This window comes from Methanomicrobia archaeon, from assembly GCA_011049045.1.
In the GTDB taxonomy this organism is placed as follows: domain Archaea; phylum Halobacteriota; class Syntropharchaeia; order Alkanophagales; family Methanospirareceae; genus JACGMN01.
In genome coordinates, this window is the sequence record DSCO01000027.1 from 1 (window position 1) to 46,583 (window position 46,583).

General features: G+C 57.0%; 51 protein-coding genes and 1 pseudogene. 39 read left to right on the forward strand and 13 right to left on the reverse strand.

The features are described 5' to 3' along the window. Nucleotides 1-258: 258 nt before the first annotated feature. Together ENN68_02860 and ENN68_02865 are read right to left on the reverse strand one after the other, a co-directional pair. Nucleotides 259-461, reverse strand: a pseudogene (locus tag ENN68_02860) (DUF2283 domain-containing protein). Beyond that, nucleotides 458-2,245: a dihydroorotate dehydrogenase electron transfer subunit gene (locus tag ENN68_02865; GenBank protein ID HDS45029.1), complete on the reverse strand. Its 1,788-nt coding sequence runs from the start codon at nucleotides 2,243-2,245 to the stop codon at nucleotides 458-460. The pseudogene ENN68_02860 and the gene ENN68_02865 overlap by 4 nt, the downstream one beginning before the upstream one ends. 107 nt (nucleotides 2,246-2,352) lie before the next feature. On the opposite strand from ENN68_02865, the gene ENN68_02870 reads away from it, so the two are divergent. After that, nucleotides 2,353-3,198 carry a DUF63 family protein gene (locus ENN68_02870; protein ID HDS45030.1) on the forward strand — a complete coding sequence of 282 codons (846 nt, stop codon included), beginning with the start codon at nucleotides 2,353-2,355 and terminating at the stop codon, nucleotides 3,196-3,198. Here ENN68_02870 and rsmA read toward each other — a convergent pair. Together rsmA and ENN68_02880 are read right to left on the reverse strand one after the other, a co-directional pair. Next, a complete protein-coding gene (gene rsmA, locus ENN68_02875; GenBank protein ID HDS45031.1) occupies nucleotides 3,195-3,992 on the reverse strand; it encodes a ribosomal RNA small subunit methyltransferase A in 798 nt (265 codons plus the stop codon). The genes ENN68_02870 and rsmA overlap by 4 nt on opposite strands. A gap of 4 nt (nucleotides 3,993-3,996) precedes the next feature. Then, entirely contained in the window at nucleotides 3,997-4,950 is a 954-nt protein-coding gene (locus tag ENN68_02880; GenBank protein HDS45032.1) for a hypothetical protein, read from the reverse strand. A 104-nt stretch (nucleotides 4,951-5,054) separates the two neighbouring features. Between ENN68_02880 and ENN68_02885 the strand changes: the two genes are divergently transcribed. From ENN68_02885 to ENN68_02915, 7 genes are all read left to right on the forward strand, one after another. Then, nucleotides 5,055-5,900: a DUF2099 family protein gene (locus ENN68_02885; protein HDS45033.1), complete on the forward strand. Its 846-nt coding sequence runs from the start codon at nucleotides 5,055-5,057 to the stop codon at nucleotides 5,898-5,900. 231 nt (nucleotides 5,901-6,131) lie between these two features. Next, complete coding sequence (larA, locus tag ENN68_02890; GenBank protein HDS45034.1) at nucleotides 6,132-7,382, forward strand: nickel-dependent lactate racemase; 1,251 nt, start codon at nucleotides 6,132-6,134, stop codon at nucleotides 7,380-7,382. A 42-nt stretch (nucleotides 7,383-7,424) separates the two neighbouring features. Beyond that, on the forward strand, nucleotides 7,425-7,886 hold the full coding sequence (locus ENN68_02895) for a 50S ribosomal protein L19e (protein HDS45035.1): 462 nt from the start codon (nucleotides 7,425-7,427) through the stop codon (nucleotides 7,884-7,886). A 4-nt stretch (nucleotides 7,887-7,890) separates the two neighbouring features. Further along, entirely contained in the window at nucleotides 7,891-8,442 is a 552-nt protein-coding gene (locus ENN68_02900) for a 50S ribosomal protein L18 (protein ID HDS45036.1), read from the forward strand. Beyond that, nucleotides 8,439-9,089 (forward strand): 30S ribosomal protein S5, encoded by a 651-nt coding sequence (locus tag ENN68_02905; protein ID HDS45037.1) that lies wholly within the window; start codon nucleotides 8,439-8,441, stop codon nucleotides 9,087-9,089. Before ENN68_02900 ends, ENN68_02905 begins: the two co-directional genes overlap by 4 nt. 11 nt (nucleotides 9,090-9,100) lie before the next feature. After that, nucleotides 9,101-9,568 carry a 50S ribosomal protein L30 gene (locus ENN68_02910; GenBank protein ID HDS45038.1) on the forward strand — a complete coding sequence of 156 codons (468 nt, stop codon included), beginning with the start codon at nucleotides 9,101-9,103 and terminating at the stop codon, nucleotides 9,566-9,568. A 182-nt stretch (nucleotides 9,569-9,750) separates the two neighbouring features. Next, nucleotides 9,751-10,437 carry a phosphoglycerol geranylgeranyltransferase gene (locus ENN68_02915; protein HDS45039.1) on the forward strand — a complete coding sequence of 229 codons (687 nt, stop codon included), beginning with the start codon at nucleotides 9,751-9,753 and terminating at the stop codon, nucleotides 10,435-10,437. A gap of 52 nt (nucleotides 10,438-10,489) precedes the next feature. Here the strand turns inward: ENN68_02915 and ENN68_02920 are convergent, their stop codons facing one another. The 3 genes from ENN68_02920 to ENN68_02930 are packed head-to-tail and all read right to left on the reverse strand — an operon-like array spanning nucleotide 10,490 to nucleotide 13,429. Further along, nucleotides 10,490-11,383 carry a methanogenesis marker 7 protein gene (locus ENN68_02920; protein ID HDS45040.1) on the reverse strand — a complete coding sequence of 298 codons (894 nt, stop codon included), beginning with the start codon at nucleotides 11,381-11,383 and terminating at the stop codon, nucleotides 10,490-10,492. 3 nt (nucleotides 11,384-11,386) lie between these two features. Then, complete coding sequence (locus tag ENN68_02925; protein HDS45041.1) at nucleotides 11,387-11,935, reverse strand: methanogenesis marker 17 protein; 549 nt, start codon at nucleotides 11,933-11,935, stop codon at nucleotides 11,387-11,389. A 54-nt stretch (nucleotides 11,936-11,989) separates the two neighbouring features. Beyond that, on the reverse strand, nucleotides 11,990-13,429 hold the full coding sequence (locus ENN68_02930; protein HDS45042.1) for a methanogenesis marker 14 protein: 1,440 nt from the start codon (nucleotides 13,427-13,429) through the stop codon (nucleotides 11,990-11,992). Between the two features lie 310 nt (nucleotides 13,430-13,739). Between ENN68_02930 and mtrE the strand changes: the two genes are divergently transcribed. From mtrE to ENN68_03010, 16 genes are all read left to right on the forward strand, one after another. Beyond that, complete coding sequence (gene mtrE, locus ENN68_02935) at nucleotides 13,740-14,711, forward strand: tetrahydromethanopterin S-methyltransferase subunit E (protein ID HDS45043.1); 972 nt, start codon at nucleotides 13,740-13,742, stop codon at nucleotides 14,709-14,711. Nucleotides 14,712-14,718: 7 nt separating this feature from the next. Beyond that, on the forward strand, nucleotides 14,719-15,414 hold the full coding sequence (gene mtrD / locus ENN68_02940) for a tetrahydromethanopterin S-methyltransferase subunit D (GenBank protein ID HDS45044.1): 696 nt from the start codon (nucleotides 14,719-14,721) through the stop codon (nucleotides 15,412-15,414). A 1-nt stretch (nucleotide 15,415) separates the two neighbouring features. After that, nucleotides 15,416-16,276: a tetrahydromethanopterin S-methyltransferase subunit C gene (mtrC, locus tag ENN68_02945; GenBank protein HDS45045.1), complete on the forward strand. Its 861-nt coding sequence runs from the start codon at nucleotides 15,416-15,418 to the stop codon at nucleotides 16,274-16,276. Between the two features lie 18 nt (nucleotides 16,277-16,294). Beyond that, complete coding sequence (mtrB, locus tag ENN68_02950; GenBank protein ID HDS45046.1) at nucleotides 16,295-16,594, forward strand: tetrahydromethanopterin S-methyltransferase subunit B; 300 nt, start codon at nucleotides 16,295-16,297, stop codon at nucleotides 16,592-16,594. 2 nt (nucleotides 16,595-16,596) lie between these two features. Then, on the forward strand, nucleotides 16,597-17,334 hold the full coding sequence (mtrF, locus tag ENN68_02955) for a tetrahydromethanopterin S-methyltransferase subunit F (GenBank protein HDS45047.1): 738 nt from the start codon (nucleotides 16,597-16,599) through the stop codon (nucleotides 17,332-17,334). After that, entirely contained in the window at nucleotides 17,335-17,526 is a 192-nt protein-coding gene (gene mtrF / locus ENN68_02960) for a tetrahydromethanopterin S-methyltransferase subunit F (protein HDS45048.1), read from the forward strand. A 13-nt stretch (nucleotides 17,527-17,539) separates the two neighbouring features. Further along, nucleotides 17,540-17,806 (forward strand): tetrahydromethanopterin S-methyltransferase subunit G, encoded by a 267-nt coding sequence (gene mtrG, locus ENN68_02965; protein HDS45049.1) that lies wholly within the window; start codon nucleotides 17,540-17,542, stop codon nucleotides 17,804-17,806. Nucleotides 17,807-17,827: 21 nt separating this feature from the next. Then, nucleotides 17,828-18,799, forward strand: coding sequence for a tetrahydromethanopterin S-methyltransferase subunit H (gene mtrH, locus ENN68_02970; protein HDS45050.1), 972 nt, complete (start codon nucleotides 17,828-17,830; stop codon nucleotides 18,797-18,799). Between the two features lie 133 nt (nucleotides 18,800-18,932). Further along, the gene (locus ENN68_02975) at nucleotides 18,933-19,937 is read left to right on the forward strand and encodes a U32 family peptidase (protein HDS45051.1); all 1,005 of its coding nucleotides are present in this window, start codon (nucleotides 18,933-18,935) and stop codon (nucleotides 19,935-19,937) included. Beyond that, on the forward strand, nucleotides 19,934-20,950 hold the full coding sequence (locus tag ENN68_02980) for a U32 family peptidase (GenBank protein HDS45052.1): 1,017 nt from the start codon (nucleotides 19,934-19,936) through the stop codon (nucleotides 20,948-20,950). The genes ENN68_02975 and ENN68_02980 overlap by 4 nt, the downstream gene beginning before the upstream one ends. Then, entirely contained in the window at nucleotides 20,947-21,315 is a 369-nt protein-coding gene (locus tag ENN68_02985; protein HDS45053.1) for a hypothetical protein, read from the forward strand. Before ENN68_02980 ends, ENN68_02985 begins: the two co-directional genes overlap by 4 nt. A gap of 152 nt (nucleotides 21,316-21,467) precedes the next feature. Next, nucleotides 21,468-23,075, forward strand: a complete 1,608-nt coding sequence (gene atwA, locus ENN68_02990; protein ID HDS45054.1) for a methyl coenzyme M reductase system, component A2 — start codon at nucleotides 21,468-21,470, stop codon at nucleotides 23,073-23,075. Between the two features lie 80 nt (nucleotides 23,076-23,155). Beyond that, complete coding sequence (gene atwA / locus ENN68_02995) at nucleotides 23,156-24,778, forward strand: methyl coenzyme M reductase system, component A2 (protein ID HDS45055.1); 1,623 nt, start codon at nucleotides 23,156-23,158, stop codon at nucleotides 24,776-24,778. A gap of 2 nt (nucleotides 24,779-24,780) precedes the next feature. Next, a complete protein-coding gene (gene mcrC / locus ENN68_03000; GenBank protein HDS45056.1) occupies nucleotides 24,781-25,395 on the forward strand; it encodes a methyl-coenzyme M reductase I operon protein C in 615 nt (204 codons plus the stop codon). Between the two features lie 63 nt (nucleotides 25,396-25,458). Next, on the forward strand, nucleotides 25,459-26,034 hold the full coding sequence (locus ENN68_03005) for a hypothetical protein (protein HDS45057.1): 576 nt from the start codon (nucleotides 25,459-25,461) through the stop codon (nucleotides 26,032-26,034). Between the two features lie 9 nt (nucleotides 26,035-26,043). Further along, nucleotides 26,044-26,979: a class I SAM-dependent methyltransferase gene (locus tag ENN68_03010; GenBank protein HDS45058.1), complete on the forward strand. Its 936-nt coding sequence runs from the start codon at nucleotides 26,044-26,046 to the stop codon at nucleotides 26,977-26,979. Between the two features lie 23 nt (nucleotides 26,980-27,002). On the opposite strand, the gene ENN68_03015 is transcribed toward ENN68_03010, so the two are convergent. Both ENN68_03015 and ENN68_03020 read right to left on the reverse strand, forming a co-directional pair. Further along, the gene (locus tag ENN68_03015) at nucleotides 27,003-27,308 is read right to left on the reverse strand and encodes a hypothetical protein (protein HDS45059.1); all 306 of its coding nucleotides are present in this window, start codon (nucleotides 27,306-27,308) and stop codon (nucleotides 27,003-27,005) included. A 22-nt stretch (nucleotides 27,309-27,330) separates the two neighbouring features. After that, nucleotides 27,331-27,564, reverse strand: a complete 234-nt coding sequence (locus ENN68_03020) for a hypothetical protein (protein HDS45060.1) — start codon at nucleotides 27,562-27,564, stop codon at nucleotides 27,331-27,333. 125 nt (nucleotides 27,565-27,689) lie between these two features. Here ENN68_03020 and ENN68_03025 point away from each other — a divergent pair, with 125 nt between their 5' ends. From ENN68_03025 to ENN68_03050, 6 genes are all read left to right on the forward strand, one after another. Continuing rightward, complete coding sequence (locus ENN68_03025; GenBank protein HDS45061.1) at nucleotides 27,690-29,708, forward strand: hydantoinase/oxoprolinase family protein; 2,019 nt, start codon at nucleotides 27,690-27,692, stop codon at nucleotides 29,706-29,708. 128 nt (nucleotides 29,709-29,836) lie between these two features. Beyond that, nucleotides 29,837-30,661 (forward strand): N-formylglutamate amidohydrolase, encoded by an 825-nt coding sequence (locus ENN68_03030; protein HDS45062.1) that lies wholly within the window; start codon nucleotides 29,837-29,839, stop codon nucleotides 30,659-30,661. A gap of 117 nt (nucleotides 30,662-30,778) precedes the next feature. Next, entirely contained in the window at nucleotides 30,779-31,444 is a 666-nt protein-coding gene (locus ENN68_03035) for an SAM-dependent methyltransferase (GenBank protein ID HDS45063.1), read from the forward strand. Between the two features lie 12 nt (nucleotides 31,445-31,456). Beyond that, nucleotides 31,457-33,022 carry a hydantoinase B/oxoprolinase family protein gene (locus ENN68_03040; protein ID HDS45064.1) on the forward strand — a complete coding sequence of 522 codons (1,566 nt, stop codon included), beginning with the start codon at nucleotides 31,457-31,459 and terminating at the stop codon, nucleotides 33,020-33,022. A gap of 109 nt (nucleotides 33,023-33,131) precedes the next feature. Then, nucleotides 33,132-33,284 carry a zinc ribbon domain-containing protein gene (locus ENN68_03045; protein ID HDS45065.1) on the forward strand — a complete coding sequence of 51 codons (153 nt, stop codon included), beginning with the start codon at nucleotides 33,132-33,134 and terminating at the stop codon, nucleotides 33,282-33,284. Between the two features lie 96 nt (nucleotides 33,285-33,380). Further along, on the forward strand, nucleotides 33,381-33,971 hold the full coding sequence (locus tag ENN68_03050) for a DUF2284 domain-containing protein (protein HDS45066.1): 591 nt from the start codon (nucleotides 33,381-33,383) through the stop codon (nucleotides 33,969-33,971). A 60-nt stretch (nucleotides 33,972-34,031) separates the two neighbouring features. On the opposite strand, the gene ENN68_03055 is transcribed toward ENN68_03050, so the two are convergent. Next, nucleotides 34,032-35,261: a YcaO-related McrA-glycine thioamidation protein gene (locus tag ENN68_03055; GenBank protein ID HDS45067.1), complete on the reverse strand. Its 1,230-nt coding sequence runs from the start codon at nucleotides 35,259-35,261 to the stop codon at nucleotides 34,032-34,034. A 66-nt stretch (nucleotides 35,262-35,327) separates the two neighbouring features. On the opposite strand from ENN68_03055, the gene ENN68_03060 reads away from it, so the two are divergent. Further along, nucleotides 35,328-36,446, forward strand: a complete 1,119-nt coding sequence (locus tag ENN68_03060) for a hypothetical protein (protein ID HDS45068.1) — start codon at nucleotides 35,328-35,330, stop codon at nucleotides 36,444-36,446. Nucleotides 36,447-36,492: 46 nt separating this feature from the next. Here ENN68_03060 and ENN68_03065 read toward each other — a convergent pair whose 3' ends face one another. Next, nucleotides 36,493-37,344 (reverse strand): rhodanese-like domain-containing protein, encoded by an 852-nt coding sequence (locus ENN68_03065; protein HDS45069.1) that lies wholly within the window; start codon nucleotides 37,342-37,344, stop codon nucleotides 36,493-36,495. Nucleotides 37,345-37,455: 111 nt separating this feature from the next. Between ENN68_03065 and ENN68_03070 the strand changes: the two genes are divergently transcribed. Beyond that, entirely contained in the window at nucleotides 37,456-38,718 is a 1,263-nt protein-coding gene (locus ENN68_03070) for a radical SAM protein (protein HDS45070.1), read from the forward strand. Between the two features lie 69 nt (nucleotides 38,719-38,787). Further along, nucleotides 38,788-40,251 carry a hypothetical protein gene (locus tag ENN68_03075; GenBank protein ID HDS45071.1) on the forward strand — a complete coding sequence of 488 codons (1,464 nt, stop codon included), beginning with the start codon at nucleotides 38,788-38,790 and terminating at the stop codon, nucleotides 40,249-40,251. A gap of 80 nt (nucleotides 40,252-40,331) precedes the next feature. Here ENN68_03075 and ENN68_03080 read toward each other — a convergent pair whose 3' ends face one another. Beyond that, the gene (locus tag ENN68_03080; GenBank protein ID HDS45072.1) at nucleotides 40,332-40,724 is read right to left on the reverse strand and encodes a RidA family protein; all 393 of its coding nucleotides are present in this window, start codon (nucleotides 40,722-40,724) and stop codon (nucleotides 40,332-40,334) included. A gap of 176 nt (nucleotides 40,725-40,900) precedes the next feature. Next, a complete protein-coding gene (locus ENN68_03085; GenBank protein ID HDS45073.1) occupies nucleotides 40,901-41,263 on the reverse strand; it encodes a molybdenum cofactor biosynthesis protein MoaE in 363 nt (120 codons plus the stop codon). A gap of 101 nt (nucleotides 41,264-41,364) precedes the next feature. On the opposite strand from ENN68_03085, the gene ENN68_03090 reads away from it, so the two are divergent. The 6 genes from ENN68_03090 to ENN68_03115 all read left to right on the forward strand — a co-directional run. Then, entirely contained in the window at nucleotides 41,365-42,438 is a 1,074-nt protein-coding gene (locus ENN68_03090; protein HDS45074.1) for a cysteine desulfurase, read from the forward strand. Between the two features lie 8 nt (nucleotides 42,439-42,446). Beyond that, entirely contained in the window at nucleotides 42,447-43,208 is a 762-nt protein-coding gene (gene fdhD, locus ENN68_03095) for a formate dehydrogenase accessory sulfurtransferase FdhD (GenBank protein HDS45075.1), read from the forward strand. Between the two features lie 6 nt (nucleotides 43,209-43,214). Then, complete coding sequence (locus ENN68_03100; GenBank protein HDS45076.1) at nucleotides 43,215-43,772, forward strand: class I SAM-dependent methyltransferase; 558 nt, start codon at nucleotides 43,215-43,217, stop codon at nucleotides 43,770-43,772. Nucleotides 43,773-43,940: 168 nt separating this feature from the next. Then, nucleotides 43,941-45,260, forward strand: a complete 1,320-nt coding sequence (mcrB, locus tag ENN68_03105) for a coenzyme-B sulfoethylthiotransferase subunit beta (GenBank protein HDS45077.1) — start codon at nucleotides 43,941-43,943, stop codon at nucleotides 45,258-45,260. A gap of 13 nt (nucleotides 45,261-45,273) precedes the next feature. Continuing rightward, a complete protein-coding gene (gene mcrG, locus ENN68_03110) occupies nucleotides 45,274-46,116 on the forward strand; it encodes a coenzyme-B sulfoethylthiotransferase subunit gamma (protein HDS45078.1) in 843 nt (280 codons plus the stop codon). Nucleotide 46,117: 1 nt separating this feature from the next. After that, on the forward strand, nucleotides 46,118-46,583 hold a 466-nt coding region (locus ENN68_03115; protein HDS45079.1), incomplete at its 3' end, for a methyl-coenzyme M reductase subunit alpha.

The window sequence follows — 46,583 nt, forward strand, 5'->3', positions numbered from 1 at the left end:
CTGTAAACTCCCCCCTGAAATGAACTTGAAAGAAGCGCACGACTTAGCGACTACGGTGGAAAAAGCTATTAGAAAGGAGCTGCTCGTCGAGCCTACCATTCATGTTGAACCCTTAGTTGAAACGGAATAACCGTATCGCCACAGGTATACTATATATAACCCATCTAGCTGAGCCGCCCGCCGTCATAACCGTCTACTCGCCTCACCTGCCATTCTTAACCCGTCCAAAAACCTCAAACCCGTCACTCACCAGCGCGCTCACGACCTGGGCGGTCGCGTTCCGCGCAGAGTCGAAAGGGCTTCGGATTCCAGCAAGCGGCGAAACGCACTCACCTTGAGCATGGAGCACCCAATACCGTTCCCTTTCTCATCAACGTCTCCATCACCGCATCGTTCTCCATCTCCATGAAACCGCCCTTTCTGCGCTCAAAATTAACCTCGCGATAGCCCCCTCCGTTCACCTTCGATGCGCCTCACCCACAAGCTCCCCTATGTTCGTATACCCTTGAGCCGTAAGGTATTCCTGCAGCTCCCGCTTGACCCGTCCAAAAACCTCAAACCCGTCACTCACCAGCGCGCTCCCGATCTGGAAGAGAGCGGCACCGTTCCGCGCATAATCGAGCACGTCCTGCGCGCTGAAGATACCCCCCACCGCAATGATCGGTAGCTCTAATTCACGGTACAGCTCATATACGATCCGCTTCCCGCCCACCGTCAGATCCTTGCCCGATTTACCACCATAGCCCAGTGGATTCCCTAAATACGGTAGCTCAAGACGATGCTCCACCGGACGAGCAATCACCGTGTTGATCGCCGTGATCGCGTCTGCACCCGCCTGCTGCGCGAGCAGCGCCAACCCAACCGGCGCGCCGATATTCGGCGAGATCTTCACGGCCAGCGGTTTCGGGCTCACCAGCTCTTTTACTGCCTTCACGATCGCGCTTAGCAGTGGCGGGTTGTTCTCGACCGCCGTGAATTCCGAATGCGGGCACGAGGCGTCGAACTCGTACATCGCCACGGGATAATCACACTCGCGCGCGATCTGAGCTACTGAACAGCATTCTTCCACGCTCTTGCCGAAGATGCTGAGGATGACCGGGACGTTCGCATGCCGCGCCTCCTCCAGCTCGATACCGTAGTCCCGGATACCAGGATTCGGCAGCCCCATCGCATTCACATAGCTCCGCGGCTCCAGCTCGAGAAACGTCGGGTTCGGGTAACCTTCGCGCTCTTCCAGACCGATCGATTTCGTCACCACCGCGCCCGCACCCGCTGCTGCGTACCGGTACAGCAACCGACCGGAGAACCCGAAACCCGCAGCGTTCAGCAACGGGTTGGATAAAGCGATGCCACATACCGAGGTCTGCAGAAGCGGCTCCGGCTCAGGTGTGAGATCACGCAACGGATAGGATAGCAGCTCTGCCTTCTCTGCACCTGGTGCGCTGACCGAGACGCGTTTGCCGCTCTTCGCTCGCGTCCAGCACCCGAACTCGGTCTGTGCCAGTACCTCGGCCGTGAACACCGGTCCGTCTTTACAGACCAGATACCCACCAAGGTCGCACGCACCGCAGGCACCACAGCTGCACTTCACGATCCGCTCCACGGACAGCTGCGTCGGTATCTGCGCCTGCTGCGTCAGCTCACAGACTCGCTGCATCATTAATTCCGGACCGCAGGTGAGCACTGAGTCGAACGCCGCACCTCCGTGTAAGAGCGCTTCCAGCACGGCCGTGCACACACCACACTGGCCCTGCGAGCCATCCTCGGTCGACACATGCACGTCACAGCCCATATCACCAAAACCGGTGACATACAGAAGATCTGTAGCGCAGCGCGCGCCCTGAATCACCGTCACTGTGCGACCGTGTGCTCGTGCCGTTGCGGCCGCGAACCGGAGTGGTGCCGCGCCATAGCCGCCCGCAACCATGCAGATCCGAGCGCCCGTGAGGGTAAAACCGGTACCATAAGGACCGCGCAGACCCACGAGTTCGCCCTCGTGCAGCTCATGCAGGCGGTGCGAGCAGTCCCCGACATCCGCGATCGCCAGCTCGAGCTGACCATCCTGCAAAGCCAGCGCGATCGAGATCGGTATCTCATCAACGCCGGGTACCCAGACCATCACGAACTGCCCGGGCTGGCATATCCCGGCAATCTCGGGCGCGTAAAAGCTGAAGGTCTTGACGGTGTCTGTTTCTTCCCTGAGCTTCACGATCTCATGAAGCGTGGGGATATTGACGGGTAGCATATCCTTCGACGTTTAATACCACCTCACTGGTAGGTTCTGGCCGTTTTCGTATATAACCTTTCCCAACCTTTTCCATCTAGCCGCTCAATTACTACAACCGTGAAGAGATGATCGACGCACTCCGCGAGTTTATCACCACCTACTACATCCACCCTATCACCCACGATACCGGCTATAATATCGTGAACACCGTCACGTGGGCGCTCGTCCTCGTCGCCTTCCTCTTCCTCACCTTGAAACTGCTGCAGGGGCTCAAGATCCAGATCGACCGGCGGTTCATTGCTGCTGTCGTGCCCTATATTGTGGTCGGCGCGACGCTGCGTGTTATCGAGGACGCGGAATTGGTGAGGCCGCCACTGAGCTACCTGCTCATCACGCCCCTCATCTTCTTCCTCGTCTTCGGCTGCTGCGTCACTCTGCTCGTCCTCGCCGTCCAAATAACGAAAGCACGCCGCGTCGTGGCCGTACACTACACGCACGTGTTCGGGCTCTTCGGGCTGCTCTGGTGCCTTGCCAATCTCGCGCTCCTGATCGTCTTCGCGAACATCGCGGTGCCGTGGGTACCCATCGCCGTGATTGGCATCGCCGGCGCGCTCACCGGTGCGATCTCTGCGCTCGCCTCCAAAGGTAACCGCCGATTCCTTACTGATCGCCTGAATCTCGCCGTTCTCGCCGCTCATCTGCTCGACGCCGCCTCATCATTCATCGGCATTGATCTGCTCGGGTACGTCGGTAAACACGTGATCGAAGGGCTGCTCGTCGAACATACCGGCACCGCCGCGGGCATGTTTCTCCTTAAGCTCGGAATCCTCGTTCCCATTCTCTATGTGCTTGATACACAGTTCACCGCGGATGACGAGGCAGAGCTCAGGAATCTCGTGCTGCTCGCGCTGCTCATGATCGGGCTGGCACCTGCGGTCAGAAATACGCTCAGAATGATGCTCGGGGTCTAAGGTTTACTCGTGAGCCATAGCGCCAGCCGTATAAATGCCTCGGGTGTCAGCTCTTCCGGTCGCTGCTCCAAGTCCGCACACCTCGCGTGCTCCTCCCCGTAGAGGCCCTTAAAAACCGCCTTCAGCTTCTTCCGCCGCTGCGCAAATGCCGCCGTCACGAACTCGAGAAACTGAGCCTTATCCCCTATCAGATCACGCTTCGCCGCGCTCTCCTGCAGCCGCACCACCGCCCCGATCACCGGGGCTGGCGGATAGAACGCTCCTCGTGGTACCGTCTCCAGAACCTCGACATCCGTAAGCGCCTGCGCCACTACCGAAAGACGACCGTATGCTTCCGTACGAGGTGCCGCCACCAGCTTCTCCGCAAACTCATGCTGTATCAGCAGGACGGCGAGACCAAAACCGGCCTCATGGAGCAGGAGTTTATACGTGAGCCGCGCTGAGATCATGAAGGGTATGCTGGCTACCACTTTGTCGAACTTCGGTAAGGACAGCTCCAGCACGTCGCCTTCCAGTATCTCTGTTACGCTCGCTGCCGTCTCAAACCGCTCCCTGAGCAACGCCGCCAGTGCCTGATCTTTCTCCACTGCATACACCCGCTTCGCCGCTCGGTTCAGGAGCTCGGTAAGGCTCCCCGCGCCTGCTCCGATCTCTAAAACGATATCGTTAGGCATCACGGCGGCATAAGTGATCATACGCGTTGCTACACCTTCGTCCGTCAGGAAGTACTGGCCGAGTCGGCGCTCAGGTCGCAAGCCTCGCGCTTTAAGTATACCGATGACGTCCCTGTTCATGCACCTACACCTTCATGCCGCGCCCCGGCCGCCAGACCCGTTCGCATTCGCGCGCCTTCACACCGCTGTAATCGCCCTCCACGCACTGCTGCGCCTGCGCTATCAGCGCTTTGGTACGTGAGTGCAGGTACCTGCGTGCGCTCTCGTGAATGCCCTCCTTACTCGAGGCTATCGCCCCTACATACTCTGCCAGGACACGACGATAGCTGCTCACAAAGCCGCTCCTGAACACGACGGTACCATGCGTTACCCGCTTCATCTCCGCGACGACCTCGGGATGCGGCGGCAGGAACAGCGGCACGCCCAGCAAGCCATAGCGCGCGGGATCACGCTCGTAAAACTCCTTTAAGTACGCGTTCAAAGCAAATCGTTGCATGTTTCGGGCCGCCACCTCCTCTCGCTCCTTCAGAAACATCGGTGCCGTCAAGTCCTCCGGAGCCTCTTGGAGCGTCACCCGCGGGGGGAGCTGCGCTTCCTTCAGTCTGGCCTCCGTGCGATCCACCAGCTCCGCGAACAACCGCGCATAATCCGTTCTGAGGAGATGCGCATGTGTGTCTTCATGTGCCACGCGGGTCAGCAAGAATCGTAACACCGTGAAATTGTACCCCTGATAGCTGCGTGTGAGCCGCAAGCGCAGCCGCTCCAGCTCGTAATTCTCCAGCAAGATGTACGCTGTATCCGTGGGGATCAGGTACAGCGAGAAGTATTGATCCGCGAGATGCTGCTCGACTGTTGCCCGTTTCGCGCGGATCGCCTCGTGCAGCCGCTCACCCACACTACTGCGAGCACTCTGCAGCCCGATCGCTTCCTCAAAGGTACAGATGAACCGGAGGAGCTCATCAAGGAGCGAGCAGAAAGCATCAGCCGATATGCCATTGGCAGTATTAATAGCCGAAAACGGCTCCTCTCCTGCTCGCTCGATCGCATCCCGTGCATCCGCCGTCAGGTCCAACTTCATGGCACACCGTGGTGAGAGTAACTGCGATGGTCGCCGGTACGTAAGACAAGCGCCCGCTCTACCTTTAACTTTTCTGTCTGAGTTAGTGGTATGTAGACAGAGCAATGAAAAAGGAGCGTCACGTCTTTGAGGCTCTGGGCCGAGCTCGCATCGTCGTTGAAGATGGCGAGGTGGTCGAGGTCAGCGAGCCTCTGATCCGGTATTGCCGGCTCTGGGAGAAGATGCGTGGTATTCCTGAGCTCACCGAGGCGCGAATAAGGGAGAATATCACCTTCAGGATTCAGGACTTTGGGCTCTGCACCAAAGACCGCGTGCTAGAGCTGGATACGTTCGTCGGGTTCGGCGCCTCCGAGACCTTCATGACCGCGCTCCGCCGGCACCTGCTCGATAGCACCGTTACCGTCTGCGAAGGTGCAGGGACAGTGATCACCTCGAATCCCTCACTCGTTCAGGGCATCGGAGCCCGCCTGAGCGGGGTGATCGAGACCTGTCCGGTAAAAGGCATTATCCAGAAGATCGAGGCGCATGGTGGCGAGGTGCTCGAGCCGCCCCGGATAGATCAGGTCGCCGGGTTGCAAAACGCGCTTGAGTCCGGCCATACCAGCGTGGGTGTCACCGTTGCGGATCTGGCGACCGCGCAGCGCTGCCGTGCACTCAGCTCATCAGCACTGCTCTTCGCCGTACATCTCACGGGTATCACACGTGACGCTGCGGACGCTCTCTGCGATACCGTAGATCTTGTCACTGCCTGCGCATCGGCGCACATTCGTGAGCTTGCTCCTCGTAAAGCGCTACTTCAAGCTGGAACTGCGATACCGATCTTCGCACTCACCTCCCGGGGAAAGGATGTCCTGCTTGAGCGCGCAAAGGAGGTTGAGGCACCGCTCGTGGTTAATACTATGTCACTACCCGTGCTCCCGGAAGAGAAGCAACCTCGACCGCTTATTTAGGATATCGCCGCCTCCTCACCGTCGAAATCGATCCCTTACCAGCCCTGCCCAGAAAAAGAACACCCCGGGGACCCCTACCTTTCCACTGGAACAGGCTTCCCAGCCTCGGAGACCTCTGCTTATCTTGGGGCTCGGGTCACCTTCGTCTCCCGACCGAGTCCTGATCGACACTTTCCGTTCGTCTCTAAAACGATTAAATGCCCTAAATACATAGAATAACTATACAAAACCATGGCACATATCCAGCTACCGTACGGACACCGCACGCTTGAGCTCGAGCTCGAGGCGGACGTGCTGGACATAGAAGCTCAAGACGCGCTCCGTAAGAGCAAGCTCCTGCCGTTAGAATGCCTCAGGGCAGCTCTGAGAAAACCTCGGGGAACACCGCCACTGCGCGAGATAGTAGCCAGCCAGGTCTCGCCTTCGATCGTTATCGTGGTCGATGATCATACCCGAGCAGCACCGACCGAACTCATGCTCGCAGCCTTGCTGGAAGAGCTGGGGGCAGCAGCTTTGGACCGTATAACGGTTCTGGTCGCCTGCGGGACTCATCAACCACCCTCTGATGCTGATCTGCGTCGAATACTGGGCAATTACTACGGGCTTCTGCGTGTCTGCATTCATGACTGTGATGCTCATAATCTTACCCCGGTAGGTATCACCAGCCGGGGCACTCCCGTTAAGCTCAATAGCGTCTACACGAACGCGGATATCAAGATTTTGACGGGTGATATTACCCTGCATTATTATGCAGGCTTTGGGGGTGGTCGGAAGAGCATCCTCCCGGGGATTGCTGCACGTGAGAGCATTCAGGCAAACCATGCACTGCTGGTTCACGAGCAAGCGAGATCCGCGAACCTCGATGGGAACCCGGTACATCTCGATATGCTGGAAGCAGCGCTCCTAGCACCACCTGATTTCATCCTTAACGTGATCGCTTCAGCGCCGGATCAGATAGATCAAGCCTGCGCGGGCTCCATGGAGCTTGCGTTCTTGCAGGGCGTCTGTTCTGCTCGCGAGTTCTTCTGCCGCACCTCTGACGCACTTTTCGATCTGCTCATCGTCAGCGCCGGCGGAGCGCCCAAAGATAAGAACCTCTATCAAGCAGCAAAAGCGATAGAGAACTGCTACCGTGCCGTTGCACCCGGCGGAACGCTCCTGCTCCTTGCTGAATGCCCCGACGGCATCGGCGATGCGCTCTTTGAACAATGGATGGATACCTTCCCCACGTACGCCACCGCCGAGAACGCTATCCAAACACACTTTGTGCTCGGCGGCCACAAAGCATTTTATATTCGTAAGGTGATGGAGATGATAGACCTCGCCGTGGTCTCTGAACTCGATAGCGGGCTCCTCGATCGGTGGCACATAACGGGGTTCCAGTCCCTAGAGTCTGCCCTTTCGAGATTAAATAAAGATATAGGTAAAGTAGGAATAGTAAAGAAGGGTCTTGATACCCTCCTGGCACCCGCGCCGGTATGACGGGTGTTGCAGGAGGATGAGAAGCGAGAGAGGATAAGAGTGATGGTCAATCTCACGAAGCAGCGGAGAATCGCAGCGAAGGTCCTCCATGTGGGCCAGGGAAGTGTCTGGATCGACCCAAATGCCGGGGGGGACGTAGCGGAAGCTATAACGCGCGAGGATATCCGGGGACTGATCGAAGATGGCGTCATCCAGAAGATCCAGAAGCAAGGTATCAGCAGGGGACGGGCTCGGGTAGCATTACGGCAGAAAGCTATGGGACGCCGCAAAGGGCACGGCAGCAGAAAGGGTGCTCGTGGAGCCCGAACAAAGAAGAAAGCGCGCTGGATGACCAAGATTCGCGCGTTAAGACGCAGATTGAAAGAGTTGCGCGCTGATGAAGCCCTGGATAAAACCGCTTATCGTATGCTCTATAACAAGGCGAACGGTGGTGACTTCAGGAACGTAGCTCACTTGAACGAATATATAGCCACTCACGAGTTGCTCGCACGGGAGGAAAGATAACCAAATGGGAAAAGGTAGGAGTCCTACCTACCGCGTGCCCTTTCGCCGCAGACGGGAAGGGAAGACCGATTATAGGCGCAGGCTTCGGTTGCTCTTGAGCCGGATTCCGCGTGTCGTCGTCAGGCCAAGTAATCGCTACATACGTATGCAACTAATCACAACAGAGCCTGTGGGCGATCACACGCTCATCTCCGTGTCATCCTCGGAATTGCATGCGTTTGGCTATTCAGGTAGCTTATCAAGTTGCTGCGCAGCCTACTTGACCGGACTCGTGTTTGGGACTCGAGCGCGGCGGTCGGGCTACGAGGCTGGTATTCTCGATATTGGGCGCCAGACGCCGATCCATGGCTCGAATGTCTATGCTGCATTGAAGGGTGCCGTTGATAGTGGCATGATCATCCCGCATGACCCTGCCGTGTTCCCAGCTGAAGAGCGGCTAACGGGAGTGCATATTGGAGCGTACAAAGGAGATGTCACATTTTCTGATCATGTCAGAACGGTTAAATCAGCTATTTGTGGGGTTGCGGTGAGCGAGGGGGACAAAGATACAGAATGAGTGAGAGAAGATCGAGACAGAGATACGCTGATGATAAAGAGGGTGTCGTCGCAGAATGGATGCCAGCCACACGGCTGGGTATGCTCGTCAAAAGCGGGGAGATCTCCTCCATCCAGGAAGCACTCTCATCTAAATATCCGCTGAAAGAATACCAGATTGTTGACGCATTGCTGCCTGAGCTGAGTGAGGAGGTGCTGGATATTAATCTGGTGCAGCGCATGACCGATTCCGGTAGGCGCGTCAAATTCAGGGTATGTGCCATCGTTGGAGATCGCGATGGCTATATGGGGATCGGGTTAGGAAAGGACGCATTGGTGCGCAATGGGATAGTGAAGGCAGTGAGAGCAGCAAAGCTAGGGGTAACGCATATAACACGAGGTTGCGGCTCATGGGAGTGTAACTGCGGTGAGACTCATTCGATACCGTTTAAGATAGAAGGTAAAGCTGGCAGTGTCGTGATTACGCTGAAACCAGCACCAAAAGGCATCGGCCTGGCCACCGGTGACATCCCCAAACGCGTGCTCGAATTCGCAGGCGTGAAGGATGTGTGGGGCCAGACCAAAGGGCAGACCAGGACGACCTTCACTCAAGCTTTTGCCACCTATGACGCGCTACGCAGGACCTCACTCATGAAAACGGTGGAGTGAGATAAGGAGCAATGTACGCCATTATTCGGTTACGGGGAGACGTGAATGCCAGTCCTGATATTAAGTACACGCTCGAGCTGCTCAGGCTGCACCGGGTCAATCATTGTGTGGTGGCGGAGGATAACGAGTATTCACGAGGCATGATCCGCAAGGTGAAAGATTATGTAGCGTGGGGTGAGATTTCTGAAGAGATATTGGAGTCTCTGTTGCGCAATCGCGGGCGCATAACCGGCGGGCAACGACTATCGGAAGAGCTTATTCGTGATAAGACCTCGGTTTCGACATTCTCTGAGCTTGCGCATGCCTTGACCAGCAGCCAGATAACGATGAAAGAGCTCGCAGCACAGGGTATAAAACCAGTATTCCGGCTGCATCCTCCTCGGAAAGGGCATAGCGGAATTAAGAGAAGCTACACCCAAGGTGGTGTGCTGGGGTATCACGGCGAGAAGATAAACGATCTGCTCATCAAAATGCGGTAATAATCCGCGTCCCAGAGCGAAAAATAATTTTGTCTGCCGCGCGCTGCACTGATGAGTTTATTTGTCTATTGACGTTGGCAGTAGCATCTCTCATTATCGTCACTATCATGCCGCTCCGCCATCTCGAGAGAAACCCGCGCGATTTATAACCCGACAAGCATTACAGAGTGTGTAGCATAGAGATGAGCCCCACACCCAAAAAGCCCTGGTCTACGTGGAAGCATGTCACAAAGCTCGATCCTGACAAGCCGATCTCAGTTCAGCAATTGAAGAGGATCGCGGATAGCGGAACAGATGCCCTTATGATCTCGGGCACGCAGAACATCACCGACAAGAAGGTCGCCAGGTTAACCGAGCAGCTCAGAGCTTTTGACATACCTAAGATCCTGGAACCAGCCACTCCGGAAGCTGTGCTAGAAGACGATGTTGATTTCATCTTCGTTCCGCTGGTACTGAATACCGGCGATTTACAATGGATCGTCGGTAAGCACAAAAACTGGATCCAGCATTACGCCGTTAATTGGGACAAGGTTTACGCAGAGGCATATATCGTACTCAATCCAGAATCTGCGGTCGCGCAGCTCACGAGGGCATCAACACTACTTACCCCACAAGAGGTGTGTGCCTACGCGCAGTACGCAGAGAAATATCTCGGTATTCCCATCGTCTATGTCGAGTATAGTGGAAAATACGGCGATCCAGCTATAGTGAAGGCCGTGAACGAGGTTTTAAGCCATGCAACACTCTTCTATGGCGGTGGTATCACTTCTCATGAGACCGCTCTGGAGATGTCGCGATATGCAGACGTTATCGTGGTAGGGAACATCATATACGAGGATTTTGAGCGGTATCTCGAGACCATCCCCTGACCAGTTAAAGAACTGAGGCCTGCAGTGGAAATGCAGGGGTCTCCGGGTTACGTCAAAAAATACTCCCCACCTCTGACTCCGGTCGTATCTTCACCAGATAGCCCCTGAAGAATGATTTGCTGATCGTCGCTATTTCCGAGAGCTTTCGTGTCCCTATCTCAACATCCTGTATCTTATCAAGATCCTCCTCGTTGATAATGACGCGTAAACCGTCCAGCTGTACCGTGATGGGTAGTTCCTCCCCCGCTTTCGCTGGTACCAGCATCTCGATCATCTCCTTGACAAAGAGCGGATTGGCTGCTAGAGGATCCTCTTCTACCTCTACTCGCCGCTCATCCAGTTGCTTAGCGAGTTCGGTCGTCATGCGCTCGAGGCATTCTATATCACCGGCTCTGCGCAGCCGGTCAGTACGCCGACCTATACCGCCGGTGTAGTGTGGCACCTCGAGATCTGGCGGCCCCCCCACAATCAAATAAGGCACATCTAACTGCTCACAGAGTTTCGCCTTCTCCCTGATACAGTCCGTAAAGTTGCCGAATACGAAGACGGCAGCATCAGCTTCTTCAATGATCTTCTTCTCATCGACCGTGATCTGCGCGATACGCTTCCCTACTCCCCGCGCCAGGCCCATGACAATCGTGATCGCGCCCTGCCGCCTCAAATATTCCGCGACATCGCACATCGGGTTTACCGCGTGATGCTTGCCGAGCGAGGGCGAGACAACCATGACCTCAGTGCCGGCCAGTGGCAGCTCCTTGAATTTGCCGCCCAGATCCTTGATCTTGTTCCTGATGGTTTTCTCTTCTTCATCAGGGAAGGCCATGTGCAGCATGGTCTCGGTCTGCATGACCGATTCCTGAAGTATGAACCCACCGATATCCTCGACGAGCTCTTTCAGTTCGTTGAATTTGTACACGCCGCCCTCAAACATCATGATCTTGTACATGGTTTAGCTCTCCTTCGGCCCTATAAGCTCGCGCGCACGCTGCATCCACTCATCGCTGATCGCGTCCTCCGAGGCAATGATCGTAATCGCATGATCTATGGGTATGAGGTTCCGCACCCGCGCACCTTCCGGCAGGATTCTATCGATCGCATCGAGTATGCGCGCGATGAGATCCTCGCGCGGATCGTAGATCACCAGCTCCTTTAACGCGGTCAGCTCATGCTCTTCAACATCCAGCTCGATCACCAATCTGCTCAACTGCTCTACGCGTTCTCCGAACTTCTCCCAGAGCAAGGAGAGCAGCTTGGGCGCGTATTTCTCATCGCCGATCCTGAGCGTATTCTTCTCGATGCTGGCGACATCACCCACCTTTATCGGACTTGCCACCCGTCCGATCGTGATCGAGATGATGAACACGTGCTCTTCAGGATTTAAATACAAATATGCGTCATCGATGCTCGATCCAATACCCAAATCCCGGAACGTATCCCTGCAGATCGTCTCATATGAGGCGTTGGCAAACGTATCACCGCCTTCCACCTTTATCTCCATGACCTCATGCTCCGTGCTACAATAACCTAATGCGCAGGACTCATTTATAGCTAGTTACTTTCTCTGCAATTTCACCCGCTTGCCGAAGAGGCAGCCGTGACCTTGAACACCGCCAATCGGATTCTTCATGGTGCCGAACTGATGCATGCAGCGGCCAAGGACTGCAGCACCGCGAGCCAGCGCATCGTCTGCAAAAATGACCTCCGCGGCCATGGGGCGCCCAAACAGATCGCTTAACTGCTTCAGCATGAGTTCCGGCTTCTTGCCCGTGATGCCCGCGCGCCCGGTGATTCCGATCTTGGTGTCCTCAAAGATTAAATTCTCCCCCTTCGCGATCCGGATCAGATCCGTCGTGACGCATGCGGCCAGCTCATCGATCACCGGCAGCAGGGCTTTTACGCCAACCTCTTGTACGAGCCGGGCTCCTATATCCGCGATTGCTGGTAGATTCGCGAGGTTCTCGCCGGCGTCAACCCCGATGAGCACGACCTTATTCCGGTCTGCTGCAGCCACGTTCACGGGGACGCCGCCTACTCTGGTCGCTCCGCTTCTTACTCGACCGATCCAGAGCTGTTCGCGTATCTCCTCTACATAACGCTGCTTGACCTTTTTTTTCAAACGCTTTCGCGGCACGGTTTTCAGCGCCAGATCAAGCACCGAGGGGAAGTTCACGGCGACCTCCCTCGAGACCAGGGCGTCCGGAATGGCGCCTGCCAGGCCACAAAAACTACCGATCACGCGCGCGTAGGGCATACTTGCATCGGTGATCCGACCAGCGAGTGTCGTCCCGAAATCCAGCGAGAGCACCGGGTTACGGTAATCCACCTTCAACCATTTGGCCGCTTCTTTTAAACCAGCGGTCACCAGCTCGCCTTCCATCTCGTTACCCACAATCGACTCGCCTCCAGGGGGAACGTTCCCGGTCACCGCGCCGTCGAAGTAGGTGCGATCAAGGTGAGAGAAGGGCCGCAATTCCGGCACCACGTTCTCTAAGCCCATGGGCGAGACCATCTTCCGGGGTGGCACGCCCGCGAGTAGACAGCCCTTCGCCAGCGCTTTTATTACGCCTGCTACCTCATTGATCGTCTCGAAACATGCGGTCACGCCGGTGGAGCGGACAACAAAATGGACATCGTCAATACTGAGCCCCGCGGAATGTGTGCATTCGAGCAACGTCTCTTTCACCAGGGTCGCTATCGAGTCCTCGGAGAGGTCCACCAGGCTGATGGTATGGCAGAACACCTCCTGTTTCGAGAGCGCCTCCCGCGTCATCCGCACAGCCTTCGTAAGGATATACGTCCGTCCATCCTCCAGGTCTGTGGCCGTGAGGATCGCTTTCGTCGTGCTGTTTCCCAGCTCGACACTGGCCACGATGAAAAGCGGCTTGATGGACAGATCCCCGCGAGACAGCCGCAAGGTGAAATACAGGTCCGAGTAACTGATCTTTTCGGATTTCAGCACTTTTGGCTGGTGCTTCTGCTGAAAAAGGCCCATGCTCGACTGGTCATCTCCTTCACGACGTGCGCATGTGAACGATATATGCTAGTCACTGCGGGTGCGTAATAAACCTTTCTGTTCTGCCTGCCCGTTACGTACGCACCCCGGAACGATCGTCTCCCGTGCGGAAAGAAGTCGCGGTATACAACCGTTCGTCAGGCGGCCGGCGACACGAGCGATAACAAACCGATTGGGTAACAACCCTCAGCCAAACCGAAAGGTACTTCTGCTCTGCGTCTTGTATCGCTCCTCCTGACGCGGCGAAAAATAGAAACCTTTTTAAGAGGACTCCCGCAATGTCTCATTCATGTTACAAGTAGTGTTGCTTTTTGCATGGATGTTAGTGATAGCGTTCCTGGCGTTCATTGCGTGCACGTTCGAGGACCTCGAGTCAGATGCAGGATCTCAGAGCAATCCAAACTCGCAGGTGCAACTGGCAGCACAGGTCGGTCAGGTACATCGATTTTTTAATAAAGCGATTTCCGGTGAGCCGCTATCGAATGCGATGTATTGCGCGGTCGCAGGAACCGTAGCCTGGATGTTCTTGCTGAAGCTTGAACCCATGGTTCCTGATGCCCCGTGGAAGGCCGCGGTCGTTGCGATACCCCTGGGTGTCGCCTGTGCCGCGATTATCCACATCATCTTCTCGACGACCGCGCACTGCGGCAGGACAGCGGGGCAGAAGCGATTCTCACAGCCGATTTATCTCGATGTGTTCTATGGCCACCTGCTACCTATTGCTACGCACGGGTTTATGACGACGTTCTGCATTACCACTATAGCGTACATTCAGAGCAACTTGGGGGCACTCTCAGGGAATCCGACGCTGAACCATCCGTTTGCCTTACCCCTCCTGGGGTTCATCTGGGGCATTACGGTCGGCGCGATCGGATCCTCAACCGGTGATGTGCATTACGGCACGGAGCGCGAGTTCCAGGACAGACCGTTCGGAGAAGGGAAGCGTGTGGTGTACCACGGGAAGATCACACGATACGCGGACTGCGGCGTTCGGACACAGAAGGACATTGTGGGCTTTTGCGCGAAGTTCGGCGGCCCCGTAACGGGGATGACCTTCGGGCTCATCATCCTCTTCGAGAACTGGCGGACGCTGATAGGGCTGATGCTCAGTGGTTACTTGCCGGACCTGACCGTGGGCGGCGAGATGGCAGCGATAGTCAGCATTATCGTTGGACTTCTGATCGTGGCGGCGTTACTCGTGGGCAATATGATCTTCGTGAGATGGGTACGAGCGAAGTATGGACCTTTCGTAGGAGTGTGATAAGAAGATGGAGCCAACAATAGCGATATTTCTTGTACTGTATGTGGTGATAGGTGGGTTACTCGCGAGTTTTGGTGCGCACCTCTTACCAGTGGGCGGTGCCCCGGCGGCCATGGGCACGGCTACAGGGATAGCAACGGGCACTGTTCAGATCATGCTCGGCGCGGCGCTGACCGGGTTATTTACCGCGGCAAACGTGGAAACGTTTACGAACAGTCTCATTCTGGTCGCGCTCTCGGGCGCGGTCGGTGCGACGATCATGATCTGCGTGGTGATGCTCATGGCGAATATCCTGTACGCGTTTGGCTGTGGCGTGGTTCCGGTCTCCGGTCGTGTGGATGTGGATCCTATAACCAAGGAGCCACAGAAGGCGTATAAAACCCCGCAGACCGATGGCCACGGCGTGCCGAATGTGGTCTTCGTCTCGGGCACGATGGGCGGATTCCTTGGTGGGTTCGGTGGTGCACTGATGTACTGGACCATGCTGAACTACTCCCATTTCAGACCGGGCACGGCGGCAATTATCTCACTCTCTATCTTCGTGGCCAATGCGATTCTTGCAGCCTACAACATCCGCGGGACGATCGAAGGATTCCACGATCCAAAGTTCAAGCGGCTGCCGAAAGCGCTCATTGCGTCCCTGGCGGTCTCGTTTCTCGCCGGTATCGTAATCGTGCTAGCGACGATAGGACTGGAGGTATAACATGACCGTAACACCAGCAGTAGTGGAAGAGGAAGAAGCAGAAGCGCCGAAAAAGGGACTGTCATTCAAATTCCCCTTCGAAGAGACAGAGATGGCGATCATCGCCGGAGTCATTGCCGCGATCATCACGATCTTCACGGGACTGCCCGCGGTGATCAAGGGAATCGGTCTGCTCTTAGCAATACTCTGGGGCAATGATTCGGTCCGGAAGACTTCGAAGTACGGATTGGGCACCGGCGTGCCCTCTATCGGCGTTCTGGGGACAGGATACGGATTCATCGGTGCATTGATGGGCCTGGCGGTCGTCGAGTACGCCGCGATCCCGCACTTGGGGATCTTCCCCGGGATTCTGATCGGGGCACTGTTCATGGGTGCGCTTGGCCTCGCCTCCGGGTACTTCGGTAACGATGAGAAGTACATCGCGATGAAGATCCCGCATTTGATACGGGCGATGGGCGAATTGGGCATTGCCGGCACGCTGGCGGTCTTACTCCAAATCTCCATTCTCGCCGGCACCTTTGAGTACGGCGAGGTGGTGACCTCGGTATTCGAGACCGGCGTCGCGGCGTTCATCTTCGTATTCACCTGTATGGGGTTTTTCCATCCGTACAATGCCTGTCTCGGACCTGACGAGCGACGAGAGCGCACACGAATGGTTTCCGTATCGATCTCGGGCTTGATCTGTGTCATCCTGGGCGCGGCAATGTTCGTGCTCGGACGAGGGCTGGGCGCGTGGGACGGTATCGCGCTCATCATCTTCGGGGTGATCGTATGGGCGTACTTCTACGTGAAGTTCATCAGAGCCTGCATGAACGAGTGCTATGCGACCGTGGGCACGGGCATGATCAAGACGCTGGATTAAAGGAGGAACAAAAGAGATATGATAACCATTTGTGATGACTATGGGGTTGTACTCGATCCCGACTCGATGCGGGTCGGCGAGGCGCGACCAGGGTTCTACAAGGTGAGCATGTCGCCACTCGAGGAGCAGCTTGATGTAATCGATGATGCCGTTGATGAGCTCTTCAACGTCCTTGATCCTACCAGCAGTTTCAAGAGTGCACAGCCAAACCGAGAGGGGATAATGACGAAAGCGGGGTTCACGACCTTCTTCATGCTCGGCTTGACCTTCGGCGTCCTTGCCGTGGCACTGATATTCTTAGCACTAGGAGGCGTGTAATAATGGCAGAGAAGAAAGAAGTCCCGGATGGCTGGCCCTTTATCACCGGTGACTACGAGGTCGGCGATCCTACAAGTTGCGTCGCCATCTCCTCCAACGGATCATACTTCCACATCGAGCACTTGAAAGGTGTCGCCATACATGGGCCGGATAAGACTGAGAACATCGGGTTGGAGAAGATCATGGCGAACATCATCTCCAATCCGAACATCCGGTTCGTTATTTCTGCGGGGGCGGAAGTTCCCGGGCACCTGAGCGGCGAAACGATCATGGCGCTGCACAAGAACGGGGTCGATCCGGCAACGCATAAGGTCATCGGGACCAAGGGCGCCATTCCGTTCATCGAGAACCTGCCGACAAAGGCGGTCGAGCGATTCAGAGAGCAGATCGTGGAAGTCATTGATATGATGGGTGTGGAGGACTATGGCAAGCTGAATGCGAAGGTGAAGGAGCTGCAGGCAAAAGATCCCGGCGCGTTCCCTGAAGATCCGATGATCGTGAAACTGGGCGGCGAGGAAGCGGTCGCCGGTGCTTTGTTAGAAATGCCCCTGGCCAGACCTGCCAGTCCCTCAATGGAGCTCGTCAACCGGGCCGCGCAGGCAATGACCTACAAGACACAGTTGATCGCACGAGATCAGAAGTTGACCTCAGGGCTCTCCAGAAACGCGTTCCTCGGGATCCTCGCGGGGCTGATCAGTGCGTTCATCTTCCTGAGTCCACTCATCCTGGGGGTGATCTAAATGACGAAAGTAACGCAAAATACGCCTGAAACTGCGTTAATTACAGCACGAATCGAGCTGCTCAAGCATTTCATCACGATGATCGGTCGTGATAATCGATTCGCAGCGGGACTCTGGGTAGGATTCATCAAGGGCTTTGCCATCGGGCTATTCCTGAGTTTCCTCTCAGTCGGGCTGAAGTTGTTGATGTAAGAGGAGGAGAAGAATGAGCGAAGAGAAGGAACTGGAAAAGGAGCTCGAGGCAGAAGTTCTCGCAGAGCTCGAGAAGGAGATGAAGGAGTTGAGTGTTCCGGTATCCATAGCCTCTCCAGAGTATCCCCAGCTCATGGCCCGGCTCAACGAGATGGACGATCGCGTGGAATTCGTCGCCGGCGAGCTGTGGCAGCGACAGGGCGAGAAGCTGGGGCTTACCATGGGACTATTGTACGGCGCACTGATCGGAATAGTGACGTATGTGTTGTTCATGATATAGCACAAAAAGGAGGAAGAAAGGATGTATCTGTTTGATAAGGAGCAGAAGATATTTGACATCGCGGGAATGAAGATCGGCGGCCAGCCAGGGCAACGCGCAACGGTACTCTGCGGCACGATCTTCTATGCGAAACACTATCTGGTTGAAGATCCTGATAAGGGCATCTTTGACAAGAAAGCGGCGGAAGACGTCTTGAAGAAGCAGGAGGAGTTCTCTGATTTAACGGGTAATCCGTGCGTGATGCAGATCTTCTCGGAATCCGGGGAGGCAATGGAGAAGGAGATCGAGTTCTGTACCGGAGTCAGTGACGTTCCCTTCCTGATCGATTCGACGGTCGCGGAGGTGAAGACGTACGGACTCAAGTACGCGGACGAAGTGGGCCTGACGGAGAAGGCGATCTACAACTCGATCAACATCTCCTGCACGGAGGAAGAGCTTGCAGCGATCAAGAACTCGCCGATATCGGCCTCGATCGTGCTTGCATTCAACCCGAAAGATTCGACGGTCGCCGGGAAGATCGATCTGCTGGAGAATCCGGGGACGTTTGAGAAAGGCCTCGTCGCTTTTTCCAGAGATCAGGGCATCACGAAGCCGTTGATTGATGCAGCAACGCTCCCCATCGGCTCTGGTGCCGGCATGTCGGTTGCCGCAGGCTTTGCCGTGAAATCGAAGTACGGGCTCCCCGTCGGCCTGGGCATTCACAACGCGCCGTCGGCGTGGACCTGGCTGAAGGAGTTCCGGAAGGCGCACGCGACCAAAGGCCCCCAGGGCTGGGAAGGCCTTGGCCAGGATGTTTTCAAGATCTGCGATATCGCCTCGAACATCATGCCCGTTCTCGCGGGACATGACTTCGTGCTCTACGGACCTATTGAGAACGCCCCGCGGGTGTTCCCACTGGTCGGTATGGCGGACATGATTGTTGCAGAGGCCGCGAAGGCTGAGCACGATATCGAGGCAGAGGATCCGCATCCGGTAACAAAGATGACGGCCTAAAGTTGGGGTAGTTATTTTTTCCCCACTTTTTTTCCTTTTTTTCCTTTTTTTTCGCAGTTCTTGCGCTCGGCAGCGAAGCGAGTCGAAGGTCAAATACTTATTAACGAGCGCGTGCTTACTGGTAATCAGCGCGATGGTGAGCTTGAAAATTCCGCATCCCGGGCACTTCGCCGCGTTGCAGGAGCTTATCGCGGTGAAAGAGGCGGAGGGCCTGGATGAGGTGGACGAGGTCTTCATGGGCGGCTCCCCGGACGTCATGGGGAGCGGTCGTGGCGTGCTCCATGCACCCCTGCTTGACGAGATTCGCGAGCAGACTGAGTACGCGCACGAGCATGGGATCAAGATGAACCTCACGATGAACTCCACCTGCACGGGCGGGCACCATCTCTCGTTCGAGGGCTTTAAGATGTTCTCCTGGTACTTCAGGGAGCTGAACAACGCGGGCGTTGATGCGGTGACGGTCGCGGAGCCCTACCTTGTGGATCTGCTCCGTGACTACCCTATACAGACCGTCGTGTCCTGCTTAGCGTATGTCGAATCGCCACAGCGTGCCCGGTTCTTCGACGAGCTCGGGGCTGATATGATCACCGTGGATACGAACATCAACCGCCACTTCGATCTCCTGGAAGGGATCGTGAATGCGGTTAACTGTAGTGTGCGGCTGATCGTGAACGAGGGCTGCATCTATCGCTGCCCGTTCAGATATTCGCACTACAATCTTGCCTCGCATCTCTCGAGTCTCAATCAACCACGGACACCGCTCTGGGCGCCTGATTACTATTTCGATAAGTGCATCTCACTCCGGCTGCGTGACCCCGTGCAGATCGTGAAGTCCGCCTGGATTCGGCCCGAAGATCTCGCGGAATACGAAGCGATCGGCATTACGGATTTCAAACTCTCCGGACGGACGAAAACGGTGAACTGGATCATTGACTGTATGCGGTACTACGCCCAGCGCTCGTTCGACGGCAACGTGCTCGATATCCTCGACTGTCCTCAAATGCTGCGCTACCTGCTGTATCTCGACAATAAAAAGCTCAGTGACAGCATCAATCACTGGAAGTCCTGTAAGAAGATCTGTAACGAGTGTGGCTACTGCGAGCGGCTGACAAAAGAGGCGGTGATGATACTCAAATGAAACTCCATGTGCCCCACCCCGGTCATATCGAAGCGCTACAGGAGATCATTGAGGTGAAGGAGGCGGAAGGTCTCAACGCGGTCAGTGAGGTCTATATGGCCGGGGCGCCAGAGGTGATCGGCAGCGGGCGCGCAACGCTCCATTCCGCACGCATCTCCGACATCAAAGCCCAGACCGAGTATGCGCACCAGCACGACATCAAGTTGAATATCGTGATCAATCCCTCATGCCTGGGCGGCTATCACCTGACACACGCGGGCTACAAGCTCTTCACCTGGTACTTTGAAGAGCTGAACAAAGCGGACGTCGACGGCGTGACGGTCGCGGAGCCGTATCTCATTGAGCTGCTCCGCGAGTATCCGATGGAGACAGTGGTATCCTGCATTGCGCACGTGGATTCACCGCAGCGTGTGGAGTTCTTCGAGGGGCTCGGGGCCGATACCATCGCGGTGGATACGAACATCAACCGTAACTTCACGATCCTCGAAGCGATCCTGAAGGCGGTTCGGTGCAAGATCAAGGTGCTCGTGAACGAGGGCTGCCTCTACAAATGCCCCTTCCGGCACGCGCACTTCAACCTCTTCTCCCATATTACCTCATCGCGCTCACCGCTCATGAGCGCGCAATCCGCGAACATCTTCAGCGATTACTACTTCGATAAGTGCATCTCTATCCGGGTGCGCGACCCATCACAACTCATCAGGTCGCCGTGGATACGTCCTGAGGACCTGAAGGAGTACGAGGCGCTGGGGATCGATAATTTCAAGATCGCGGGCAGGGCAAACGCGGTGAACTGGATCATCAATTGCATGCGCGCCTATGCCCACCGGTCGTATCAGGGCAATCTCCTCGAACTCATTGACTGCCCCGCAGAGCTGAGCTATACCTTTTATCTGGATAACGAGCATTTGGCAGGGTGCATCCAGCAGTGGCAGACGTGCAGGAAGATCTGTGAAACCTGCCAGTATTGTGATGCGGTGACGACGAACGTGGTGAAGGTGCAGAAAAAGTGACGGAGACGATAACAGACGGAAGGACGAAGCTCGAGGCTGAGCTACGGAAAATGGTCGGGAACGTGTTTGTGCCCGAGGCGAAGGTCTTCGGTATGGCCTGCGGGTGCACCGGATTTGCCGCTGATCTCCGGGGTCTCCAGGTCGATGCGGTCGAGGTCTTCAGGGAGAAGATCACGACACTGCTCGAGGAGATCAGCGCGTCGGTGGAGGTGAAGCCGGAGTTCATCTATGCGCGGAAGTTACCGGGGAGCGAGGAGGTCGTGATCTTGACCACACGGCACTTGTGCGAGCGCTGCAAGCGCGAGTTTGCGGGCTCGAAAGCGCCGCCACGGCCCGATATACTCGTGTTGAAGAAAAAGCGGTAAAACGGTAAGGCTGCTGAGCAGTACCTTAAAAAACCCCGGGAGATATAATTAAATAGTCCAATTTTATATGCTGCGAGCGGCAAAAGGTATGTGGTGCTCTGGCAAGAAGAGGAACGGAGTAGCAACGTGCGAGGGCAGGGGGCGGAAAAGAAATGGGCGATGAGAGTGAAGTTTTTATTAAAATAAACGGTGTGAGTAAGTCGTTTGAGGGTAAGACCGCGCTGAGTAATGTCAGTGTCGACATACGAGAGAAAGAGCCGCTGGGGCTGCTCGGGAGAAGTGGTTCGGGCAAATCAGTATTACTTCGTATGTTGCGGGGCAGCAAGGAATACGAACCTGACAGCGGTGAGATTATCTTCAGGATTGCTATCTGCCCTTCCTGTTCCTGGGTCGAAGGCCCGAGCTTCGTCGGTACGACCTGCAGCCGGTGCGGCGGCGTCTTCGAGTTCCAGGAAGTTAATTTCTGGCAGGATTATCAGATGCAGCGCCTGTTGAAATCTGCGATTGCGATCATGCTCCAGCGGAGCTTCGCACTCTACAGTGACGAGGGTGTCGTCTGGAACGTGCTCGAGGCCCTGGAGCGCGCGGGCTACCCGAAGAGCAAACGGCTGAAACGTGCCTACGAGATCCTGGAGTCTGTAAAGATGTTGCATCGTGCTAATATGCCCGCGACCCGCGATCTCAGCGGTGGTGAGAAGCAGCGCATGGTGCTTGCACGACAGATGGCGCTGCAGCCTATTCTCCTCCTGGCCGACGAGCCCACCGGGACACTCGATCATGAGACGGCACGCGTCGTGCACAAAGCCCTGCTCGAGAGCACGAAGGGTGGCACCACCTTTGTGGTTACCTCGCACTGGCCGTATGTGATCCGGGAATTGGCGAAGAAGACGCTCTGGCTCGATAAAGGCGAAATGGTCGAGTATGGCGATACCGCAAAGATCATCGACGACTTCGAGCGAGAAGTGGGTGCGATCGCGCGCGACGAGTACAAGAAATTCGGTGAGCCGAAGATACGCATCGAACATTTGAAGAAGTATTACCTCTCCGCGTCCCGTGGCGTTGTCAAGGGCGTGGACGACGTCTCGTTCATTATTTATGAGAATGAGATCTTCGGGGTGGTCGGGCATAGTGGTGCGGGCAAGACGAGCTTGATGCGGATCGTCAGTCATTTGGAGCCGAGCACCGCGGGCCATGCCTGGGTACGCATCGGTGAGCAGTGGTATGACGCCTCAAAAGCAGATCTCGGGACTTTCGTCAAGGACGGCGTGATCAGCGGCGGCACGACCGACTGGAAGCACTATTTCGTCGGCGTCTTGCATCAAGAATATACCCTCTATCCCAAATTGACGATCTGGGAGAATCTCACGCACGGCATAGGGCTGGAGATGCCTGACGATCTTGCAAAGATGAAGGTGCACTACATGCTCCAGGGCGTGGGCTTCACGGACGAAGAGATCGAGGAGATACTGCCCAAGACGCACCTTGAACTGAGCGTGGGTGAGAAGCAGCGAATACTTATCGCGCAATTGTTGATGAAGGAGCCGGAGATCGCGGTCCTCGACGAGCCAACCGGAACGATGGATCCGCATACGAAGAAGTACGTCGGCGAGACCATCCAGAAGGCGCGTGAGAATTTGGGGATCACCTTCGTGATCGTTACACACGATCTCGATTTTGCCGAGGCTGTGTGTGATCGGGTGGCATATATGAACCAGGGTAAACTGGAGAAGATAGAAGATCTGAGGCGCGCGGAGGAATAGCCGCGCCATTTCTCACCGTAGTGTCACTATAAATAACAACTCAAATACGGAACGAAAAAAAAAGAGAAAGGGCGAGGATCATGGGTAAAGAGGAACCGTTGGTCAGGATCAGGGGAGTAAGCAAGGAGTTCGAGGGCGTGAAAGCCCTGGATGACGTGAGTTTTGATATTTACGAGGGTGTGCCCATGGGCTTGCTGGGCAGAAGTGGCGCGGGTAAATCGACGCTGCTTCATATGCTGCGCGGCAGTGAAGAATACGCACCGACGTCGGGCGAGATCTTCTTCCGGGTCGCGATGTGCCCCTCCTGCGAGTGGGTAACGGCACCGAGCCAGGCTGGCCAGACCTGCACGAAATGCGGGGGGACCCTGGAATTACAGGAAGTGAACTACTGGCAGGACGCAGAAGCTCGGAAGAAGGTGAAGCGATCGGTGGCGATCATGCTCCAGCGCACGTTCGGGCTCTACGGCGACGACACCGTTATGTATAACGTCTTGCAGGCGCTGGAGAGCAGGCAATATCCGGCCGATAAGCGGTTCCGGCGTGCTTACGAGCTGCTCAAAGCGGTACGAATGATCCACCGGATCTCCTTTCCCGCAGCCAACCTCAGCGGTGGCGAGAAGCAGCGCGTCGTGCTCGCGCGGCAACTGGCACTCGATCCGATGTTGCTCCTGGCCGACGAGCCCACCGGAACACTGGACGTTGAAACCGCGAAGCTCGTGCACAAGGCACTGAAAGAGAGCACCGCAGAAGGTATGACCATGATCGTCACCTCGCACTGGCCGTACGTCGTTGAGGAACTGAGTGAGAAAGTCTTATGGCTCGATAATGGCAAAGTGGTGCAGTTTGGCGATGCGAAGGAAGTCGTGGCTGCATTCAAGAAGCAGGTGAGCGAGATCGAGCGCGAGGAGTACCAGAAGATCGGTGAGCCGAAGATTCAGATCGAGCACTGCAAGAAGTACTACTACTCCATCTGGCGCGGCATGGTCAAGGCGGTGGATGACGTTACGCTCACCATCTATGAGAACGAGATCATCGGGCTCCTGGGTAAGAGCGGCGCGGGTAAGACGAGCCTGTCCCGTATCATCTGCCAGATCGATCCGGTCACCGGCGGATCCGTTAAGATACGTGTCGGAGACCGGTGGATCGATGTGAGCAGAGTCGCAGAGACCGGTGTATGGATCGCATGGGGCGCGACGACCCCGGGCATGGGCGAGCAGGCGGCCGCGCGGGTCGCTATGTTACATCAGGAGTACTCCTTATACCCCGAACGGACCGTGTTAGAGAATCTCACCACCTGCATAGGCCTGCGGATTCCCGCTGAGCTCGCGCGCATGAAGGCGAAATTCATGCTCCAGAGTGTCGGCTTCAGTGAAGATAAGGCGGAGGAGATACTGCCGAAGACCCACACTGAGTTGAGCGTCGGTGAGCGGCAGCGGATCGCGCTCGCGCAGGTCATGATGAAGGAGCCGGCGATCGCGGTGCTCGATGAGCCGACGGGTACTATGGATCCGATAACGAAGAAATACGTGGCTGATTCCATTCGTGCAGCCCGTGAGAACCTCGGTATGACCTTTATTATTGTTACCCACGATACAGACTTCGCCTATGACGTCTGTGACCGCATCGCGCACATGGAGGCGGGCACAATCGTGAAGCTGGAAGATTTGCGGGCAACCATCAGTGAGAGCGAGGTAGCAGCTTAGCAATGGCGGTGGGAAGGGAGCAGCAAGTAGTAGCGTGTAGAAAAGGGCAGGGGCTCGGAATAGGCGGTGGTCTTGCGCAACGGGGGACCTTCGCCAGGGCCTGGAAAAACGATGTGATCGCCGTTGCGATGTCACCGGGATATCGACACGTGCCCAAACCGGTCTGCGAGATCACTACCGAATTGCGGAGCCGCGGTATCAACGTCGGTGAGCTGATCTTGAACGCCGGTGACGGCACACCAGCAGACGCGCCGCGGAGTGGCGGCCACGGAGTCGCTTTCGGCCTCGAGCCACGAGAGGTGGAGATCCTTAATAAGCCCAAGCTCATCATCCTGCATCACGGGAACGTGAAGGTGCATTTCATCTACAAGGTCCGGTTTATCTTGCGGAAGGTGAAGGTGCCAGCCATTGTGCTCTGTCAATCGCCCGTCTCTTTCGCGGATTTCGAAGAGATCGGGGTGAGCACGAAGTACAAAAAGGGCGAGACCGCGGGCAAGGTCATGGACATCGTGGATGGCATTGTTCGGCATGAGAGCGTGCCCCAGTCCAAGCTGGATGAGATTGTGAGCAAGGTAAAACGGGCGCTGCGCGAGCTCGCAGCAGAAGAGCACGAGTAAGTAGTACGTTACTCTCTAAAAACCGCTCGATTCGATTCGAAGCGAAGCGAAGCAGGTAAAGGGATGGAAGCCGAAATTGCACTGCTGTGGGATCGGGAAACGCCGTATGAGCAGTATCTTCGCGAGCACGGGTTCAGGTACAAACTGGTGCAGCCGCAACATCTCGCCGCACCGTTCTTCTCGTGGCGCTCGTTCCGATTAATGATCGTTCCGGCGGGCTTTGGGAACTCCTACTTCTCCGGGATGCTCGCGGCGCTCAGAGCCAACCGTGAGGCGATCACCGCCTTTGTCAGGGACGGGGGTACGCTGCTGGTCTCCGGTGCGCTCGCACACAGCACCGCCTATGACTGGCTGCCACTGCAGCTCGAGTACGTGCGCAAGGATATCCAAGCCCCCCTCGAGCGGAAGACGGATGATGCGGCTGCACAGCTCGTCGAGCAACCGGTCTGTTTCTGTGACGGCTATCTGGAGACGCTGGCCGATGACTGGGATGAGGTCTTAACGGTGGAATCCGATTCCGGTGCGTGCCCGGTGCTGGTTGTTGCCCGGTATGGCGCGGGAAAGATCGTGGTCTCCTCGATACACGAATATCCGTCCGAGCGGTTTCTCCAAGCGTGCCTAAGTTCAGAAGAGGGCTAACGAACGAACATGGAGCTCAATGAACTTCTGTTGCTCGACTCAGTTGTTCTGGTGGAAGAGAGCTATGCGGCCCAAAAGTGGCTCGAGCGGACTCGCACCTATCTGGGAAAGATCAAGCATAAAGACCTTGAGTCCGCCATACGTATTCGTGATACCGCAGGTGTGCTCATCGGTCTCGCACTCCGCGACCGCGAGCTGGGGTTCTGGATGATCTTCACCGACGTCCTTGCTGATCCAGGCCTGAGGGCTGAGTTTGAGGCACTGGCAGCAGGCATACCGGGTGCCGGGGAACGCGACGCGGTGGTCGATCGTGCGGCTTTTCATGAAGCCGTGATCGAATATTACTCACTCGGCCTGGTGAACCGGTTTTTTTGCGCGTGCGAGCTGAAGGCCCCGAGCTTCTATCCGCGTGATCGCGTGGAATCCCTGAAAGTGGTACTCACTGAGTTCTTTGAGGTGATGGGCATCGATGCGCCAGAGCGCACCCGGAGTCTCGAGATCGGTTGTGGCGACGGCGGCGCCACCCTAGCGCTCCATGAAGTGGGGCTATCGCCACTCACCATCGATATCGAGAAATGCGAGATCTGCAAGGGCCTGGAAGAGGGCGTGCTGGACCCGAAGAAGAGCATCGTCCTCGACTGCTCGCACCTCTCTGCATTCTTCGGACGGGAGTTCGAGCTGGTCTTCGGGTTTATGGTCGGTAAGCTCAATCCGTTCGATAACTTCATGTGGGAACGCGTCCTCAGAGAAGTCCCCAAAGTCGTGAAGACCAAAGGAAAGGTACTCTTTACCGTCTCGAGCAAAGAGGAGGCGGAACTCCTGGTAGAGCTCTTGCACCCGTTTTTCGACGCCTCCGTCAGGGAGAACAAAACAAGTAACGGCTACTTCGACCAGTGGCTCTATATGGCCGCCGTAAAAAGTGAATTTACTGAACTGAGGGTATGACGAAACGAAGCGAAGCACCCGATTCAGTATTTCTTCACCTTCTTCAAGAAACGCTCGCGGCGCATCTTGCGCCAATCTTCCAGGTTCGCGATCCATTCCTCATGCCGCTTGAGGATATATTCCTGTGCCGCGATCACGGTCTCGGGTGAATCCCCCCGTATGAGGATTCGGGGCACGAAATCCTTGATCGGCAGATCGGTTCGGACATCAAAGGCATCCTCCGGCGGCGCCTCCTGGTCAACCTCCAGTCCGAAACGCTCGGCCGCCTCGAATATAATGCCCGTAGTGATCCCGCGAGGGATCGGTAGTGCGTATTTCTTCTCTTCCATATCTTTTTTAGCTGCTCCTCACTCAGCCTGCGCCACAACCATCTTCTGTGGCGATATCAACGCTCTCTTCTAATTCTGCCAGATAACAGTCTGCGCAAAGTATTCTCCCCTGATACTCTATGTATTCGCCTTCAACAACCTCTTTGCCACAGATCGCGCAGACCCCTCGCTTGGGCTTCTGCTCGTCCGCTTTGCGCGCTTCACGTTCAATCCATCGTTCACGCCGCTCTTCGGGGGATTCCTGTTTCTGTCGCATGCCGTAGTTATAGCAAGAACAGCAAGGTATATAAATGAGCCAGCAATCGTGGCGTGGCGGTAGATCTCGGCCGTTTACGCCGTTTCTCGATTCTCAGGCAATGCACGCGGCGGCGTAACCCTCAAATGGTGCGAGGTTCTATCTGGGGATTGAATGCCATGCCCATCAGTACCGATATCGGGGGAACGTTCACGGATTTCGTGGTGCTCGAGGGTGGCAGGATGCGTACCTTTAAAGTGCCCTCCACGCCAGACCAGCCAGAACGCGCGATTGAGATCGGATTGGCGCGCTGCGCGCCTGCTACGGTGTTCTCGCACGGCACGACCCTGGCCACGAATGCGGTACTGGAACGCAAGGGCGCGAAGACCGGCCTGCTCACAACGAAGGGGTTTGCCGCTATTCTCACGATCGGGCGGCAGCAGCGTGCGGATCTGTATCGGCTCGATGCGAGACGGCCACCGCAGCTCGTCGCTCCGGATGCCTGCTTCGAGATCTCAGAGCGCGTTTCATCGCGTGGCGAGCTCCTCATAGCGCCCACTGAACTGGAGATTACGGCCGTTTCAGAACAGGTGCGCGCATGGGGACTGGAATCACTCGCCATCTGCTTCCTGTTCTCGTTCCTGAACCCGGTAAACGAGCGCAAGGTCCGTGATGCACTTATAGAAGAAGGCTTCTCTGTCTCCTGCTCATCCGAGGTCTTACCGGAGTTCCGTGAGTATGAGCGGATGTCCACAACGGTCATGGACGCGTACCTGAAACGAATCGTTGCACGCTATCTGGCCAGGATGGAGCAGCTTTTGAGGCAGAACGGCGTGAAGCAGTTTTATGTCATGCAATCCAACGGTGGTGTCGTTAAGGCGGCAGTGATGAAGCATAAGCCCGTGAACATGCTGCTCTCAGGCCCGGCGGGCGGGGTTGCGGCGGCACGCTACCTGTGCACACTCACGGGCCTGAAGAATCTCATAACCGTTGACATGGGCGGCACGAGTGCGGATGTCTCTGCCATCGTCAACGGATCAGTATCCTGGACGTCTGACGGTAGCATCAATGGTCTCCCGATAAAGCTCCCGATGGTTGATGTTGTCACGGTTGGCGCGGGCGGCGGGAGCATCGCATGGCTCGACGAAGGCGGTGCGTTACGCGTCGGCCCGGGGAGTGCGGGCGCTGTTCCCGGCCCCGTCTGCTACGATCTTGGCGGAGCCGACGTCACGGTCACCGACTGCGATCTCCTGTGCGGCTATCTCGATCCGTCATATTTCCTCGGCGGCGAGATGATCCTGGATGCGGAAAAGGCGAGGCGACGCGTGGAGCGCTTCGCAGACGAGATGGGACTCGCATACGAGGAGACGATCCTGGGCGTCGGGAAGATTGTGAACGCGAATATGATCAAGGCGTTGCGCGTGGTCTCGGTGGAGCGCGGGCTTGATACGCGCGAGTTCGCTCTGTGCGCGTTCGGTGGTGCGGGCCCTGTTCATGCGGTGGCACTGGCACGTGAATTAGGGCTGCCCACCGTAATCGTTCCCGTCGCCTCCGGAGTCTTCTCAGCCTACGGTATTCTCGTCTCTGACCTGCAACAGGATTACAGTCGCACCCATCCTCTGCGCCTGCATGCGGGAGATACAGAAGCGGATGCCGCGGTGCAGGCGACGCTGGACGAATTTGCCGTGGCCGCCGAGCACGAGCTTGCGGAACAGGGGATCGCCTTCACCGAGGCAACGCTGGTACCGTCAGTGGATATGCGGTACCTCGGCCAGAGCTACGAGCTCAACGTAGATTTCACGACTGTTGCGGACGCGCGGGCGCGTTTTCACCAGGAACATCAAAAGCGCTACGGCTACGCGATGCCCGCGGAGGCCGTTGAGCTGGTGACCATACGGTTGCGCGTGCTCGTTCCCCGCGCGAAACCGATACCCTCTCTGGTGCCGGCGGGCAAAGCAGCTAAACCAGAGGTATATAGAGCTGTTCTCTTCGAAGAGGGCTGGCAGAGAACGCCGATCTTCCGGCGCGCGGCGCTGCCCGCGCACGTTGAGCTCGAAGGCCCGGCGATTATAGCTGCAACGGACTCGACCACGGTCGTGCCGCCCGATAGTCAGTTCGGGGTGGACGGCTATGGAAATATCACTATTAGTGCCTCTCTTGATTAGAGCTACCTCACCACCTGTGGTTCTCTCTACCTATATGCTGGCACACGCTAAACGTTATATGATCTATCTCGTGTGCTCCGCACGGGACTGGCCGAGCACGGTGCGAAGCAGAAGGTCACAGCTGGTGGATGCAGATGCGCGCACGACTGCCTATCCTGATTTCAATTCCGCACGGCGGCGATGCTATCCCACCAGAGGTGCGTGACCGCGTGGCGCTTACGTCGCGCGATATCTTCTTCGACACTGACCCCTTCACCCGTCAGATCTATAATCTTCGCGAGCAGGTAACGGTGGTTATCGAGAACCCTATAGCACGCTCAATCGTTGACGTGAACCGCGCGCCCGATGACCGCCCACCAGCGAACCAGGACGGCGTCATCAAAACCCGAACGGCCCTGGGTAAACCGGTTTACAAACCGGGCAGGTTCCCTGACGCTGCACTGGTCAATGACTTGCTGGCACGCTATTACTACCCCTACCACAGGAACCTGGAGCGGCTCATGACTCAGCACGAGCTTCGCCTGGCGCTTGACTGCCACAGTATGCTCCCGGTTTCACCACCGACGAGCGATAATTCCGGCAGGCGCAGACCGCTTATCTGCGTGAGCAACCGCGGTGACGGTCAGGGCCGGCAAACAGCAACACAGGGGCCCCTCACCTGCCCGCGAGCATGGCTGCTGCAGCTCGCAGACGCGTTTCAGCAGGTTTTTGACGGTAACGGCGACGATAGGGTCGCGCTCAACACCCCCTTCCTCGGTGGCTACATCTCACAGACTCATGCCCGGAGCAGTGCTATCCCCTGGATACAGGTCGAGTTGAACCGGGACCTGTATCTCACCGAGCGCTATTTCGACCCGCAGACCCCTGAGATTTTCCTGCGACGACTTGAAGAGCTGCGGGGAATGGTAGTAACCGTGCTGGAGCGTTTCTTAACGGTGATCGAAATGCGGTAGCGTGACTGGTAAGCGTCGGGCTGATGCGCGGCGCGGTGGCTCAGTATACGCGAATCCAAAAGTTGTTTCGTATCTCTTACCAATCTCCTCTTTGGAGATGCATGAACGTACGATGCGATGCAGAAGATAGCGCCGTTTGAGGCGCATGCAGTACGCTACGATACCTGGTTCGAGCGTTACCCGTATGTGTACGAATCCGAGCTCCTGGCGGTGCAGAAACAGCTGGAGGAATGCAGAAAGGGGCTTGAAATCGGCGTGGGCACCGGGCGTTTCGCCGCACCACTGGGGATCCCGGTAGGCGTGGAGCCGTCCCGGGCAAGGGGGCAGCTCGCGCGACGGCGAGGACTTGAGCTCGTTATAGGTCTCGCAGAGGCGCTTCCCTTTCGCGATGCACAGTTCGATTGTGTACTCATGGTTACCGTTGTCTGTTTCCTCGAAGCGCTCGAGACAGCACTCCGAGAGGCCTATCGGGTTCTTCAACCTGGAGGACGGCTGGTCATTGGCCTTATTGATAAACAGAGCGCGCTGGGGCAGCAGTATCAGCAAAAGCGAAAGAAAAATCCGTATTTTCGGCTGGCAACTTTTTATTCCGTGGACGAGGTGGTGCTCCAGTTGAAAGCGGTGGGCTTTTCCGGTTTCCGGTTCTCCCAAACGATTTATCACCCCCTGGATGAGATACATGAGCGAGAGCCCGTACGTCCGGGCTACGGAGCCGGCGGCTTTGTCGTGATACGTGCGTGCGCGAAAATGAACGAAGGTCAAGCGAAGATATTCACGGACTGAAAGGGAATGACGATGAACCCCATACTGCTGGAGCTACTGAAGAATGCCTTTTCCGCCGTGCCTGAGGAGATGGGCGCGGTGCTGAAGCGCACGGCCTTCTCACCAAACATCAAAGAGCGAATGGACGCGTCCTGCGCGATCTTTGACGCGCAGGGAAGAATGCTGGCTCAGGCCGAGCATATCCCCGTTCATCTCGGTGCGATGCCGCTCACCGTTGCGTTTGCCATCACCGTGTTTCCAGCATTACAGGAAGGGGACCAGATCGTGGTGAATGACCCGTATCACGGTGGCTCGCACCTTCCTGATCTTACGGTGCTCAAGCCGGTCTTTTTTGCCGGGGCAATCGCCGGGTACGTGGTCAACCGGGCGCACCATGCGGACATCGGTGGCATCTCGCCCGGGTCAATGCCCGGGACGAGCACGGACATCTTCCAGGAGGGGCTTATCATACCGCCCTGCAGGCTGGTCGCCCGCGGCCAGGAGAATCGTGACGTATTCGCGCTCATCCGCTCGAATACACGCACGCCGACCGAACGTATTGGAGATATACGGGCGCAGATCGCGGCGAATAACCTCGGCGAGCGGCGCGTGGTCGAGCTTATCAGTAAATACAGTAGGGCTACGTATCAGGCGTTCACGGAACGTATTACGGCGTACAGCGAGCGGCGGATGCGGCACGCAATCATGGCGATGCCCAACGGGACCTTCATTGCAGAGGACGTCCTGGATGACGATGGGATTACCGGAGCGCCGGTAAAGCTTGTGGTGGCCGTGACCATCACCGATGACACGATCGCGATCGACTTTGAAGGCACCGATCGCCAGCGAGCCGGGAATATTAACGCACCATACGCAGTAACGCTCTCTGCAGTCTATTATGTCCTGCGCGCGGTGACCGATCCAGGAATTCCGCCGAATTATGGCTGCTATCTCCCGGTTACCGTCCATGTGCCCGTGGGAACGGTACTGAATCCTGTACACCCTGCAGCAGTGGCCAGCGGGAATGTCGAGACCGCGCAACGGATCGTGGACGTTCTTCTCCTCGCCCTCTATAAAGCGCTGCCCCATACAGTACCCGCGCAATCGCAGGGCACGATGAACAATGTGGCCATCGGCGGCCGGATCGGAGATTCTGGTGAATGCTTCAGCTATTACGAGACCATTGCTGGTGGTCAGGGTGCATTGCCCTACAAAGACGGCGAGGACGGGATCCACACCCACATGACCAACACGGCGAATACACCGATTGAGGCTTTAGAGCTCGCATATCCCTTGCGGATCGAGGCATACGAGCTCATACCGGGATCCGGCGGTGCAGGCAGGTTCTCCGGTGGTCGGGGTGTTCGACGGGCTCTACGGATACTGACCGATCACGCGACGCTCTCCATTCAATCAGATCGTCGAACCTATCCCCCCAAGGGCTTGGACGGCGGCGCGGATGGTAGAGCCGGGCAGAACTATCTCCTGCGAGACGGGAAGCGAATGGATCTCCCCGCAAAGGTAACCATGACGCTTGAGCGGGGTGATCTGGTGGTGATTGAGACGCCGGGCGGCGGTGGCTATGGCGCAGTTCCGTGAAGTCCGCTCACGGTGCAAAGCAAACAATCTCAAATCCCGTCCAGAACGTCAACCTTATATGCCCGCAGCGCCCTTGAGGCAAGTAACGGAAGAGGTGTGGGTGATCGCAATGTGTAGTGCAGGAGGCGGGGATTTCGACCTCGAGATTGAGCAGTTGCAGGTCGAGCGGTACAAGTGTAACGACTGCGGCAATAAGTTCGATGCACTGGGCGAGAAGGTCGTCTGCCCGTCGTGCATGTCCGAGAACGTTGAGAAGGCCTAAGGCAGGGTTTGGAGGCCTGAGCAGTAGCTGTATAATAAGAGCTAAAAGAAACGCTCAGCTTGAGTCAGGTCTCGGTCCACTACCGGGAGCGCGAAGATGAAGAAAGAGTTCGCTACCTTAATGGACGGGTTGACGGCCATACATGCCGATCTCAAACTCATTCCGACTGAGATCATTGCGGTCGCCGACTGGGTACGCTGGAAGTGCCAGTATGGGTGCAGGGCATACGGTAAACACCTGAGCTGCCCGCCGTATACGCCCTCGGTGGAGGAGACGCGCCGGCTGATCCAGTGCTACGAGCGCGCCCTCGTCGCGCGCTTCGAGGCGATACCGAACGAGACCGTGCCACCGCGCCGCATCCATCATTATCTCTGGGATGCGATTCGGATCGTGCACGACACGATGTTCGAATTGGAGCGGTATGCCTTTCTCTCCGGCTATTACCAGGCGTTTGCCATGGTTGCACTGCCCTGTACGTACTGTGAGGACTGCCTGCCGGAACGCGAAGGCCTTGAGCTGGATCAGGTACCAAAGCGATTCTGCACGCACCAGGGCAAGGTGCGGCCAGCGATGGAGGCCTGTGGGATCGACGTGATCACAACGGTGCGGGACGCTGGCTACGAGCTCGAGGTGCTCACCTCATCGGGCGAGAAAATCGTCCTCTTCGGGCTACTTTTAATCGACTGACTGACTGACAGCAAAGAATGCGTGCTCGTGTGACCGCGGGACGGCGTTACCTGGCAAAAGCTATGAAGATGCTGTAACGGACGAACGAGCCCTTCGCGCTGCCGCGCACCGCTCGCCGATACGATCGCCGTCGACACCGTATTGCTCCAGTCCCGGGACGATGACCCGCACCACCGGCACACCAATCGCCTCACGCGTCACGTTCACCACGATCACCCGTTCAAATCCCCGCTCGTTGAGCCGCGTCAACACGTGCTTGATGTCCTCGCGGAAATCGTTGGTGTCCAGCGATCGCGTCGCAGCGGCGGCAAAATCCTCATGCCGCACCATCTCGAACCAGTGCTGGTTCTGCTTGCGCATCCACTCGTAGCCCATCAGCCTGTTCATGGCCGTTGCGGGCGATCCGCTGCGCGCACCATGAATCTGCGTCAGTCTGCTCTGTGCCACCTCCGTGATCGCACGCTTGAGCGCCACGCTCGCATTCGTGTGCGTGCCCATCCCGATGGTGAGCAGTGTCGGGTCTTGTAAGTGCTCGTCGTCCGAGACTGCCGCGAAGGTCGGCACCCCGACGTCGCTCGTGATCTCGCGTATGAGCACGGAAACGGAAACATTCAGGAATTTATCCACGAGCGCACGTATCTCGCCATCCGGTACGCGCACCAGCGGGCCGGTATCCCGAGTGGCCTCTACCAGCGACCATGCATCACGCTCGATCACCTCCGCGAGCCCGTGAAAGATCGCTTCTTCCAGCTCATTACCGCCTGCCAGCCCGTTCGTATTCGTGCGGAACAGTCTGTTTCGGTCGTATGGTGGCGATAAGGGGTGAAAGACCGCATTGGCCGGCACGTAGATCGATTCATCCTGCAGCAGATCGTACCCTTCTACCCAGGGAATGCGTATGTGCTCGACGTCTCGCACATAACCGGGGAGAATCAAGTTGCTGGGGTTCAGCACATGCTCACGCTTCTCCAGGCGCGCATAGCTCTCCATTACCAGCTCGCGGTCCCCCACTTCCGCCGAGCAGCGCTCGACTGCTTCCATGATCGCGGAGACCTGAGCTTCTTCTGGTGTCGTTCCTTTACCGTTGTGGACGGTCACCGTGCCGCTCGCGGCACTCGGGCGGCGGCAGATAAAGACCGGTATCCCTATCCGATCAAGTCCGGTGATGTCGGTAACTTCAGTGACACCAGCGGCAGGCAACTTCGACTCCACGCGGCTCAAGGTCTCCGCAGGTGGCACGGCACGATGCGTACCCCGCTTGTATCGCTTGATGCAGGACTTAAGTTCCATGCTGCCTGATTAGGTACTAAGTCTACCAAGATATAAGTGAAAGGGCAGGGCCCGAACGATCCCACCATGAGACCGGCATATACGCTGCAGCGAACCACGGGCATAAAAGTAGCACGATTACCTCGCGTACTCGTTCAGGTGCTCGTTCTCCTTACCCTGCTGGGGATGTTCTCGGGCGCAGCGGCACAGGGCTCTGTTCCGGTCTTCTATTTCTACGGCGCGGATTGTGCGCACTGCACGGTGATAACACCGCAGATCGAAGAGCTTGAAGCGGTCTACCCTGAGCTTGAACTACACCAGCTTGAACTCTCACGTAATACGAGCAACAGCGCCCTCTTTAACCGGTTCATTCTGGCCTACACCCCATCCGCAGTGGACATACCTGCGGCATTCGTCGGTGAGACGGCCCTGATCGGGTACGAGTTAACGAAGGAGCGGCTTGCGGCTGAGATCGCGTACTGCATCGAGCACGAATGCCCGGACCCTCGTGCGGTGGCCGAGGGAACGGGCGATCAGGAGATGGATGAACGTTCTTTGCTCGTTCTGCTTGTCGGAACAGCGCTGGTCGAGGGCATCAACCCCTGCGGGTTCGCCGTCTTGCTCGTTCTGCTCGCCTCACTGCTCCAGGTAAAGTCAAAGCGCGGCGTACTGATCATCGGCCTCATCTTCATTGCCTCGGTCTTCATTACGCACGTGATTGTCGGGTTTGGGATCATGGAGTTCTACCTCGTCGCGGGCATCACGCCAGTCATACGTGCGGTCATAATCGCGATCGTCATTCTTGCCGGGCTCATCAACGTGCTCGATTTCTGGCGCAAACAGTCTACTCTGGCCATACCCACGTTCATCAAGCCCACCCTGGGCAACCTTGCGCGCTACGGCTCAATGCCCGCGGCGGTACTTTTAGGCGTTCTCTCAACGATCGCGGGACTGCCCTGCACCGGCCCCATCTACCTCGCCATGCTCGATCTGATGGCCGCAGTCCCCGCAAAGACGGTCCTGTACCTCATCATCTACAACCTCTGCTACGTGCTCCCACTCGTCATCATTCTGCTCATTGTCTATCGGGAGACGTCCGCGGAGGACGTTGACACGTGGCGAAAGGGCAAGCGGCGGTACATGAAACTCATCGGCGGGCTCTTGATGCTCGCCATCGGGGTCGCGATGCTCTTCGGGATTATATAGCGCGTATGCGGTCCGTTATTCGATGCAGCACCTACCTACCTAACGGTCAACGCCGACGCCAGGTCAGATACGCACCAGCCATCAAAGCCGCTATGACCAGTGCGAGCTCAAATCCGGGCGCCGCAGTCGGCGTCTCTTCTGCGGTCGTCACAACCGCATAGCCGCTCTCGTTCCAGGCCTGCAGACCGCCGATCACCGGGTATACCCGCTCGAATCCCAGCTCCATGAGCAGCTCGCTTGCGGCCGAGCTGTTGCTGCCGTCCGCGCTGTAGATCACGATCTTCTTGCTTGTATTCACTGTAGCAGCCGTCTGATTGCTCAGATTCGCGAGCGGCATGGAGCGTGCGCCTATGATATGTCCCGCGTCATACTCCTCAGCAGACCGCAGATCAACCACCACGATCTCAGCATCAGCGTTATCCGTCCAGCGCTTCACCTCCTCTACAGCGACGTTCACGGGGATCACGGTATTCGCCGTGGACGTGATCGCAATGCTGTGCGTGGCCGTGACCACCGTATCCCCGGAGCTGACTGCGGCGTCAATGAAATAGGTTCCCTGGCTTATACCCGCGCAACTCGAGCACGAGGGCAGCGTCTTCGTAAAGGTGATGCGGGTCTCACCTGCCGGGAGCGCAGTTTTGTTCGAATAAGAGACAAAGTTCACGCCTTTTGAGCTCTTCACACCCGTTACCTTGACTTCAACGGTGCTCAGGTTCGCCGGTGCGTATATCGTCAGGAGGATCTCCACCTCTTCACGTGCGGAATAGATGTCCTTGTCCGTGCTCAGCGCGAGGATTCGCAGGCTCTGCTCTTCTAACGCGCCGGTTTGCGCGCCACCACTGGCGAACGCCGCGAGCAGTACGAGCCCGATCATCACGACGGAAAACATGCGTATCATCAGCCAGTCCACCACTCTACTATTCGTATGGTGCTAATAATATAAAAAAAGAGCTAGCAGCCTGGTTTTTCGCAGCCTTTTATTACCCCACGGGCATATTCACAAATACGTATGCACACACGCGGCTTGCAGTATTTCACGCTCTCTGAAATCGCGCCCCGTGTCTGGTTCATGCTCCGTGGCTGCAATTTCCGCTGTCGGGGCTGCTTCAGGCCAGCACGTGACGAAGGTGGGACGCAGCTTACCGCTGAGGAGGCACTCGCGCGCATGGAGCGCGCATGTCTCGATTATTACGGCACGCTGCCCCGCGAGGCGATGATCACCGGCGGCGAGCCCACGCTCGATAAGGCGTATCTGGTGCAGCTCGTCCGCGGCTTGAAGACGCGCGGGTTCGCCAGGATCGTGCTGATGACCAACGGGTACGCCCTGGGTGAGGATGAGCGGTACGTGCCTGAATTGACCGAAGCGGGCTTGACCGAGGCACACGTGGATGTAAAGGCGTTCTCCGAGGAGCTGCACCAGTGGTACACCGGCAAATCGAGCAAACCCGTGCTCCAGGCGATCCAGCGGTTGAACGCGAGCGGTATTACGCTGATTGTGCAGACGGTTCTCATCCCCGGAATTGTGGATCTCGATGAGATCGAGCAGATCGCACGGTTCCTCGCCACGGTGAATAAGCATATCCCGTACCGCATCAATCCCTTTGCCCCGACCTTTGCGTTCGACCGCGTCTCACGCCGCCCCACGCTCGAGGAGATGGAGCGTGCGTATGACGTTGCCTCACGTTATCTCCCGAACGCGATCGTCAGTCGCAGTTGTTATCGCGAATACCCCACACCGCCGCCGCAAAAAACCTGGATCACCGTCTATCCAGACCTCACGGTGAAACGACGGAGCATGGAGGATCAGAAGGAAGATCGGCTGGCATGGTTGAGCGCCGATAAGTCGCGGGAGCAGTTGCTGGAGGATTGGCAGAAGATCGCATGGGATGCAGAGCTCAGACGCAGCCTGGTCGGCATCTCAGAGCATGCGTCGTCGCGGGCACGGCCGTTCAAGGAAACAAGTCCACAGAGTGGCGTGGTTACCGTGAAATTCACCAGCGCGCTTCACGCGATCACGAAGGCGAAGTCCACAGAACTGACCTGCAACGGCTCGCTGAGCGTCGAAACGGTGATAAACCGGCTGGCAGGTGCGTATGGTGAACAATTTAACGAAGCAGTGCTGACCGGTCGCGGTACCGATGGCCCGCTAACCCTCAAGCGATCCTTCTCGCTGTACCTCAATGGGCTTGAGATCGGGCAGTTGCAGGGGCTCCAGACCGAAGTTCGGGGCGGCGACGAGCTCATCATTCTCTCCTGGGTGAGTGGCGGGTGAGGATCTCCCAGGCTACCGGTATAGTATAGTATCATACATACCATAAGCACGAACAAAGAGGTAGAGAACATGCCCGTGTCGAATTCTGCTCACCGAACCTTTCGTGACGTTGATATGGTCGCACTGGCGCGTGAGTATGGCACACCCCTTTATGTACTCTCAGAATCGATCATCGAGGCGAATTACGAGCGCTATCGGGCAGCGCTCGCAGCAGTCTATGACGATTACCTCATTTGCTACGCGGTCAAGGCAAATACGACCTTCGCAATTATTAAACTGCTGGGCGAGCGCGGTGCAGGTGCCGATGTTGCCTCAGAGTACGAATTGCAGATCGCGCTCGACGCGGGCATTCCACCGGCAAAGATCCGCGCGAATGGTAACTGCAAGAGCGACCAGTACCTTACCGCCTGCATACAGCACGGGATCGTGATCAACGCTGATCCCGAGTCAGAGTTACCGGTTATCGATGCGCTCGCGCGTGAACTGGGTACCGAGGCGAAGGTCAATGTGCGGCTTGCAGGTTTTCCACTCGCTTCTATTACGGCGCCCGCGATAACGACCTCCAGTGCCTGGAGCAAGTTTGGCATTCCTCTTCACCGCGCACGGGCGGTATTTCAGCAGGTGGCAACCCTCAAGCAGCTCGTGCCCAACGGCCTGATGGTGCATCTGGGGTCCCAGATTACGGACATCAGTGCTTACCAGCGGGTCTGCGAAACGCTCGTAGTGCTCGCCCGTGAAGCGAACGCGCTCGGTTTTGCCGTCAACGAGCTCAATCTCGGCGGCGGCTGCGGGATCTCGTACCTCACGAAAGACCACTGGGCTGCCCTGAAGTGCGCTATCGCCGATCCCGAAACGGCCATTACCTGGGCGAACGAGCAGCTCGGGTATAATTGTGCGGGCAATTGGGTCTCTGAAGAGCTGTACTGCCCGTTCACACCCGATCGCTTCATTCACCAGCTCTTCTCTGATCGCCTCACTGGCGGAAAGACCTTCAAGGAGCATCTGGAAGAGCTCGGCTCGCCTCGCGTGGTCATCGAGCCCGGGCGGAGTATCGTTGGCAACGCTCAGGTGACCGTGGTTCAGGTCGGCCACGTGGGCACCACGCCGGCAGGGCACAACATCGTCTACGTCAACGCGGGCGTCAATCTCCATTCGCAGAACCTCATTGTACCCGAGCACCTGCATCAGGTGGAGCTCGCCGGCTCTATCTCAGAAGCGAGCGAGCGGTTTGAGACCTTTATTGCCGGTAATCTCTGCTTCACCGGCGATCTGCTCTCTCAGATCAAATATCCGCTGCAGGGCAGACCGAAACGGGGTGATTATCTGATTATCCATGATACCGGTGCCTATGCCGATTTCTTCGCGGCGACCACGAACTCCTTCCCACGACCCGCCAAAGTGCTGGTCTCGAACTCCGGTGAGGCGAGATTGGTGGTGCAGCGTGAAGATGTACACGGCGTCTTCCAGCGTGATCTCGATTGGCGCGCTCACAACAACGATCGGTTCGGGTACCAACGCCCGGTTGAGCGGTGAAGCAGCAATCGTTCCGGATTGGATGCTCTCCACCTCGGAGTACCCACGTAGTAGCTAACGCGGTTAATCCCACCCGTTACTTACACCAGCTTAGCGGCGATCAACGCGATCTCCACGCCCACGTCCTTCGGCAGCCGCGAGACCTCAACCGCGCAGCGCGCCGGCGGTCGCTCCCGGAAAAACTCTGCGTAAACCTGATTGATCTCCGTAAAGTGCTCTATATCGGCCATGAAGACCGTGACGCTCACCACATCGCGGTACTCCATACCCGCTGCCCGAAGCACTGCCCCGAGGTTATCGAGCACGCGCCGGGTCTGCGCCTCGATGGTGCCGCGCACAAGCTCGCCCGTTCCGGGATCAAGCGGTATCTGACCGGAGCAAAAGAGCAGGTTGCCTACTTTGATACCCTGGCTGTACGGCCCGACCGCCTGAGGTGCTTCGCGCGTCGTGATCACTTCCTTCTCATACGCCATTTCATACATCACCCCTTTCCGGTTAACCCGATTCGATAGTGCTTGGGTACCCTAAGGGCCAGACAGAGAGATACACTCGCCGCTACTCTCGCGGCTGGTCATGGTCAGAATCGTCACTAATCTGATCTTTACTCGGAGCTCCTGTGCCGGTGTCCAGCCTCAGATGCCTGCGCACGTTAGAACTCTGTCTTTACGAACGGCTCGTCCGCTTTTATCGCATCGATCAGGTATTCACAGGCTCGAAAGGCCGCTTTGCGATGCTGAGCACCCACCAGAATGAGCAGGAGGTTCTCGCCTACCCGGTATGATCCTGCACGCCGGTGCGCGATTTCCACCGCATCGATCTCAAATCGTTTGAGAGCATCCTGCTTCATAAGCTCCAGTTTATCCGCGGCAGCGCGTTCATCGCCCTCGACGCGCATTCCCCTCACACCTTTGTCGCCACGCACCATGCCCAGGAACATAACGATCGCACCCATTTCAGGCCGTTTCAGGTCCCGTACTAGCTCATCGATTGCGAACTCCTCGTTGACAATCATTCTTCTTCACTCAGCCACCGTAACGGCGCAAACGATAGCGCCTTTTACTTCCTTTTTCCTTCTTCTAGAATATAAAATCATTCTCACGGAAGGCAATCGCTATGAACGAGCGAATACGAGCGGATTTCCCCATAACTTCCGAGGGCATCTACCTCGACAGCGCAGCCACAAGCCTTACGCCCGAGCCGGTAGTAGAAGCGGTCTCGCGGTATTATCGCGCGTATACTGCGAATGTGGGACGAGGTGTATACCGCCTGGCGCAGATTGCCACCCCGCGCTATCAGGACGCTCATCGTAAAGTCGCCCACTTTCTTGGCGCGACCGTCATCTTCACGAAGAACGCCACGGAGGCCATTCATATGGTCGCCTGCGGGTTGCACTGGCAGCGCGGTGACGAAGTGGTAACAACACTGCTGGAGCACCATTCGAATTACCTACCCTGGCTGCGATTGAAGGATAAGGGCGTTCGCGTGAGGATCGTGAAACCCACGACGGACGGGCGCTTCGAGCTCGCGGAGTTCGAGCAGGCCATTACCGGAAAGACGAAACTGGTCGCGGTCTCGCAGGTCTCAAACGTCCTGGGAACCATCGTGCCGGTAAAAGAGCTTGCCGCTCTGTGTGCAGAGAAGCGAACGGAGACCGGGCCACTGGTGCTCGTCGATGGCGCGCAATCAGCACCGCACCTCCCCCTCTTCGGCGGTGGCATGATCGAAACGGTTTCTCACGATGCGTATACGCTGGCGAGCGGCTACGAGCGATTTGAGGCTGGTACCCCGCATATCGCCGGTGGGATCGGGCTTGGCAGGCCTGTGGATTACCTCACCACCGTGGGTATGGAACAGCTCTGCAGGTACGAAGCGCGATTGACCCAGCGGCTCCTTGTGGGCCTGGAAAGCATCGAGCAGGTACGGCTGTACGGACCTTCTGATCTCCGTGATCGGATCGGGGTTGTCTCCTTTACGGTCGACGGCGTCCACCCCCACGAGCTCGCCCGGATGCTCGACGAAGCTGCGACTATCATGGTGCGTTCAGGTCACCACTGCTGCATGCCGTTGATGAACTATCTGGGCCGCAGGAACGGAACGGTACGCGCGTCACTGTATCTCTACACTACGGAGGCTGAGATTGATGCGCTGCTGGGGGCTGTGGAAGCTATACCGAGGGCGGTGTGGTAGTGATGACGATGCTGAAAGAGGTCAACTGCTTGAAGTTCCGTGAAGGCGAGTTCGTAGAGACGAAGCACGAGGTAGCAGAGGAAGTTCCGCTCGCCATCTCCGTGAACGGCTCGCATTTGGTGACCGCGATGCTCAGCCCTGAGCTGCAGCGTGAGTTCGTGATCGGGCATCTCTTCACCGAAGGGATTATTAAAGGGCTCGCAGAGCTTGAATCCGTCCAGATCGAGGGCCATCATGCGAGCGCGCTCGTGGCGCATTTCCTGCCCGGTGTCTCGGGTAAGAAATTCATTGTGAGCGGCTGCGGCGGTGGCACATCGTTCCTGGACGAGTCAAAATTGCCACCGATCACCTCCCGCCTGAACGTTGATCATGACTCGGTACGTGCCGCGGTCAAAGCGACCCTGACCTCACGAGTGCACCAGATCACGGGCGGTGTGCATCTTGTCGGGCTGTTCGTAGCCGAGGCGCATGAAGCACAACCCATCTGTATAGCAGAGGATATCGGTCGTCACAACGCATTCGACAAGGTCATTGGCCACGGCTTGCTCACGGACGTGCCGTTTGAGCACGCCTTCGTTGCCTGCAGTGGACGGATATCGTCCGAGCTGGTCTTGAAGTGCGCACGAGCGAACATCTCGCTCATCGCCTCTCGCGGCGCCACGACCAGTCTTGCTATAACACTCGCAGAGAAGACCGGGTTGTGTATTACCGGGTTCGTGCGTGGCGAGACCATGAACGTTTATACACATGCTGAGCGTATACGCCATTGAGGTAACATGGCTTATGTGTCGGACCTGTTGGAGAATGAGATCGAGCTGGTTACCGAACTGACGCGAAGGCTGCGAGCGGAAGCTGCACGGATCGCGCCAGGCGTGCCGCTGAAGATCCTCGACCTCGGCTGCGGTACCGGCAAGCTCAGTCATTATCTGCATAAGGAAACCGGCTGTGCGGTGATTGGTATCGATCCGGAGGAGAAGAGCGTGGCAAAGGCGCGGCAAAAGGCCCCCGAGCTCGCTTTTCTCGTGCAGTCGGCTGAGATGCTTCTCTTTCCCGATGCTGATTTCGATGGCATCGTCTCACTCAAAGCGGTACACGAAATCCCGCATCCGCAGCAGGCGTTGCATGAAGCCTACCGCGTTTTGCGGCATGGTGGTTTGATCTTCATCATCGATTGGGTTGGTGGCGTGCCCCAGACGAGCAGTCACGGGCATGCAAAGCTCTATCTCTCGCCCAAACAGCTCCAGTCGGCACTAACAGCGGCGGGCTTCGTGGCAATCTCGCTCACGCTTAATACGGTCGGCACCTTGATGCTGGCAGAAGCGCGAAAACGGTAAGTGGGGGTGGCATCGGGTAACACAAACCACCGAATATGTGCTACACTCTTCCCGTGCGCAACATCTCATTTTTGATTTGCCTCGCGAAAGCGAAAAGCTTTTATAGTGCCTTCGTGCTACCTTAGACTTACCCTATGTGGGTAGTAAAAGTGGGAGGATAAAGAAGTTATGGCTAAGGTAGAGGATAAGATAGACCTTTTCGACGACAAAGGAAACAAACTAGCAGGCAATGTGCCACTTTGGGCGATCAGTCCCCTCAAGAACCCGGGGATCAAGACGATCGTTAACCTGGCGATGCGAACCGGCGCGGTTGACCTGGCGAAGCTGGAAAAGAACCTGGCAACCGGGCAGATCGCAGGCAAGGGCATGGTCATCCGCGGTGTTGAGCGGAACTTCCCCATCGTTGACAAAGCGAGCGAGATCGCTAAGGAAGTCGAGGATATGCTCCGCGTTGAGGAAGGCGATGACACGTCGGTCGAGCTGATGGCAGGCGGCAAGCGTATGTTGACCCGCACGCCAACAGCACGGATCCTGTGTGACTACTCCGCTGGTCTTACGTCTGCCCTGGGCGCGTTGACGCATGCGATCATTGACGTCTGTGACGTCAGCATGTGGGATGCGCCGTACGTGCATGGAGCCGTGTGGGGTATGTACCCCCAGGATCCTGACGCATCAGAAGGCGCGGTCAAGATGCTGGTCGATGTGCCGATCAAGAACGAAGGTCCGGGATTCGCACTGCGAAACATCCCCGTGAACCACCTCGCGGCTACGGTCAGAAAGCGAGCACTGCAGGGTGCCGCGTTGACCATGATCCTGGAGGAGGCTGCGCAGTGGGAGATGGGTAATGCAATGGGCCCCTTCGAGCGTGGGCATCTCCTTGATCTTGCGTACGAGGGACTGAATGCGAACAACATGCTGCACGACCTGATCAAGGACAACGGCAAGGACGGAACCATCGGTAGCGTGGTAATGAGCGTCGTAGACAAGGCGAAAGCAGATGGCGTGCTCGTAGAGAAGAAGAAGATGGGATCCGGGTACGTGGTGTACCAGTCCAACGACCCGCAGATGTGGAATGCGTATGCGTCCGCAGGCTTGCTTGCGGCAGTTTGTGTGAACTGCGCTGCGATTCGTGCAGGCCAGCCCGTGCCGGGTAACATCATGTACTACAACGTGCTCCTGGAGAAGGAGACCGGCATGCCGGGCGTTGACGGCGGAATGGCACAGGCCGCATCGGTATCGAGCTCGTTCTTCTCGCACTCGATCTACGGCGGTGGCGGTCCGGGTGTATTCTACGGCAACCACATCGTGACACGGCACGCGAAGGGCCAGTTCATACCCTGCTTCTGTGCTGCGATGTGCGTGGACGCGGACACGATGTACTTCATCCCCGCGAGAACATCCGCGCTGTACGGCGAGGTGCTGGGAGCGGTACCGGAATTCGCAGAGCCGATGAAAGCAGTGGCAGACGGCGCAAAGAAGATAATGTAAGGAGGAACAAAAAATGGCACAATTTTGGCCTGGAGCAAGCCATGTTGCGGAAAACCGCAGGAAGTACATGGACCCCAGCTACACCTATCAGAAGTTGAGGGACATTCCTGAGGAAGACGTCGTACGATTACTCGCGCACCGTGCACCTGGTGAGGAGTACAAGAGCATTCACCCGCCGTTGGAGGAGATGGAAGAGCCGGATTGCGCGGTTCGTGATATGGTCGAGCCGACCGAAGGCGCAAAGGCTGGCGATCGAATCAGATACGTGCAATTCACCGACTCGATGATGTTCGCACCGATCACGCCGTATCAGCGCGCAGTTGCCGCGTTGTGCAGATACCGTGGTGTCGATCCCGGTGTCCTGTCCGGCCGTGTGATTATCGAGGCTCGTGAGCGAGACGTTGAGAAGATCGCGAAGGAGCTGATCGATTCCGAGCTGTACGATACAGCGAGAACCGGCCTGAGAGGCAGGACTGTTCACGGACACGCGGTTCGACTGGACGAGCGGGGCATGATGTTCGATGCACTGCGCCGCTGGGCGATCGATGAGAAGACCGGCGACGTCATCTACGTGAAGGACATGATCGGCGGTGCAATGGACAAGGAAGTCGTGCTGGGCAAGCCACTTCCGGAGGATGAGCTCCGCAAGCGAACCACGATGTACCGGAACGCCCAGGGCGGGCTCTGGCATGATGTTGATGACCCAGAGTCGATGGACGTGCAGTCAGAGGTACACTGGAAGCGAACCGTGTACGGGTTCCAGTCCTGGAAGAACATCGAAGACGTGAAAGGCGGAAAGAAGGGCATTGGGGTTAAGAACCTCAAAATGTTCGTACCAAGAGGAGGTGTAGAGTAAAATGCCATATGGAGATATTCAGCATAACTTCCTGAAGGCAATGTCGGACAAGTTCGCGGAGAAGCCAGAGAGCACATCGACGAAGTTCTACGTCTATGGCGGCTACACACAGGATAAGCGAAAGACCGAGTTCGTCGAGGAAGGCAAGAAACTGGCGATGCAGCGTGTTTCGCGAACGCCCGGGTACAATCCGGATGTCGGTATGCCCCAGGGACAGCGATACCTTATGCCCTACATGCTGAACCACACGGACATCATGGTGAACATGGATGACCTGCACTGGATCAACAACGCCGCAATGCAACAGTGCTGGGACGACATGAAGCGTGGAATTGTGTTAGGATTGGATGACGCGCACGGGCTGCTGGAGGCACGCCTGGGCAAGGAGGTCACTCCGGACACGATCAGCCACTATATGGAAGTGCTGAACCACGCGCTGCCCGGTGGTGCGGTCATTCAGGAGCACA

Bases quoted from the DNA above. Each gene is read 5' to 3' on its own strand.
- mtrF (HDS45047.1), top strand. From the start codon at position 16,597: ATGGCAGAGAAGAAAGAAGTCCCGGATGGCTGGCCCTTTATCACCGGT.
- mcrG (HDS45078.1), top strand. From the start codon at position 45,274: ATGGCACAATTTTGGCCTGGAGCAAGCCATGTTGCGGAAAACCGCAGG.
- ENN68_03100 (HDS45076.1), top strand. From the start codon at position 43,215: ATGGCTTATGTGTCGGACCTGTTGGAGAATGAGATCGAGCTGGTTACC.
- ENN68_02930 (HDS45042.1), bottom strand. From the start codon at position 13,429: ATGGGCCTTTTTCAGCAGAAGCACCAGCCAAAAGTGCTGAAATCCGAA.
- ENN68_02980 (HDS45052.1), top strand. From the start codon at position 19,934: ATGAAACTCCATGTGCCCCACCCCGGTCATATCGAAGCGCTACAGGAG.
- ENN68_03050 (HDS45066.1), top strand. From the start codon at position 33,381: ATGAAGAAAGAGTTCGCTACCTTAATGGACGGGTTGACGGCCATACAT.
- mtrC (HDS45045.1), top strand. From the start codon at position 15,416: ATGACCGTAACACCAGCAGTAGTGGAAGAGGAAGAAGCAGAAGCGCCG.
- mtrD (HDS45044.1), top strand. From the start codon at position 14,719: ATGGAGCCAACAATAGCGATATTTCTTGTACTGTATGTGGTGATAGGT.
- mcrC (HDS45056.1), top strand. From the start codon at position 24,781: ATGGCGGTGGGAAGGGAGCAGCAAGTAGTAGCGTGTAGAAAAGGGCAG.
- ENN68_03090 (HDS45074.1), top strand. From the start codon at position 41,365: ATGAACGAGCGAATACGAGCGGATTTCCCCATAACTTCCGAGGGCATC.
- mtrG (HDS45049.1), top strand. From the start codon at position 17,540: ATGAGCGAAGAGAAGGAACTGGAAAAGGAGCTCGAGGCAGAAGTTCTC.
- ENN68_02865 (HDS45029.1), bottom strand. From the start codon at position 2,245: ATGCTACCCGTCAATATCCCCACGCTTCATGAGATCGTGAAGCTCAGG.
- larA (HDS45034.1), top strand. From the start codon at position 6,132: ATGGCACATATCCAGCTACCGTACGGACACCGCACGCTTGAGCTCGAG.
- ENN68_03070 (HDS45070.1), top strand. From the start codon at position 37,456: ATGCACACACGCGGCTTGCAGTATTTCACGCTCTCTGAAATCGCGCCC.
- ENN68_02870 (HDS45030.1), top strand. From the start codon at position 2,353: ATGATCGACGCACTCCGCGAGTTTATCACCACCTACTACATCCACCCT.
- ENN68_03040 (HDS45064.1), top strand. From the start codon at position 31,457: ATGAACCCCATACTGCTGGAGCTACTGAAGAATGCCTTTTCCGCCGTG.
- ENN68_03065 (HDS45069.1), bottom strand. From the start codon at position 37,344: ATGATACGCATGTTTTCCGTCGTGATGATCGGGCTCGTACTGCTCGCG.
- ENN68_02920 (HDS45040.1), bottom strand. From the start codon at position 11,383: ATGTACAAGATCATGATGTTTGAGGGCGGCGTGTACAAATTCAACGAA.
- ENN68_03015 (HDS45059.1), bottom strand. From the start codon at position 27,308: ATGGAAGAGAAGAAATACGCACTACCGATCCCTCGCGGGATCACTACG.
- atwA (HDS45055.1), top strand. From the start codon at position 23,156: ATGGGTAAAGAGGAACCGTTGGTCAGGATCAGGGGAGTAAGCAAGGAG.
- ENN68_02975 (HDS45051.1), top strand. From the start codon at position 18,933: ATGGTGAGCTTGAAAATTCCGCATCCCGGGCACTTCGCCGCGTTGCAG.
- ENN68_03020 (HDS45060.1), bottom strand. From the start codon at position 27,564: ATGCGACAGAAACAGGAATCCCCCGAAGAGCGGCGTGAACGATGGATT.
- ENN68_03005 (HDS45057.1), top strand. From the start codon at position 25,459: ATGGAAGCCGAAATTGCACTGCTGTGGGATCGGGAAACGCCGTATGAG.
- ENN68_03055 (HDS45067.1), bottom strand. From the start codon at position 35,261: ATGGAACTTAAGTCCTGCATCAAGCGATACAAGCGGGGTACGCATCGT.
- fdhD (HDS45075.1), top strand. From the start codon at position 42,447: ATGCTGAAAGAGGTCAACTGCTTGAAGTTCCGTGAAGGCGAGTTCGTA.
- ENN68_02905 (HDS45037.1), top strand. From the start codon at position 8,439: ATGAGTGAGAGAAGATCGAGACAGAGATACGCTGATGATAAAGAGGGT.
- atwA (HDS45054.1), top strand. From the start codon at position 21,468: ATGGGCGATGAGAGTGAAGTTTTTATTAAAATAAACGGTGTGAGTAAG.
- mtrB (HDS45046.1), top strand. From the start codon at position 16,295: ATGATAACCATTTGTGATGACTATGGGGTTGTACTCGATCCCGACTCG.
- ENN68_03085 (HDS45073.1), bottom strand. From the start codon at position 41,263: ATGATTGTCAACGAGGAGTTCGCAATCGATGAGCTAGTACGGGACCTG.
- rsmA (HDS45031.1), bottom strand. From the start codon at position 3,992: ATGAACAGGGACGTCATCGGTATACTTAAAGCGCGAGGCTTGCGACCT.
- ENN68_03035 (HDS45063.1), top strand. From the start codon at position 30,779: ATGCAGAAGATAGCGCCGTTTGAGGCGCATGCAGTACGCTACGATACC.
- ENN68_03080 (HDS45072.1), bottom strand. From the start codon at position 40,724: ATGGCGTATGAGAAGGAAGTGATCACGACGCGCGAAGCACCTCAGGCG.
- ENN68_03060 (HDS45068.1), top strand. From the start codon at position 35,328: ATGAGACCGGCATATACGCTGCAGCGAACCACGGGCATAAAAGTAGCA.
- ENN68_03030 (HDS45062.1), top strand. From the start codon at position 29,837: ATGCAGATGCGCGCACGACTGCCTATCCTGATTTCAATTCCGCACGGC.
- mtrF (HDS45048.1), top strand. From the start codon at position 17,335: ATGACGAAAGTAACGCAAAATACGCCTGAAACTGCGTTAATTACAGCA.
- mtrH (HDS45050.1), top strand. From the start codon at position 17,828: ATGTATCTGTTTGATAAGGAGCAGAAGATATTTGACATCGCGGGAATG.
- mtrE (HDS45043.1), top strand. From the start codon at position 13,740: ATGTTACAAGTAGTGTTGCTTTTTGCATGGATGTTAGTGATAGCGTTC.
- ENN68_03010 (HDS45058.1), top strand. From the start codon at position 26,044: ATGGAGCTCAATGAACTTCTGTTGCTCGACTCAGTTGTTCTGGTGGAA.
- ENN68_02900 (HDS45036.1), top strand. From the start codon at position 7,891: ATGGGAAAAGGTAGGAGTCCTACCTACCGCGTGCCCTTTCGCCGCAGA.
- mcrB (HDS45077.1), top strand. From the start codon at position 43,941: ATGGCTAAGGTAGAGGATAAGATAGACCTTTTCGACGACAAAGGAAAC.
- ENN68_02910 (HDS45038.1), top strand. From the start codon at position 9,101: ATGTACGCCATTATTCGGTTACGGGGAGACGTGAATGCCAGTCCTGAT.
- ENN68_02915 (HDS45039.1), top strand. From the start codon at position 9,751: ATGAGCCCCACACCCAAAAAGCCCTGGTCTACGTGGAAGCATGTCACA.
- ENN68_03075 (HDS45071.1), top strand. From the start codon at position 38,788: ATGCCCGTGTCGAATTCTGCTCACCGAACCTTTCGTGACGTTGATATG.
- ENN68_02885 (HDS45033.1), top strand. From the start codon at position 5,055: ATGAAAAAGGAGCGTCACGTCTTTGAGGCTCTGGGCCGAGCTCGCATC.
- ENN68_02925 (HDS45041.1), bottom strand. From the start codon at position 11,935: ATGGAGATAAAGGTGGAAGGCGGTGATACGTTTGCCAACGCCTCATAT.
- ENN68_02880 (HDS45032.1), bottom strand. From the start codon at position 4,950: ATGAAGTTGGACCTGACGGCGGATGCACGGGATGCGATCGAGCGAGCA.
- ENN68_03045 (HDS45065.1), top strand. From the start codon at position 33,132: ATGTGTAGTGCAGGAGGCGGGGATTTCGACCTCGAGATTGAGCAGTTG.
- ENN68_03025 (HDS45061.1), top strand. From the start codon at position 27,690: ATGGTGCGAGGTTCTATCTGGGGATTGAATGCCATGCCCATCAGTACC.
- ENN68_02895 (HDS45035.1), top strand. From the start codon at position 7,425: ATGGTCAATCTCACGAAGCAGCGGAGAATCGCAGCGAAGGTCCTCCAT.